Origin of the sequence: Micromonospora sp. NPDC051925, assembly GCF_044548625.1 — a bacterium.
Taxonomy (GTDB): Bacteria; Actinomycetota; Actinomycetes; order Mycobacteriales; family Micromonosporaceae; genus Micromonospora.
The window spans coordinates 194,520-244,923 of the sequence record NZ_JBIUCH010000013.1; the positions used below are offsets into that span (position 1 = coordinate 194,520).

The 50,404-nt window shown below is 71.1% G+C and carries 36 protein-coding genes and 6 pseudogenes (1 of these 42 running past the window's edge); 30 read left to right on the forward strand and 12 right to left on the reverse strand.

Annotated elements, in window-relative coordinates; genetic code table 11:
- From ACIG87_RS19570 to ACIG87_RS19635, 14 genes and pseudogenes are all read left to right on the forward strand, one after another.
- Positions 1-74, forward strand: the final stretch of a protein-coding gene (locus ACIG87_RS19570) for an amidohydrolase family protein (RefSeq protein WP_396852069.1). Its footprint begins 1,006 nt before the window's first position; only the last 74 of its 1,080 coding nucleotides appear in the window; its start codon lies off the left edge, out of view; its stop codon occupies positions 72-74.
- A gap of 120 nt (positions 75-194) precedes the next feature.
- Positions 195-1,601 carry a proline--tRNA ligase gene (proS, locus tag ACIG87_RS19575; RefSeq protein WP_396852070.1) on the forward strand — a complete coding sequence of 469 codons (1,407 nt, stop codon included), beginning with the start codon at positions 195-197 and terminating at the stop codon, positions 1,599-1,601.
- Positions 1,602-1,665: 64 nt separating this feature from the next.
- Positions 1,666-2,313, forward strand: a complete 648-nt coding sequence (locus tag ACIG87_RS19580; RefSeq protein WP_396852071.1) for a DUF402 domain-containing protein — start codon at positions 1,666-1,668, stop codon at positions 2,311-2,313.
- Between the two features lie 263 nt (positions 2,314-2,576).
- Positions 2,577-3,044 (forward strand): 30S ribosomal protein S16, encoded by a 468-nt coding sequence (rpsP, locus tag ACIG87_RS19585; protein WP_396852073.1) that lies wholly within the window; start codon positions 2,577-2,579, stop codon positions 3,042-3,044.
- Positions 3,019-3,279 carry an RNA-binding protein gene (locus ACIG87_RS19590; RefSeq protein ID WP_172862164.1) on the forward strand — a complete coding sequence of 87 codons (261 nt, stop codon included), beginning with the start codon at positions 3,019-3,021 and terminating at the stop codon, positions 3,277-3,279. The genes rpsP and ACIG87_RS19590 overlap by 26 nt, the downstream gene beginning before the upstream one ends.
- Positions 3,280-3,281: 2 nt before the next feature.
- Positions 3,282-3,893, forward strand: a complete 612-nt coding sequence (gene rimM, locus ACIG87_RS19595; RefSeq protein ID WP_396852129.1) for a ribosome maturation factor RimM — start codon at positions 3,282-3,284, stop codon at positions 3,891-3,893.
- A 16-nt stretch (positions 3,894-3,909) separates the two neighbouring features.
- Positions 3,910-4,698 carry a tRNA (guanosine(37)-N1)-methyltransferase TrmD gene (trmD, locus tag ACIG87_RS19600; protein ID WP_396852075.1) on the forward strand — a complete coding sequence of 263 codons (789 nt, stop codon included), beginning with the start codon at positions 3,910-3,912 and terminating at the stop codon, positions 4,696-4,698.
- Between the two features lie 144 nt (positions 4,699-4,842).
- A complete protein-coding gene (gene rplS, locus ACIG87_RS19605; RefSeq protein ID WP_396852076.1) occupies positions 4,843-5,199 on the forward strand; it encodes a 50S ribosomal protein L19 in 357 nt (118 codons plus the stop codon).
- A gap of 193 nt (positions 5,200-5,392) precedes the next feature.
- A complete protein-coding gene (lepB, locus tag ACIG87_RS19610; RefSeq protein WP_396852077.1) occupies positions 5,393-6,274 on the forward strand; it encodes a signal peptidase I in 882 nt (293 codons plus the stop codon).
- A complete protein-coding gene (gene lepB, locus ACIG87_RS19615) occupies positions 6,271-6,906 on the forward strand; it encodes a signal peptidase I (protein WP_396852078.1) in 636 nt (211 codons plus the stop codon). The genes lepB (ACIG87_RS19610) and lepB (ACIG87_RS19615) overlap by 4 nt, the downstream gene beginning before the upstream one ends.
- Before the next feature lie 58 nt (positions 6,907-6,964).
- Positions 6,965-7,456 (forward strand): NUDIX hydrolase, encoded by a 492-nt coding sequence (locus tag ACIG87_RS19620; RefSeq protein ID WP_396852080.1) that lies wholly within the window; start codon positions 6,965-6,967, stop codon positions 7,454-7,456.
- A complete protein-coding gene (locus ACIG87_RS19625) occupies positions 7,450-8,262 on the forward strand; it encodes a ribonuclease HII (protein ID WP_396852082.1) in 813 nt (270 codons plus the stop codon). The genes ACIG87_RS19620 and ACIG87_RS19625 overlap by 7 nt, the downstream gene beginning before the upstream one ends.
- Positions 8,259-8,582 carry a DUF2469 domain-containing protein gene (locus ACIG87_RS19630; protein ID WP_011905215.1) on the forward strand — a complete coding sequence of 108 codons (324 nt, stop codon included), beginning with the start codon at positions 8,259-8,261 and terminating at the stop codon, positions 8,580-8,582. The genes ACIG87_RS19625 and ACIG87_RS19630 overlap by 4 nt, the downstream gene beginning before the upstream one ends.
- 569 nt (positions 8,583-9,151) lie before the next feature.
- Positions 9,152-9,697: pseudogene (locus tag ACIG87_RS19635) on the forward strand (murein hydrolase activator EnvC family protein); the annotation flags it as partial.
- Between the two features lie 237 nt (positions 9,698-9,934).
- Here ACIG87_RS19635 and ACIG87_RS19640 read toward each other — a convergent pair.
- The 4 genes and pseudogenes from ACIG87_RS19640 to ACIG87_RS19655 form a co-directional block, all read right to left on the reverse strand.
- Positions 9,935-11,116: an aminotransferase class V-fold PLP-dependent enzyme gene (locus tag ACIG87_RS19640; protein WP_396852084.1), complete on the reverse strand. Its 1,182-nt coding sequence runs from the start codon at positions 11,114-11,116 to the stop codon at positions 9,935-9,937.
- 188 nt (positions 11,117-11,304) lie between these two features.
- Positions 11,305-12,426 carry a tyrosine recombinase XerC gene (locus ACIG87_RS19645; protein WP_396852131.1) on the reverse strand — a complete coding sequence of 374 codons (1,122 nt, stop codon included), beginning with the start codon at positions 12,424-12,426 and terminating at the stop codon, positions 11,305-11,307.
- Positions 12,427-12,799: 373 nt separating this feature from the next.
- Positions 12,800-12,976, reverse strand: coding sequence for a serine hydrolase (locus ACIG87_RS19650; protein WP_396852133.1), 177 nt, complete (start codon positions 12,974-12,976; stop codon positions 12,800-12,802).
- 11 nt (positions 12,977-12,987) lie between these two features.
- Positions 12,988-13,791 (reverse strand): annotated as a pseudogene (locus tag ACIG87_RS19655) (serine hydrolase domain-containing protein); the annotation flags it as partial.
- Positions 13,792-14,522: 731 nt separating this feature from the next.
- Here ACIG87_RS19655 and ACIG87_RS19660 point away from each other — a divergent pair.
- A complete protein-coding gene (locus tag ACIG87_RS19660; RefSeq protein ID WP_396852085.1) occupies positions 14,523-14,741 on the forward strand; it encodes a hypothetical protein in 219 nt (72 codons plus the stop codon).
- 63 nt (positions 14,742-14,804) lie between these two features.
- Here the strand turns inward: ACIG87_RS19660 and ACIG87_RS19665 are convergent, their stop codons facing one another.
- From ACIG87_RS19665 to ACIG87_RS19675, 3 genes are all read right to left on the reverse strand, one after another.
- The gene (locus ACIG87_RS19665) at positions 14,805-16,028 is read right to left on the reverse strand and encodes a DNA-processing protein DprA (RefSeq protein WP_396852086.1); all 1,224 of its coding nucleotides are present in this window, start codon (positions 16,026-16,028) and stop codon (positions 14,805-14,807) included.
- Positions 16,025-17,545 (reverse strand): YifB family Mg chelatase-like AAA ATPase, encoded by a 1,521-nt coding sequence (locus tag ACIG87_RS19670; RefSeq protein ID WP_396852088.1) that lies wholly within the window; start codon positions 17,543-17,545, stop codon positions 16,025-16,027. The genes ACIG87_RS19665 and ACIG87_RS19670 overlap by 4 nt, the downstream gene beginning before the upstream one ends.
- Positions 17,546-17,657: 112 nt before the next feature.
- Positions 17,658-18,017: a YraN family protein gene (locus ACIG87_RS19675; protein ID WP_396852089.1), complete on the reverse strand. Its 360-nt coding sequence runs from the start codon at positions 18,015-18,017 to the stop codon at positions 17,658-17,660.
- Between the two features lie 438 nt (positions 18,018-18,455).
- Here ACIG87_RS19675 and ACIG87_RS19680 point away from each other — a divergent pair, with 438 nt between their 5' ends.
- The 8 genes from ACIG87_RS19680 (at position 18,456) to ACIG87_RS19715 (ending at position 27,444) form a co-directional block, all read left to right on the forward strand.
- Entirely contained in the window at positions 18,456-19,634 is a 1,179-nt protein-coding gene (locus tag ACIG87_RS19680; RefSeq protein ID WP_396852091.1) for a hypothetical protein, read from the forward strand.
- Positions 19,635-19,925: 291 nt separating this feature from the next.
- Positions 19,926-20,843, forward strand: a complete 918-nt coding sequence (rpsB, locus tag ACIG87_RS19685) for a 30S ribosomal protein S2 (protein ID WP_396852093.1) — start codon at positions 19,926-19,928, stop codon at positions 20,841-20,843.
- 134 nt (positions 20,844-20,977) lie between these two features.
- The gene (gene tsf / locus ACIG87_RS19690) at positions 20,978-21,805 is read left to right on the forward strand and encodes a translation elongation factor Ts (RefSeq protein ID WP_396852095.1); all 828 of its coding nucleotides are present in this window, start codon (positions 20,978-20,980) and stop codon (positions 21,803-21,805) included.
- 168 nt (positions 21,806-21,973) lie between these two features.
- Complete coding sequence (gene pyrH / locus ACIG87_RS19695) at positions 21,974-22,741, forward strand: UMP kinase (RefSeq protein WP_396852096.1); 768 nt, start codon at positions 21,974-21,976, stop codon at positions 22,739-22,741.
- Between the two features lie 87 nt (positions 22,742-22,828).
- Positions 22,829-23,386, forward strand: a complete 558-nt coding sequence (gene frr / locus ACIG87_RS19700) for a ribosome recycling factor (RefSeq protein WP_396852098.1) — start codon at positions 22,829-22,831, stop codon at positions 23,384-23,386.
- A 311-nt stretch (positions 23,387-23,697) separates the two neighbouring features.
- A complete protein-coding gene (locus ACIG87_RS19705; protein WP_396852100.1) occupies positions 23,698-25,023 on the forward strand; it encodes a phosphatidate cytidylyltransferase in 1,326 nt (441 codons plus the stop codon).
- Between the two features lie 104 nt (positions 25,024-25,127).
- Positions 25,128-26,279, forward strand: a complete 1,152-nt coding sequence (gene rlmN, locus ACIG87_RS19710; protein WP_396852101.1) for a 23S rRNA (adenine(2503)-C(2))-methyltransferase RlmN — start codon at positions 25,128-25,130, stop codon at positions 26,277-26,279.
- A 22-nt stretch (positions 26,280-26,301) separates the two neighbouring features.
- On the forward strand, positions 26,302-27,444 hold the full coding sequence (locus ACIG87_RS19715) for a DivIVA domain-containing protein (RefSeq protein ID WP_396852102.1): 1,143 nt from the start codon (positions 26,302-26,304) through the stop codon (positions 27,442-27,444).
- 239 nt (positions 27,445-27,683) lie between these two features.
- Here the strand turns inward: ACIG87_RS19715 and ACIG87_RS19720 are convergent, their stop codons facing one another.
- Entirely contained in the window at positions 27,684-27,905 is a 222-nt protein-coding gene (locus ACIG87_RS19720; RefSeq protein ID WP_088645513.1) for a DUF2631 domain-containing protein, read from the reverse strand.
- Positions 27,906-28,286: 381 nt separating this feature from the next.
- On the opposite strand from ACIG87_RS19720, the gene ACIG87_RS19725 reads away from it, so the two are divergent.
- The gene (locus ACIG87_RS19725; RefSeq protein WP_396852103.1) at positions 28,287-29,834 is read left to right on the forward strand and encodes a Rieske 2Fe-2S domain-containing protein; all 1,548 of its coding nucleotides are present in this window, start codon (positions 28,287-28,289) and stop codon (positions 29,832-29,834) included.
- A 159-nt stretch (positions 29,835-29,993) separates the two neighbouring features.
- The gene (locus ACIG87_RS19730) at positions 29,994-30,689 is read left to right on the forward strand and encodes a TMEM175 family protein (RefSeq protein ID WP_396852135.1); all 696 of its coding nucleotides are present in this window, start codon (positions 29,994-29,996) and stop codon (positions 30,687-30,689) included.
- 60 nt (positions 30,690-30,749) lie between these two features.
- Here the strand turns inward: ACIG87_RS19730 and ACIG87_RS19735 are convergent, their stop codons facing one another.
- Positions 30,750-32,351: a phytoene desaturase family protein gene (locus tag ACIG87_RS19735; protein WP_396852104.1), complete on the reverse strand. Its 1,602-nt coding sequence runs from the start codon at positions 32,349-32,351 to the stop codon at positions 30,750-30,752.
- Positions 32,352-32,645: 294 nt separating this feature from the next.
- Here ACIG87_RS19735 and ACIG87_RS19740 point away from each other — a divergent pair.
- Positions 32,646-34,655: pseudogene (locus ACIG87_RS19740) on the forward strand (MMPL family transporter); the annotation flags it as partial.
- 32 nt (positions 34,656-34,687) lie between these two features.
- Here the strand turns inward: ACIG87_RS19740 and ACIG87_RS19745 are convergent.
- Together ACIG87_RS19745 and ACIG87_RS19750 are read right to left on the reverse strand one after the other, a co-directional pair.
- The gene (locus tag ACIG87_RS19745) at positions 34,688-35,638 is read right to left on the reverse strand and encodes a YhjD/YihY/BrkB family envelope integrity protein (protein WP_396852105.1); all 951 of its coding nucleotides are present in this window, start codon (positions 35,636-35,638) and stop codon (positions 34,688-34,690) included.
- Positions 35,639-35,893: 255 nt separating this feature from the next.
- Positions 35,894-39,031 carry an FG-GAP-like repeat-containing protein gene (locus ACIG87_RS19750; RefSeq protein ID WP_396852107.1) on the reverse strand — a complete coding sequence of 1,046 codons (3,138 nt, stop codon included), beginning with the start codon at positions 39,029-39,031 and terminating at the stop codon, positions 35,894-35,896.
- Between the two features lie 450 nt (positions 39,032-39,481).
- On the opposite strand from ACIG87_RS19750, the pseudogene ACIG87_RS19755 reads away from it, so the two are divergent.
- The 4 genes and pseudogenes from ACIG87_RS19755 (at position 39,482) to ACIG87_RS19770 (ending at position 49,716) form a co-directional block, all read left to right on the forward strand.
- Positions 39,482-47,188, forward strand: a pseudogene (locus ACIG87_RS19755) (ricin-type beta-trefoil lectin domain protein).
- 727 nt (positions 47,189-47,915) lie between these two features.
- Positions 47,916-48,096 (forward strand): annotated as a pseudogene (locus tag ACIG87_RS19760) (hypothetical protein); the annotation flags it as partial.
- Positions 48,089-48,373: pseudogene (locus tag ACIG87_RS19765) on the forward strand (transcriptional regulator); the annotation flags it as partial. The pseudogenes ACIG87_RS19760 and ACIG87_RS19765, both read left to right, overlap by 8 nt.
- 797 nt (positions 48,374-49,170) lie before the next feature.
- Positions 49,171-49,716, forward strand: a complete 546-nt coding sequence (locus ACIG87_RS19770) for a hypothetical protein (RefSeq protein WP_396852109.1) — start codon at positions 49,171-49,173, stop codon at positions 49,714-49,716.
- 201 nt (positions 49,717-49,917) lie between these two features.
- Here ACIG87_RS19770 and ACIG87_RS19775 read toward each other — a convergent pair whose 3' ends face one another.
- Positions 49,918-50,124: a transposase family protein gene (locus tag ACIG87_RS19775; protein ID WP_396852111.1), complete on the reverse strand. Its 207-nt coding sequence runs from the start codon at positions 50,122-50,124 to the stop codon at positions 49,918-49,920.
- Positions 50,125-50,404: the final 280 nt, after the last annotated feature.

A 50,404-nucleotide genomic window follows, 5' to 3' on the forward strand; every position in this document is an offset into this window, starting at 1 on the left:
AGGACCCCCGTCGTGACCTGACCGTGGTGCGAGACCCGTCCCGGATCATCCTGCGCGGCCGGGTGGTCCGCTGACCACACCGACACCACCATGAGGTGGCGGGAGCAGGCGTCACCGCGCCGGCCCGACGCCGGATGCGGCGATGTCGCGCCCGATCGCGTCGGCCCCGAACGGGGCGCATAGGATGTGCGGTCATGGCTCGCGTGCTCACTCCCCGTGCGGAGGACTTTCCCCGCTGGTACCAGGACCTGATCGCCAAGGCGAAGCTGGCCGACAACGGCCCGGTCCGGGGGACCATGGTCATCCGCCCGGCCGGTTACGCCATCTGGGAGCGGATGCAGGCCGAGATGGACGCCCGGATCAAGGCGGCCGGCGCGGAGAACGCGTACTTCCCGCTGTTCATCCCGGAGAGCTATCTCAAGCGCGAGGCCCAGCACGTCGAGGGCTTCTCGCCGGAGCTGGCGGTGGTCACCCACGGTGGCGGCAAGCAGCTCGCCGAGCCGGTGGTGGTGCGCCCCACCAGCGAGACGGTGATCGGCGAGTTCATGGCCAAGTGGATCGACTCGTACCGGGACCTGCCGCTGCTGCTCAACCAGTGGGCGAACGTGGTCCGCTGGGAGCTGCGCCCGCGGATCTTCCTGCGCACCAGCGAGTTCCTCTGGCAGGAGGGGCACACCGCGCACGCCACCCGCGACGACGCGCGGGCCTACGCCCGCCGGATCCTGCACGAGGCGTACGAGGACCTGATGGTCAACGTGCTGGGCATCCCGGTGGTGGTCGGGCTGAAGACCGCCCGGGAGCGCTTCGCCGGGGCGACCGCCACCTACACCTGCGAAGGCATGATGGGCGACGGCAAGGCGCTCCAGTTGGGCACCAGCCACGAGCTGGGGCAGAACTTCGCCAAGGCGTTCGACATCAGCTACTCCTCGGCCGAGGGCGGCCGGGAACACGCCTGGACCACCTCCTGGGGCACCTCGACCCGGATGCTCGGCGGGCTGATCATGGCGCACGGCGACGACAACGGTCTGCGGGTGCCGCCGAGGCTGGCCCCGATCCAGGCGTACCTGATGGTGGTCAAGGACGGCGAGGGCGTCGGCGAGGCGGCGGCCAAGCTGCGCGACGCGCTGCGTGACGCCGGGGTCCGGGTCGCGCTCGACGACCGCACCGACACCGCGTTCGGCCGCCGGGCCGTCGACGCCGAGCTGCGCGGCTATCCGGTACGCGTCGAGGTCGGCCCCCGCGATCTGGCCGCCGGCAACGCGGTCGTGGTCCGGCGTACGGACGGCTCGAAGGCACCCACCCCGGTCGCGGACGTGGTCGGCGCGGTCCTGGCGGCCCTGGAGGCCGACCAGCAGGCGCTGCACGACCAGGCGCTCGCCCACCGGCTGTCGCGCACCGTCGAGGTGTCGACCCTCGCCGAGGCGATCGAGGCGGCGGCCACCGGTTGGGCCAAGGTGCCGTGGTCGGCCGTCGGCGTCCCCGGCGAGGCCGAGGCCAACGGTCAGGGCGTCACCGTCCGCTGCCTGTTGCGCGCCGACGGCTCCGTTCCGGACACCGAGGACGAGCCGGACCTCACCGCCATCCTGGCCCGCGCCTACTGAGGCACGCAAGGACGCCTCTCGCGCGGATCGGTGCGCGGGGGCCTTTCCCGGACGTGGAGGTCGGGTGCGTTTCGAACCAGGTCGGCTGATCATGCACCGGAACGTGCGGCACGGGCGGATCGGCTGGGTCCGGCCGGCCCGGGTGGTCCTCGACGACGACCGGGGGCTGCTGCTCTGGGTGGCCCGGGACTCGCCGGTGGCGCACGAGGTCACCGAGGCGGGCCTGGGCATGCGGGCGATGCCGTTCGCCGAGTGGACCACCTCGTCCTACCGGTTGGCCCAGGGCCGGTGGGACGGCCCGCCCCTGCTGGAGTTCCTGCCCACCGGGGCGGCCCACTCGGTCTGGTGGTTCCGCGACGCCCAGGACCGCTTCGCCGAGTGGTACGTCAATCTGGAGGAGCCCGGCGTCCGGTGGGACGACGGGCCGGTGGCCGGGGTGGACGTGGTCGACCAGGACCTGGACGTGGTGGTCCGTCCCGACCGTAGTTGGCGCTGGAAGGACGAGGAGGAGTTCGTCGAACGCCTCGCCTTTCCCGACCACTACTGGGTGGCCGACGAGAAGGCGGTCCGGGCCGAGGGTGAGCGGGTGATCGCCCTCGTCGAGGCGGGGGAGTTCCCGTTCGACGGCACCTGGTGCGACTTCACCCCGCCGGCCGACTGGACGCCCCCGGCGGGTCTGCCGCCCGGCTGGGACCGCCCACCCGTGCGTTGAGTGTGTTGTTACTCACTCGGGAGGGCCGCCCGCCGGGCAGTCGGCCCTCCCGCCGGCGGGGGCGGCCGGGCCGATGTGAGGGTTTGGCGGGCGATCTGGCAGAATAGGTCGCTGGTATCCGGCGCGCGTTCGGCGCCCTCTAACCCGGGCGCGTCGCCAGTCCACCCGAGCAGTCTCCGGCCCAACCCCACTGTGCCGGTCGACGCTCACCCGTGCACCGCCCGTAGCCGGGTCGGTGAAATCGCAACAGGAGCGAAACAACTGTGGCCGTAAAGATCCGGCTCCTGCGGATGGGCAAGATCCGCAACCCGCAGTACCGCATCGTCGTCGCCGACTCGCGCACCAAGCGTGACGGTCGCGCGATCGAGTTCGTGGGCGTGTACCAGCCGAAGGAAGACCCCTCGATCATCGAGGTCAAGTCGGAGCGGGTCCAGTACTGGCTCTCGGTCGGCGCGCAGCCGAGCGAGGCCGTCCAGCGTCTGCTGGAGCTGACCGGCGACTGGCAGAAGTTCAAGGGCCTGCCGGCCCCGCCGCCGCTGAAGGTCGCGGCCGAGCGCGCCGACCGCAAGGCGGCGTACGAGGCCGAGGCGAAGGCCGCTGCCGGCTTGGCCCCGGAGACCCCGGCCAAGCCGGCCCGCAAGGCTGCCAAGGCGGAGGCCCCGGCCGAGACGCCGAAGACCGAGGCTCCGGCCGAGGCCCCGGCTGCTGCCGACGCCGGTGAGCAGGCCTGACATGCCGCTGCGTCCCGCCTTGGAGCACCTGGTCAAGGGAATCGTCGACCACCCGGACGACGTGCGCGTCCGCATGGTCGACTCCCGTCGGGGCAAGCGGCTGGAAGTCCGTGTGCACCCGGAGGATCTCGGCACGGTGATCGGGCGGTCCGGCCGGACCGCCAAGGCGCTGCGCCAGGTGATCGGCTCCATCGGTGGACGCGGGGTACGCGTCGACATCGTCGACTCGTACTGATGCTGCTCATCGTCGGCAGGATCGGCAAGCCGCACGGCATCCGCGGTGAGGTCACCGTGGAGGTGCGGACCGACGAGCCCGAAGCGCGGTTCGCCCCCGGCGCGGTGCTCAGCACCGAGCCGGGGGCCCCGCCCCGCGCCGCGCCGCCGCGCGGTGCCGGGGTGTCGCCCGCCGGGGCGGCTGCGACCGCCGCCTCGGAGCCGCCCGACGGGCCCGGGGTGGCGTACGAGGTGCCCGGGGAGCTGACCATCGAGTCGGCGCGTTGGCACCAGGGGCGGATGCTCGTCGCCTTCGAAGGGGTGCTCGACCGGGAGACCGCCGAGGCGCTGCGTGGCACCCTGATCGGGGTGGACAGCGCCTCCGTCGCCCCGCCGGAGGACCCGGAGGAGTTCCACGACCACCAGTTGGTCGGTCTCGCCGTGGTGACCCCCCAGGGCGAACACCTGGGCGAGGTGGCGAAGATCGACCATGCGCCCGCCTCCGACCTGCTCGTCCTGCGCTGCCCGCAGGGGCGTACCGCGTTGATCCCGTTCGTCAAGGCGATCGTCCCGGAGGTCGATCTCGCCGGCGGACGCGTCGTCGTCGATCCGCCGGCCGGTCTGCTCGACCTCTAGACCGGAAGCCACCCACATGCGCGTCGACATCGTGTCGATCTTCCCGGAGTACTTCGCCCCGCTGGACCTGTCCCTGATCGGGCGGGCCCGGGAGCAGGGCCTGCTCCGGTTGGCCGTACACGACCTGCGGAGCTGGACCCACGACGTGCACCGCACGGTCGACGACACGCCGTACGGCGGCGGGCCGGGCATGGTGATGCGGCCGGAACCGTGGGGCGAGGCGCTGGACGCGCTGGCCCCCGACGAACTGGCCCCGGACGGCCTGACCATGCCCCGGCTGCTGGTGCCCTCCCCGGCCGGTGCGCCGTTCACCCAGGCGATGGCGCACGAGCTGGCCGCCGAGTCGCACCTGCTCTTCGCCTGCGGCCGGTACGAGGGCATCGACCAGCGGGTGCTCGACCACGCCGCGACCCGGCTGCGGGTCACCGAGGTCTCGCTCGGCGACTACGTGCTGTTCGGGGGCGAGGTCGCGGTGCTGGTGATCCTGGAGGCGGTCACCCGGCTGCTGCCGGGAGTGCTCGGCAACGCCGGCTCGCTGGACGACGAGTCGCACGCCCACGGCCTGCTGGAAGCCCCGATGTACACCAAGCCGGCGAGTTGGCGGGGGCACGAGGTGCCCGAGGTGCTCCGCTCGGGCGACCACGGGCGGATCGCCCGCTGGCGGCGGGACGAGGCGCTGACCCGGACGGCCGTCCGGCGTCCCGACATGATCGCCGCGTTGTCCCCGGATCTGCTGGACAGCAGGGACGTGACCGCGCTGCAACGGGGTGGGTTTCCCCTGCCCCCGGGGGATGTGGCAAAGTAGAGGGGTTGCCGCATCCGCCCGCGCCCGTGGGCGGCTGCGAGGATTCCCGACCAGGGTCGGCCCGTCCGGCCACCACCCGGGGATCAGAATCACCCATCCGCGCGCCGAGTGACGGTGCGCCGTGAGCATCACGAGGACGCAGCGATGAACCTCCTGGACGCCCTTGACGCCCAGTCGAAGCGCACCGACCTCCCCGACTTCCGTGCCGGTGACACCGTCAAGGTGCACGCGCGGGTCGTCGAGGGCAACCGGTCCCGGGTCCAGATCTTCCAGGGCGTCGTCATCCGCCGCCAGGGTGACGGTCTGCGCGAGACCTTCTCGGTCCGCAAGGTCAGCTTCGGGGTGGGTGTGGAGCGGACGTACCCGCTCAACGGCCCGGGTATCGACCGGATCGAGATCGTGACCCGCGGTGACGTCCGTCGCGCCAAGCTCTACTACCTGCGTGAGCTGCGCGGCAAGAAGGCCAAGATCAAGGAGAAGCGGGAGAAGCAGCCCAGCTGACTTCCCGTTCGCCACGCCGCCTGAGCTGCGCGGATGTCGTATCGACCAGATCGCACTACGCTGATCGGTACGGGCGCAGACCGGCAGGTGGCGTCGCGACGCACGTCGCGGCGCTCCGATCGTCCACTGCCGCCCGTGGGGCCTCGACGAGGCTCCCGGGCGGTGGTGTCGTTTCTGCGGACCGGGGAGTGGCGTGGTGCAGGTGCTTGACTCGAACGGCACAGCCGACCCGTGGCGTCGACGGTCCCGACCCGCCCGTCGGCAGATGCCCCTCTGGCAGGAGTTGCCGCTCCTGCTGATCGTGGCCTTCTGTCTCGCGGTGCTGATCCGTACCTTCCTGCTCCAGGCCTTCTACATCCCGTCCAGCTCGATGGAGGACACCCTCCTCGTCGACGACCGGGTCCTGGTCAACAAGGTCGTCTACGACGTCCGGGATCCGCTGCGCGGCGAGGTGGTGGTCTTCCGGGGCACCGACAAGTGGGTCGCCCAGGAGAGCCCCGCACCGCCGGCCGGTGCCGCCGGCAAGATCGGGCGCACCCTCGGCGACCTGATCGGCGTGAGCCGCCCCGGCGAGAAGGACTTCATCAAGCGGGTGATCGGGGTGCCCGGCGACCGGGTCAAGTGCTGCGACGACCAGGGCCGGGTCATGGTCAACGGCATCCCGCTGGACGAACCGTACGTGGTGCGTGACTCCCCGTTGGACGTACCGCCGAACCCGAAGGAGTGCCGGTCCCGCCGGTTCGACGAGGTGGTCGTACCCCCCGGTCAGATCTTCGTGATGGGCGACCACCGGCTGGTCTCGCAGGATGCCCGCTGCCAGGGGCCGGTGCCGATCGACAACGTGGTCGGCCGGGCGTTCATGGTGGTGTGGCCGTCCTCCCGGTGGACGTCGTTGCCGGTGCCGGCCACCTTTGCCCGGCTGTCCGACCCCACCGCCGCGCCCGCCGCCCCGTCGCCGGTGCGGCCGACCCCGACGGGTGACGTGGCCCTGCTCATCCCGATCACCGCTCTGATTTCCGTTGTCGCGCGTTCCGGACGGCTCGCGCGCTCCCGGCGACGTAGGCTCCACCCGTGATTGACGAGCAGACCGAAAAGCCGCGCAGCTCCTTCTGGAAGGAACTGCCCATCCTCCTGGGCGTCGCGATCCTGGTGGCGGTGCTGGTCCGCGCATTCGTGCTGCAGACCTTCTTCATTCCGTCCCCGTCCATGGAGAACACCCTCAAGATCGACGATCGGGTGCTGGTCAACAAACTGGTCTACGACTTCCGCTCACCGCACCGTGGCGAGGTGGTGGTGTTCAAGGCGCCGACCGAGTGGAGCGGCAACCCCGACGGTGAGGACTTCATCAAGCGGGTGATCGGCATCGGTGGCGACCACGTGGTCTGCTGCGACGCGCAGGAGCGGCTGACGATCAACGGCAAGTCCCTCGACGAGCCGTACATCTACTCGGCGAACGGGCAGCAGGACAAGCCCGCCGACCAGGAGTTCGACATCACCGTCCCGCCGGGACGGCTCTGGGTGATGGGTGACCACCGCTCGGCCTCCGGCGACTCCCTGGAGCACTGGCAGCAGTCCGGCCGCAACATCGACAGCGCCACCATCCCCGAGGGTGAGGTGGTGGGCCGGGCCTTCACCGTCTTCTGGCCGTTCGACCGGGCCACCTGGCTGAGCGTGCCGAAGTCGTTCGACGGGATCCCCAACCCCTGACCGGTTCGGACCCACCGGGGCGTGGCCGAGCGCGGGCACCGTCTGGCAGGCTAATGCGGTGAGCGTCTTCCACCCCCGTCGCGCGGCCCGCGTGCTGCTCGTCGACGCGTCCGGTCGGGTGCTCCTCTTCGCGGGCACCGACCCGGCCCGTCCGGGCCACCGGTACTGGTTCACCCCCGGCGGCGGGCTCGCCCCGGGGGAGTCACCGGCCGCCGGGGCGGCGCGTGAGCTGGCCGAGGAGACCGGGCTGCGGCTGACGCCGGCCGAACTGGGCGGGCCGGTCCGGTCCGAGACGATCGAGTTTCCCTTCGACGGCGTGTGGTACCGCCAGGAACAGGAGTTCTTCGTGGTCCGGGTGCCCGCCTGGGAGGTGGACACGGCCGGTTTCGACGAGATCGAGCGGGCCAGCGTCACCGGGCACCGCTGGTGGTCGATGGTCGAGCTGGCCGACACCGCCGAGCGGTGCTACCCGGCCGACCTGTCGGCCCTGCTGGCGCAGGTGTTGGCCGACGCCGATCCGGCCGCTGTGGCCCCGGGGGCGTCGTGCTGACCCCGCCGCGCACAGTGGTGCGCCGCGACGGTGGGCTCTACGCGCTGGAGCGGGCCCTGCAACGGCGGGGCTTCCGGCACGTCGCGGGCGCGGACGAGGCCGGCCGGGGGGCCTGCGCCGGGCCGCTGGTGGCCGCCGCCGCGGTGCTCCCCGAGGGGCGGCGCGGTGAGATCGAGGGACTGGCCGATTCCAAGCTGCTCACCCCGGCCAGCCGGGAGCGGGTGTACGCCGAGGTGGTCGCCCGTGCCCTGGCGTACGCGGTGGTGGTCATCCCGGCCGAGGAGGTGGACGCCCGGGGGCTGCACGTGTGCAACCTGGCCGCCATGCGCCGGGCCCTGGCCTCGCTGACCACCCGGCCGGAGTACGTGCTCACCGACGGATTCGGGGTGGACGGGTTAGACGTGCCGGGGCTGGCGGTCTGGAAGGGTGACCGGGTGGCGGCCTGCGTGGCGGCGGCCAGCGTGCTGGCCAAGGTCACCCGGGACCGGATCATGGTGGAGCTGGACGGACGCCATCCCGGCTACGGTTTCGCCGAACACAAGGGGTACGTCACGGCCGAGCACACCGAGGCGCTGCGGGAGCGTGGGCCCTGCGTGGAGCACCGGTTTTCCTACGTCAACGTGGCGGCCGTGACCGGTCGGGAGGGTACCCCGCCCCGGGCCCGCCGGCCGCTCGGCGGACCTGCTCCCGAGCCGATGGAGCGCTCGGGCCCGCCAGGGGGTACCGTCGGCGTGGCGTTGGGCGAGCAGCCTCGGCCTCCGGCACCGGTGGGGGAAGATGTGGTCATGGAAGGCGGAGTGCGATGAGCGCGGAAGATCTCGAGAAGTACGAGACCGAGATGGAGCTGCAGCTCTACCGGGAGTACCGCGACATTGTCCGTCAGTTCTCCTACGTGGTGGAGACGGAACGCCGCTTCTACCTGGCAAACCAGGTGGACCTGCACGTGCGTAACTCCGACGGCGAGGTCTACTTCGAGGTCGAGATGCATGACGCCTGGGTCTGGGACATGTACCGGCCCGCCCGCTTCGTCAAGAACGTCCGGGTGATGACGTTCAAGGACGTCAACGTCGAGGAGCTGGAGAAGCCCGACATCTCCCTCCCCGCCGACTCCGGCTTCGGCAGCTAACCCCCACCCCCACCCCCCTACCCCCTCCCTCCCCTCATTGGCTCCGTGATCAAGAGGTTTGCGTCAGCTTTGATCTTCAGGCTGACGCAAACCTCTTGATCAACATCGAAATGTTCCGGTCGACTCGCTGGACCAGGTTGTTGGTGAAGCTGCGCCGGTTCTACGGGTGGGTGTGTTGCGACGTGTCGGCGGACTGGGTGCACGGTGTGTGCCGGCCTGGTTCCTGGGTCTACTCGTGCGGCCAGCGCTGCCAGGACCACTCGCCGTCGATCGGTGGGTCCAGGGTGGCCGGCGTCCCGTTCACCCCGCCGCCCGTGGTCACCTCCGCCGCCACCACCGGGTCGTGACCCGACCAGGGGTCCGTCCACGATGCTCGGACCCGGGCGCACCCGGCTACGGGACGCGCGGTCGGCACCGCAGCGCGTGCACCGGGAAGGGCCTACCACCGCCGGGCCGGGTCGGCGTAGCAGATCGACTGCCCGGACGGGCGTTTTCCACAGCCGGCTCCGTCATCCACAGCGGACAACCGGTCCGTGGCGTTGGTCCGCCGGCCCCGACATGCTGCGGTGATGCGAACAGGACTGCGGCAGGCGGTGGCCCTCGGGGCCGCCGTGCTCGTGTTCGGCTCCCACTGGGCCCCCGGGCGGGCGACCCCGCCACCATCCGCGCCGGTCCGGGCCGAGCCGGCACCGGTGTTCCGGTTGCCGCTCGCCGGTTCGCCCCGGCCGGTACGCCGGTTCGACCCGCCCCCGTTGCCGTGGCTTCCCGGCCACCGGGGCGTGGACCTCGTCGCCGCGCCCGGTGCCACCGTCCGGGCCGCCGGGGCCGGCACCGTGCTCTTCGCCGGCATGGTCGCCGGCCGACCGGTGATCACCGTCGGACACCCCGGGGGCCTGCGGACCACCTACGAGCCGGTCCGCCCCGAGGTCCGCCCCGGCGACGTCGTCGCGGTCGGCGCGCCGCTGGGCGTGCTGCTGGCCGGGCATCCGGGCTGCCCCACGGCGGGGGCGTCCGTCCCGACCGAGAGCTGCCTGCACTGGGGAGTGCGGCGCGGCCCGGAATACCTCGACCCGCTGGCCCTGCTGGGGCTCGGCGCGGTCCGCCTGCTGCCGGTGGCGGCACACGGCGTCCCCCGGGGTGACGGGCTCGGCACCGGCCGCTGGCTGGCCCGGGACGGCGACTCCGGCGTCGCCCGCTGGTCGGCCCAGCGCAGCGACTCCGGCTTCACCCGCCCGCTGGTCGGGCAGGGCGACTCCGACGCCGGTCAACGGTGGGGCCAGGGGTCGGACGGGGTCACCCGGCGGGACGGGTCGGCACCCTGCCGGTGTGGTCAGCGCAGCGACGGCACCCGGTCAGCTCTCGGCCAGCAACGCGGGCAGCCGGGCCGCCAACCGTTGGTACTCGTCGGGGGTGTTGTAGACCTGGCCGCAGAGCCGTAGCCAACCCTGCCCGTTCCAGGCCATCACCGACACCTCGGCGGCGAGCCGGTCGGCGATCCGGGTGCGCAACGCCCCCGCACCCTCCAGGGTGCCGGCGATGCCCGGTGGCAACGGCACGATCCGCATCGCCACCCCCGGCCCGCCCGGGTCGGGCAGGTCGGCCGGCGGCACCCCGAGTGCGTCCCCGACCACCCGCTGCCCGTACGCCGCCAGTGCGGCGTTGTGCGCGCGGACCCGGTCCACGCCGAGGGTGCGCAGCGTGTACAGGCCGGCCGGGGCGCTCAGCCAACCGGTGTAGTCGAGGGTGGCCTGCCACTCGACGTTCCCCGGGAAGCCGCTCGCCTGCTGCCACGACACCACCAACGGCTCGATCCGCTCCCGCCACGGCGGGGCGACCACCAGGACCGCGGTGCCGCGTGGAGCGAAGCCCCACTTGTGCAGGTTGCCCACCCAGAAGTCGGCGTCGATCGCGTCGACCTGGACCGGCAGCATCCCGGGCACGTGCGCGGCGTCCACCAGGACGGGAATGCCGTGCTCACGGGCCACGGCCACGAGCGCGGCGACCGGCAGCACCCGGGCGGTGGCCGAGGTGAGCTGGTCGACCAGCAGCAACCGGGTCCGCCCCGGGCGCAGCCCGGCCCGGACGATCTCCACGATCTGCGCGTCGGAGGCCGACCGCGGCAGGTGCAGGCTACGTGCCGTCGCACCGGTACGACGGCACTCCCGGGCCACGGAGTAGTTCACCGCGCCGTACCCGTGGTCGGTGCCGAGCACCTCGTCGTCGGGGCGTAGCCCGAGCGACTGGAGGACCACGGCCACCCCCGTGGTGGTGTTGCCGACCAGGGCGGTGCCCTCGGGGTCGGCACCCAGGAAGGCAGCCAGATGCCGTCGGGTATGGGCGAGCCGGTCGATCAGCCCCTGACCGAAGAAGCGCTGCGGGTTGGCTTCCATCTCGTCGCGCAGCCGCTGCTGGGTCCGCTGCACCCCGATCGGCACCGCACCGAACGCCCCGTGGTTGAGATAGCTGACCGAGGGGTCGAGGGAGAAGAGCAGCCGAGCGCCGGGAATCGACTCGGGTGGCGGCGGGACGCTCATCCGGTGATCGTAGCCGGCACCCGATCACCGGCGGACCGGTCGCAGCCGGTCACTGCGGCCCCGGTGGCCCTCTGGCCCGGGGCGCGGTGGCCGGGCGGCCCGGTGGCGCGGTGGCTGGGCGGGTCGGGTGGCGTGGTGGTGCGGTGGCTGGGCGTTGCGGTGGCCCGGTGGCGCGGTGGCTGGGCGGGTCAGGCTCGGGGATGGGCCTGGCGGTAGGCGGCGCGTAACCGCTCCACCGACACGTGGGTGTAGATCTGGGTGCTCGCCAGGGAGGAGTGTCCGAGCAGTTCCTGTACCGCCCGCAGGTCCGCACCGCCGTCGAGCAGGTGGGTGGCCGCCGAGTGGCGCAGCCCGTGCGGGCTGGTCGGGGGCAGCCCGGCGGCGCGGGCGTAGCCGGCGACGATCCGACGGGCCATCGTCGGGTGGAGCCGCCCACCTCGGGCACCGAGGAACAGGGCCCGTTCGGACGTCGGACCGGCCAGCTCGGATCGACCGATCGCCAGCCATTGGTCGATCGCCCGCTGTGCCGGCAGCCCGTAGGGGACCGTCCGCTCCCGGTTGCCCTTGCCGAGGACCCGGATCACCCGACGTTCGTGGTCGACGTCCGTGCTGTCCAAACCGCACACCTCGCTGATCCGCGCGCCGGTCGCGTACAGCAGTTCGAGCAACGCCCGGTCGCGCAACAGGATCGGCTCGGTCACCGCGCTCACCCCCGGCGACAGCGCGGGCACGCCCGCACTGACCGATGTGGAGGATCCGTCGTTGCCCGGGGCGTGGAACCCCCTGCTGACCGGCGTGGGAGATTCGCCGTTGCCCGGCGTGGTGAATCCACTGGTGCCCGGCGCGGAGGATCCGTCGTTGCCCAGGGCGGCGGGTCTGCCGGTGCCAGGTGCTTCGACGAGGGCGGCGGCCTGGTCGGCGCGGAGCACCACCGGCAGGTCCCGGCGGGTCTTCGGGGTGGCCAGCGGGGCGGCCACATCCGTCGTCAGCAGGCCGGACCGGTGGGCCCACCCGCTGAAGGTACGCGCCGCGGCGGCGCGGCGTGCCGACGAGCTCTGCGCCGCGCCGGTCGTCCGCTGCTTCGCCAGCCAGCTGCGCAACATGCCCAGGTCCAGGTCGGCCGGCTCGGCACACCCCATCCGGACGGCATGGTCGAGCAGCGAGACCAGGTCGGCGGCGTACGCCCGGACGGTGTGCTCGGACCGGTTGCGGACCTGGGCGAGGTGGGCGGCGAACTCGTCCACCGCGTCCCGCATCGCCGGTGGCAGCGCCTGGTGGATGGCCCGGGTGCCCGGACCGCGTCGACTCATCGCACCGCCCCCGTCGGGGTCGTCCGGCGGCAGCACCTGCGCGGGGTCGGCAGTCGCCGACCTGCGATCGAGCGGTCGTCCGGGGCCACCGGCCCAGCTTACGGACACCGACGGCCCAGCTTGCGGCTGCCGACGCCCCGGCTTGCGGATGTCACCGGTCCGGCTCGTGGGCTGGCGAACCCTCGGCTTGTGGCTGGCGGCGGCCCGGCTTGTGGAAGCCACTGGACGGATGCCGACAGCCCAGCTTCCGGATGCCGGCGGCCCGGCCCACGGACGCCGACGGGCTGGGCGAGGGCGGCCGACGGACTCAGCGAAGGTGGCGAAACGGGCTGGTCGCGGCTGGTCGACAGGCGGGGGTGCGGGTGCGGGCGGGCTAGGCGAAGGTGTTGGCCACGGCGACCCGGGCCGGGTCCGGGTCGGCCCAGCTCCAGTTCGGGTGCGCGCGGTTGGTGAGCAGGACCAGCACCCAGCGTCGGTCGGGTTGGACCAGGAACGAGGTGCCGGTGAACCCGGTGTGTCCGAAGGTGGCGGGCCGGGCGAGCTTGCCCATGTACCAGGGTTGGTTGGCGGGGTGGTCAGGTTGGTCTTCAGGGCCCGGTCGAGGCTGAGCCCGGTGACCTTCTCGACGATCCTGCCGGCGACCATCAGGCCGACGCTGGAGTAACGGAACACCGTGCCCGGCGTGGCGCCGCTGACCAGCGGGGTGGCCAGCACCGCGCGCCACCGCTCGGCCATCGTCGAGTAGCCGGTCACCTTCGCCCCGACCGGCAGGCCGCTGGTGTGGGCCAGCAGCATTGCCACGGTGACGGTGGACTTGCCGGTGCCGGTGAACTCGGGAAGGTAGCGCACCACCGGCGCGTCCAGGTCGATCCGACCGCTGTCCACCTGTTGCAGGGTGAGGATCGCGGTGTAGACCTTGGTGAGCGAGGCCAGGTCGAAGATCGAGTCGGGGTGCATGGCGACCCGCTTCGCGGCGGGCAGCAGCACGGGGCCCGCGTTGTAGCGCAGCGCCTCACCGACCGCCAGGTGGTCGGTCGGCTCGCCGTCGGCCACCGCCAGGACCACCGCCCCGGCGTACGTCGGGTGCTTCGGGTTCTCGGTGGTGGGCTGGAGGTAGCGCTGGAGCGCCACCGTGAGCGTGCGCGGCTTCGTGGCTGCGGTGGGGGCGGTGCCCCGGGCTGCCGCCCCCGGTCGGCTGGCCGCCGCAGCGCCCTGGCCGCCCTGCGCGCCGTCGCCCGGGGCGGGGGTGGCCCAGGAGCCGGTCGCCCCGGCGGGTGGATTCTTCGCGCATCCGGCCAGGCCGAGGGCGGCGGCGAATCCGAGACCCAGGGCGGAACGACGGGGAATCGACACGGCAGGGATCATCGCATCCGTACGCGCCCGAAGGTCAGCGCCACCAATGCCCCACACCGCTCGGCTCACCTCTACGGACGAATGGCATGGCCCGCGCTCGATTCATAGTGGTGTATCCGCTACTCGTCAAGACACCGCCACACCCGGCGGCTATCTCGACACCCAGGAGTACGACCGATTCGGCAACGTGGTCCGGACCTTTGAGGCGACCGACCGGGCCCTTGGCCCAGGGCCTGTTGCCCAACGCCGACAGCTACCACGATCACCACATCAACAGGAAGCTCTACCGGAACGGGCGCAAGTTCAAGGCGACCACGAAGCACCAGATTCAAGGTCTGGTCAACTAGACCGTCCGACATGGACGTAGCGTTGAAAGGCGCTTCGGCCGGCGAGCCTACGAGCACAACTTCGGTACCCGGATCGGGCGCGCACCGGATGGGCGTGGGCCTACTCGGACGCGGGTCGTGGTACGAAGAGGTGGGCGGGTGGTGACGGCCTATCCGGCGCATCTCTGGGCTTGAGGGAGCCGATCTCACCTGGGAGTTGATGTCGAGCTCAAGGCGGTGGTCCAGCAGGGGACTCCGTGGCGGCGAACCTCTCTGGCTGGAGAGGGCTTGATCAAGAAAAACCAACGACGATCGGGTACTGGATTCGGTGCGGCGGGAAGAAGTCGTTGCGTTGGTGGCGGACGCCGTGGACTGTCACGGTCGAGGTGGCCGCCGATTCCACCGACGGAACGGGGCATGGTGCAGGTTCTCCACCCCTGGATGCGACTGCTCGTTGCGGGCCTGGTGCTGCTGTACACCGGCATTCGGACGCCCGACGTTCTCGCCGAGCGAAGCTGGCGTTCGTGGATCGTCCTGCCCGTGCTCCTACTCGCACTCTGGTTCTTCGGGAAAGCCCTTCGTAATGTCCTGGCCAGGAGAGATCACGATTCCCCCGGTCGGAACACCAGTGCCTGAGATCCTTGCTACTTCGATGGGGCTGGTCGATGCTGTTCGCCGGCCTCACCGAAGCGAGGCTGCTCAATCAGGCGTCCTCAACCTTGCGGGCGAGGGGTTGAGCGTGTCAGCCGCACGATCGCGATTGGGTCGGGTGAGGGTGTAGCCGTCGTCGCGTCGGGTCACCAGGCCCAACTCCTCCAGCAGGGCGAGCTTGCGCAACGCCGTCCGCACCGGCACGCCGGCCCGGGCGGCGAGCGCGTCCGCGCCGATCGTGCCCCGTCGGGGCATCGACTCGCGCAGCATGGCCGCCTCGTCGTCGAGGACGTCCGTCGGGCGGTCCGCGCCCCGGGCGGGCGGCGCCAGGTCGGCTCCGATCCGCCCCACCTCTTCCAGCACGTGCGCGAGCCCGGTGACGAGTCGGGCGTCCCGGTGGTCCCGCAGCAACTCGTGTGCACCGACGGACAGGGCCGAGGTGACCGGGCCGGGCACCACCATCGCCGGCCGGCGCAGGGCCACCGCCCGGTGCATGGTCTGTGCCGCCCCGCTGCGCGCCGCCGCCTCGACCAGCACGCTGCCCCTGGTCCCGGCGGCGATCACCCGGTTGCGGATCAGGAAGCGGGGACGCAGCGGCTCGGCACCCGGCAACCACTCGCTGATCAGCAGCCCGGTCTCGGCGATCCGGTCGAAGAGCGCGGTGTTGCCCATCGGGTAGGGGCGGTCCACCCCGCAGGCCAGCACCGCCACCGTCACCCCACCGGCGTTCAACGCGCCCCGGTGGGCGGCGGCGTCGATGCCGAACGCGCCACCGGAAACCACCGTCCACTCCCGGTCGGCCAGGCCGTACCCGAGCTCGGTGGCGACGTGCACGCCGTACCCGGTGGCGGCCCGTGCGCCGACCACCGCGACCGAGCGGTCCAGGGCCTCGGCCAGCGGCCACCCGCCACGTACCCAGATGCACAGCGGCGGGGCGGTCTCCCGGTCGACCTTCCGGCTCGCCCCGGGCAGCACGAGCCTCTCCAGGTCACCCAGCGGGGCGGGCCACTCCTCGTCGGGCGGGGAGACGATCCGTGCGCCGAGCCGGTCGGTGAGCGCCACCGCCTCGGCGGCCACCGCCCGGGGGTCACCCGCGTGCAGCCGGGACGCCACCGCCGCCCGCAACGTGTCGTCGGGTGCGCCGCCGTCGAGCAGCAGGTCCAGGGTGGCGACCGGACCGAGCCGGTCCACCAGCCGGTACACCGACCGGGTGCCCGGCTCGGCCAGCCAGGTCAGCGCCACCCGGGCGTGCAGTTCCTCGGTGCCGTTCACGCTTCCTCCCCCGTTCTGAGTCCGGTGGCCTCCCGGACGTCCTCCCGGTCGGGCCTGGTCCGGCCGTCGAGGTCGGCGATCGTCCAGGCGAGCCGAATGATCCGATCGAAGCCCCGGGCCGACAGCGAGCCCCGGTCGAGCCGGCCCCGCAGTTCGGCGGTGACCGGGGCGGCGAGCCGCCACGGCGGTCGGCGCAACAGCGGGCCGGGCACCTCCGCGTTGAGCCGGTGCCCGACCGGGGCCCACCGGTCGGCGGCAGCCCGCCGGGCCACCGCCACCCGGGCGGCGACCGCCGCCGACGGCTCGCCGTCCGGGTCGGTGCCCATCAACTCGGCCGCCCGTACCGGCAGCACCTTGATCTGTACGTCGATCCGGTCGAGCAGGGGGCCGGAGAGCCGGCCGAGGTACCGCCGTCGTACCAGTGGACTGCACTCGCAGAGCGTGTCGCCACCGGGCTTGGCGCAGGGGCAGGGATTGGCGGCCAGCACCAACTGCACCCGGGCCGGGTATCGGGTGCTGCCCCTGGCCCGGGACAGGTGGATGTGGCCGCTCTCCAACGGCTGACGCAGCGCCTCCAGAGCGCCCTTGCTGAACTCGGCGGCCTCGTCGAGAAAGAGCACCCCCCGGTGGGCCAGCGACACCGCGCCCGGCCGGGCCAGCCCCGAGCCGCCACCGACCAACGACGGCACGGTGGCCGAGTGATGGGGGGCCTGGAACGGCGGCCGGCGTAGCAGCCGCCCGTCCGGCGGCAGGGTGCCGGCGATCGAGTGCAGCGCGGTGACCTCCAGTGCGGCGGCGTCGTCCAGCTCCGGCAGGATCGACGGCAACCGTTCGGCGAGCATCGTCTTACCGGCACCGGGCGGCCCCACCAGGGAGAGGTGATGCCCGCCGGCCGCCGCCACCTCCAGCGCCCGTCGGCCCAGCCCCTGCCCGGCGACGTCGGCGAGATCCGGCCCGGACAGCGCCTCGGCGGGGGCGGGAGGTGGTGGCTCCAACGGGGGAGTCCCGTCCCGGACGAAGGCGACCAGCCGGTGCAGGGTGTCGACGGCGCGGACCCGGACACCGGGGATCACCGCCGCCTCGGCCGCGTTTCCCACCGGCACGACCACCCGGTCCAGGCCGGCCCGGACGGCGGCGGCGACCATCGGCAGGACGCCCCGGACCGGCCGGACCGTGCCGTCGAGCCCCAACTCGCCCAGCACCACCACCCCCTCCACGGGTAGCAGCGGCAGCTCACCGGCGGCGCCGAGCAGGGCGACCGCGATGGCCAGGTCGAACGCCGAGCCGTACTTGGGAAGCGTGGCGGGGAGCAAATTGAGGGTGATCCGGCGGTTGGGCCAGCGCTGCCCGGAGTTGACCACGGCCGCGCGGACCCGGTCCCGCGCCTCGTGCAGCGCGGTGTCCGGCAGACCCGAGATGACCACCGCCGGCAGGCCGGGGGAGAGGTCCGCCTCGACCTCGACCAGATGGCCGGTGACCCCGACCAGTCCGACCCCGAGCACCTTGGCGTAGCTCACCGCAGCACCTCCGCCCGGAGTCGTCCGGCGGCGCGGCGGAAAACCTCAGGCGAGCACCGGGCAGGACGCAGTCTGGCCCGGCCCGATGCGCGGCCGGTGGGGTCGTCGACCATCAGAAGGCCCCCTTGAGGTGCTCGACCCGAGCCGGTCCAGCCAGTGGCAGCCGGACCGACAGGACGTCGAAGCGCACCTCGTCGGCGCTGGTCCCGGTCTCGGCCAGCCAGCGGACGGCGAGCCCGCGCAACCGCCGGGCCTTGGCCGGCACGATCGCCTCGGCAGGGCTGCCGTAGGCGTCACCCCGCCGGGTCTTCACCTCACAGAAGGCGAGGACCGGGCCGTCCCAGGCGATGACGTCGATCTCACCCTCCCGGCAGCGCCAGTTGCGGGCCACCGGGCGCAGCCCGGCCCCGATCAGGTGCCGTACCGCGCACCGTTCGCCGTACGCGCCGACCGCCTGGTTCCGCTTCGTCATGCCCGCCAGGCTGCGGGTGAGACACGGGCGAGTGCGATACCCGCCGCCCCGCCTGTGGACGACGGGACGCCCTGTGGACGGCCGGACGATCAAGGCCTCGGCGTGCTACGGGCATCCGGCGAACTCCTGCTCGGGAGGGTTGCCGCCGATGCCGTCCTCGATCCGCCCGATCGGCTCCTGCCGTCGATCGGCTTCGGACCGGCCGGCTCCTGCGTCCGTCGGCTTCCGCGTCGATCGGCTCCGGTATCCGTTGGTTTCGGCTCCCGCTTCGGCTTCGGCGTCCGTCGGCGACAAACGTCGGCAAGCCGATGTGGCTCGTCGACGTGACCCGCACCGGCGGGCCTGCTGAGCTGGCCCGAGCCAGGTGTCCTGACGGCCATGCCGGCCGGTCCGACCTGCGAATGGCGTCCGGCGGGTCGGTCGCATACGGTGCCGGACGTGGACGCACGACGGAGCTACCCCGAAGATCAGGAGTCACGCTGGTACCCGGCCGGCCGGGAACGCACATACGACGACTCGGACTGGCGGACGGCGAGCGGGGTGCGCCGGCGCGACGACGAGTTGCGCACCCCCGACCAGCGGGCTGCCGAGGAGGGCCGGTACGCGGACGCGGACCGCTACGACTCGGGGCGCTTCGCCGCAGCCGACCCGTTGGGTGACGGCGGGGGCGACACCTCCGGTTACCGACCGACCCGCTCCCGCCGGGACGACCCGGACATCTCCGGTGAGCTACCCACCGACCGCGTGGGCCGGCGTGCCGCCCGGGAGTCCGGGGTCAGCGACCTCGGTTCGCTCGGTGACAGCGGCGTGGGTCCGCTCGGCGGCGCAGCCAGCCGGGGCCTCGACGACACGGGTACGGGCCGGGGCATCGGTGACACCGGTACGGGTCGGTTGTCCGACACGGGTACGGGCCGGGGTCTCGGTGACACCGGTACGGGCCGGTTGTCCGATACCGGTTCGGGTCGGGGTCTCGGTGACACCGGTACGGGTCGACTGACCGACACCGGGACCGGCCGGTTGAGCGGTACGGGGACCGGTCGGCTCGGCGGGAACGACGGTGGCACCGGTCGGTTCACCGCCGACTCCGGCGTACTGGGCGTCAGTGGTGTCGGCCCGCTGACGGGGGGTGGGTCCGAGCGCGTCGAGTCGGGGCGGCCGGCGGCGCTGGGCGGTTACCCGATCATCGAACCGAGCCGACCGGCCGAGCCCTCCCCGTTGGAGGTGCCGACCGGTCCGATGGCCCCGGTCGCGCCCCGCCTGGACGGTGCGGCCGGCCTAGACGGGACGTACCGGACGGGTGGACCTGCCTCCGACGGCGTCTACCGCACCCGGCGGCCGGCGCTGGCGGTGCTGCTGGGGCTGTTGGTTCTGGTCTTCGAGGCCCCGGCGCTGCGGGTGCTGCTGCACGGCCTCAACGGTGACCCGGTCTCGGCGTCGCACGTCGTGGTGGGCACCTTCCTGGTGGCCGGGTTGCCGATCTTCGCCAGTGGCCTGTACGGGCTGCGTACCGGGGGTTTGGCGATGGCCGACGGCGGCCGGGGCTGGCTGCGCCCGCCGACCGCCTACCTCACCGTGGGGCTGGTCCTCTTCGTCGCCGCCGCCCTCGCCGCCCGCTGACACCCCCACCCCGCCCCGCCCACATCCACCCACGGGCCCGCTCACCCCTTCCCGGAGCGGGAGGATGACGGATGTGTACCCCGGGGCCGGGTGGCGGGGTGGGGGCGTACACTGGTCACTTGGCGACCGCCTTGTGCGGTCGACCTCGCGTGCCCTCTCCACGTTTCGTCGTGGGGCGACGGCCTCCCTGGTCCCGATCTCCTTCGGGCCCACCATGGCCGGCGACCAGGCGCCAGGATGCCCGGCCACCGGCCGGGCGTGACAACCAGGGATCTTGAGGAGTACCCCACCATGGCCGTCGTGACCATGCGTCAGCTGCTGGAGAGCGGTGTCCACTTCGGGCACCAGACCCGGCGCTGGAACCCGAAGATGAAGCGCTTCATCATGACCGAGCGCAACGGCATCTACATCATCGACCTGCGCCAGACCCTCGACTACATCGAGAAGGCGTACGACTTCGTGCGCAACACGGTGGCCGAGGGTGGCAGCATCCTGTTCGTCGGCACCAAGAAGCAGGCTCAGGAGGCCATCTCCGAGCAGGCGACCCGGGTCGGTCAGCCGTACGTCAACCACCGCTGGCTCGGTGGCATGCTGACCAACTTCCAGACGGTGTACAAGCGGCTCCAGCGGATGAAGGAGCTGGAGGCGCTGGGCGACCTGACCGGCACCGCCGCCGGCTACACCAAGAAGGAGACCCTGCAGCTGTTCCGCGAGAAGACCAAGCTCACCAAGACCCTTGGTGGCCTGCGGGACATGCAGAAGCTCCCGGCCGCGGTGTGGATCGTCGACACCAAGAAGGAGCACATCGCCGTCGACGAGGCCCGCAAGCTGGGCATCCCGGTGATCGCGGTGCTGGACACCAACTGCGACCCGGACGAGGTCGACTTCCCGATCCCGGGCAACGACGACGCGATCCGTTCCGCCGAGCTGCTGACCCGGGTCGTGGCCGCCGCCGTCGCCGATGGTCTGATCGCCCGTTCCGGCCGGCGCCGTGGTGGCGACGAGAAGCCGGAGGGTCAGGTCGGCAGCGACGAGCCGCTGACCGAGTGGGAGCGCGAGTTGCTCGAGCCGAAGAAGGCCGCCGAGCAGCCGGCCGCCGCCGAGCAGCCGGCCGCCGCCGAGCAGCCGGCCGAGCAGCCGGTTGCCGAGCAGCAGCCCGCCGCCGAGCAGCAGCCGGTCGAGCAGCCGGCGACCGCCGCCGCCGAGTGACCGCACCGCCGCGTCCCCGCCGTCCGTTCGTTCGGACGGCGGGGCCGGCGGTCACTGCCGGGCACATCCGGCCCCGTACCGGGTAACCGGCATCTCAGACCACCCACCGCAGTCTCAACATCGAAGAGAGAGTCATGTCCAACTTCACCGCCGCGGACGTCAAGAAGCTCCGCGACCTCACCGGCGCCGGCATGATGGACTGCAAGAAGGCGCTCACCGAGGCTGAGGGCGACTTCGACAAGGCCGTCGAGATCCTGCGCGTCAAGGGTGCCAAGGACGTCGGCAAGCGGGCCGGCCGGACCGCCGCCAACGGCCTCGTCGCGCACTCCGGCAAGGCGCTGCTGGAACTCAACTGTGAGACCGACTTCGTGGCCAAGAACGATGCGTTCATCGCCCTGGCCCAGCAGTTGGTCGAGCACGGCGAGCGCAGCGGCGTCGGCACCGCCGAGGAGCTGCTCGCCACCGAGCTGGACGGCAAGACCGTCGCCGACCTGATCCAGGAGCAGTCCGCCAAGATCGGCGAGAAGCTGGTGCTCAACCGCTTCGCCAAGCTCGACGGCACCGTCGCGGTCTACCTGCACCGCAAGAGCCAGGACCTGCCGCCGGCCGTCGGCGTACTGGTGGAGTACAGCGGCAAGACCGACGAGGCCGGGGACGCCGACGCCCGGGGTACCGCCATGCAGATCGCCGCGATGCGACCGAAGTACGTCACCCGGGACGAGGTGCCGGCCGAGGTCGTCGAGTCCGAGCGGCGGATCGCCGAGCAGACCGCCCGCGAGGAGAACAAGCCCGAGGCGGCCCTGCCGAAGATCGTCGAGGGCCGGGTGAACGCCTTCTTCAAGGACTACGTCCTGATCGAGCAGGCGTCGGTCTCCGACAACAAGAAGACCGTCAAGCAGGTGCTGGCCGAGGCCGGCATCGAGGTGACCCGCTTCGTCCGGTTCGAGGTCGGCCAGGCCTGAGCCGCCGCGGACCGGGCGCGTGGGGCGTCCGGGCGGGCGCGCAACGTCGACGAGGAGGCCGCCGGTGTACGTGACAGGCACCGCGGCCTCCTCGTCACATAGGGTCGGCAACGGGCAGTTACGCGGTGACGCGGCGCGGTCGACGTGCACGCGGGAGGGACGGGGCGGATGACGCAGGTTGTGAACGACCGGAGCCTGGAGGCGGACGACCCGACGGCGCCGCCGGCCGGCCGCGCCCGCCGGGTGGTGCTGAAGCTCTCCGGTGAGGTCTTCGGCGGCGGGGCGATCGGGGTCGACCCCGACGTCGTGCAGGCCATCGCCCGGCAGATCGCCACCGTGGTACGCCGTGGCGTGCAGGTCTCCGTGGTGGTCGGCGGCGGCAACTTCTTCCGCGGCGCGGAGTTGCAGAAGCGCGGCATGGACCGGGCCCGCGCCGACTACATGGGCATGCTGGGCACCGTGATGAACTGCCTGGCGCTGCAGGACTTCCTGGAGAAGGAGGGCATCGAGACGCGCGTGCAGAGCGCGATCACGATGGCCCAGGTCGCCGAGCCGTACATTCCGCTGCGGGCGATCCGGCACCTGGAGAAGGGGCGCGTGGTGATCTTCGGAGCCGGTGCCGGGATGCCGTATTTCTCCACCGACACGGTGGCCGCCCAGCGGGCGCTGGAGATCCGTGCCGACGTGGTGCTGATGAGCAAGAACGGCGTGGACGGCGTCTACAGTGCCGATCCGCGGATCGACCCGGCCGCCAGCAAGTTCGACTCGATCACCTTCTCCGAGGTGCTGCAACGCAACCTGCGGGTGGCCGATGCCGCGGCGTTCAGCCTCTGCATGGAGAACGGGCTGCCGATGCTGGTCTTCGGCGCCCAGGGTGAGGACACGATCATCCGCGCCGTCGGCGGCGACAAGATCGGTACGCTGATCACCGCCTGAACGGTCCCGCCGGCCACCGCGGCGTTCCCTCGTACCAGAGCAGCAGCTTCAGCCCACGACGAGCAACAGAAGGAGGCGAGGAGACCGGTGATCGACGACACCCTCCTCGAGGCCGAGGAGAAGATGGAGCGTGCGGTCGAGCACGCCAAGGAGGAGTTCGGCGCCATCCGCACCGGTCGCGCCAACGCCGCCATGTTCTCCAAGGTCATCATCGACTACTACGGCACGCCCACCCCGCTGCCCCAGATGGCCTCCATCGGGGTGCCGGAGCCGCGCATGGTCATCATCAAGCCGTACGACAACTCGCAGATCAACGCCATGGAGAAGGCGATCCGCGATTCCGACCTCGGGGTGAACCCGAACAACGAGGGCAACCAGCTCCGCATCCTGCTCCCGCAGATGACCGAGGAACGCCGCCGCGAGATGATCAAGGTGGCTCGGCACAAGGGCGAGGAGGCCAAGGTGGCGGTCCGCAACATCCGCCGCAAGGGCAAGGAAGAGCTGGACCGCATGGTCAAGGACGGTGAGGTCGGCGAGGACGACGGCCGCCGCGCCGAGAAGGAGCTCGACGACCTGACCCAGCGCTACGTCGCCACCATCGACGAGCTGCTCAAGCACAAGGAGTCGGAGCTGCTCGAAGTCTGACCTCGGCTGTCACGGCGCCGGCGTGTCACCGCCGTCCGGCGGTGCAGCGCCGATGCCGTCGTCGTCGAGCGGACGGAACCGGTAGACCGGGCCGGTGGGCCGGGCGGGACGGGCCGGTGGCGGCCTGCCGCGCCGACGTCCGCCGTGCCCGGCCGGTGGGTGCAGTAGGCTCGGCACGACTCCCGGCGACCGCGCGGTGAACGCTGGGGATCGGTCGGCCATCGGGCCGGTCAACCGGAGTAGTCACGCGGGTAGGGGATGGTTGTGGTCTTGCGTCATGTGGTGGAACTCGTACCGTCGTTCGGTGCGTGATGTCCCACCTCAACCCCTACGGCGGCACCGAGCCTCGCGGCTGGGACCGGTCCGATCGTCCCCCGGCGCTGCCCTGGCCGGAACGGGAGGTCGAGCCGTGGTCCCCCCGGCAGTCCAGCCCCGACCTGTCCGCCGGGCCGCAGGCCCCGCCGCGTCCGCCCGTACGTCGCCACGACGCGCCGGACGCCGGGCCGTACGACGCGCCGACCGGCGACCGGTTCGGCCGTGACCGCCCGATCGCCGATCGGGTCCGGCCGCTCCCCGACGACGCCCCGACCTCGCAGTTGGCCCCGGTACGGGACGACGACGCCCCGACCACGCACCTGACGCCGGTGCGGGACGACGACCTGCCGACGTCGCAGTTCGCCCCGGTGGTCGACGACGACGGGTCGCGGTCGCCTCTTCCGTCGACCGACACCGGTCCGGAGGCGGTGCCGCCGGCCGGCCGGCGGGTCCGGGGTCGGCGGCGGGCCAGCGCCAGCCGGCCAGCCACCCACCTGCCAACGACCGGTCGGGCCGGCCGTGACCTACCGGCCGCCATCGGGGTCGGGCTCGGGCTCGGCGCGCTGGTCCTGGTGCCGCTCTTCTTCTTCCTCCCTGGGTTCCTGGCCGTGCTGGCCGGCGCGATCGGCGTGGGCATCTGGGAGATGACCCGCGCGGTCCGGCGCAGTGGTGCCCACCCGCCGCTGGTGCCGCTGCTCGCCGGTGGCGTGCTCACCGTCGGGTTGGCCTGGTTCGCCGGGCCGGACGCGCTCAGCCTGGGTCTGCTGGTCACCGTGCTGGGCACGATGGTCTGGCGGCTGGGTGACGGCCCGGCCGGATTCCAACGCGACATCACCGCCGCCACCCTGATCGCGGTCTACGTGCCGTTCCTGGGTGGCTTCGCGGCGATGCTCGCGGCGGCCCCGGGCGACGGCCACCTGCGGGTGCTGGTCACCGTGGTCGGCGTGGTGCTCTCCGACACCGGCGGGTACGCCGCCGGGGTGTCCTTCGGCAAGCACCCGATGGCCCCCCGGATCAGCCCGAAGAAGTCCTGGGAGGGATTCGCCGGCTCGGTCACCGCCGCAGCCCTCGGCAGCGCCTTGCTGCTCTGGCTGCTCTTCGACGTGGCGCCCTGGTGGGGCGCGTTGTTCGGGGTGGCGATCTCCGGCACGGCGGTGCTGGGTGACCTCGCCGAGTCGATGATCAAGAGGGATCTCGGCGTGAAGGACATGAGCAACCTGCTACCCGGGCACGGCGGCCTGATGGACCGGCTGGACTCGATCCTGTTCGCCGTCCCCACCGCCTATCTGTTGCTGGCGGTCCTCGTACCGGTGGTGGGCTGAGGGATGAATCACGCCGCGCCGCCCGCGTGGTCCGCTCGGTGGGGGTCGATTCGGCACCTCCGGACGGGCGGGTTCGGCGAGTGGCGTGACAGACTGGACCAGCCATGACGAGCCTGCCTGTGATCCCCGTTGACCCTGACGCCCCCGGCCGCCGCCCGGCGATGCCGCCCCGGCACCTCGCCGACCTGGATCTGCCGGGTCGGCAGGCGCTCGTCACCGAGCTGGGCGAGCCGGCCTTCCGGGCCAAGCAGGTCTCCCACCACTACTTCGGCCGGTTGGTCCGTGACCCGGCCGAGATGACCGATCTGCCGGCGGCCACCCGGGAACGACTGGCCGGTGCGCTGCTGCCCCCGCTGCTCACTCCCGTTCGCGAGCTGGCCTGCGACGACGGCGCCACCCGCAAGGCGCTGTGGCGGTTGCACGACGGTTCGCTGGTGGAGAGCGTGCTGATGGGCTACCCGGACCGGGTCACCGTCTGTATCTCCAGCCAGGCGGGTTGCGGCATGGCCTGCCCGTTCTGCGCCACCGGCCAGGCCGGACTGACCCGCAACCTCTCCACCGCCGAGATCGTTGACCAGGCGGTCTACCTCGCCGGGGTCGCCGCCTCGGGGGTGGTGGCCGGGTCGCCACCGCGGTTGTCCCACGTCGTGTTCATGGGCATGGGCGAACCGTTGGCCAACTACTCCCGGGTCGTCGCGGCGATCCGGCGGCTGGTCGCGCCAGCCCCGGAGGGGCTGGGGCTGTCACAGCGTCACATCACCGTCTCCACGGTCGGCCTGGTGCCGGCCATCCGCCGACTGGCCAGCGAAGACCTCTCGGTGACCCTTGCGTTGTCACTGCACGCGCCCGATGATGATCTGCGCGACGAACTCGTGCCGGTCAACCAGCGCTGGAAGGTAGCCGAGGTGCTGGACGCAGCGTGGGACTACGCGGCGACGACGGGGCGCCGCGTGTCGATCGAGTACGCGATGATCAAGGATGTGAACGATCAGCCGTGGCGGGCCGATCTGCTCGGACGCCTGCTGGCCGGCAGGTCGGCGCACGTCAACCTCATCCCGCTCAATCCGACACCGGGCAGCCGCTGGGACGCCAGCACCAAGCCGGTGGAGCGGGAGTTCGTCCGACGATTGCGTGAGTCCGGCGTCTCCACCACGGTGCGTGACACCCGGGGGCGCGAGATCGACGGCGCGTGCGGGCAGTTGGCTGCCGCGGTTGACAGTGACATCGAAGCGCCGCGCGGGCGTGACCGGGCGTAGCGGTACGAGACCAGGAGACATAGTGGCGAGTCAGGGTCAGCGTTTCCGGCGTAAGGCGCTCCGCCGGGGCTACAAGGTCGACGAGGTCGACGCCTTCCTGGACCGGGTGGAGGCGACCCTCGCCGGTCAGCCGGTCGGCGCTCCCGTGGCCTCCCAGGAGGTCCACGACGTGGTCTTCCGGGTCCGCTTCAACGGTTACGACGAGTGGCAGGTCGACCTGCACCTGGACCGGGTCGAGCGACAGTTGGCCGAACTGGAGGAGCGCGCCGCTCCGAGCAGCCGGGGTGCCGACCCGCGCGGCGCGGACCGACTCGCCCCGCCGATGCGTGACGACCACCGGGGCCTGTCGGCGGCACCGCAGCCGATGCCGCCCCGCGCCATGCCGGCCCAGCCCGGTCCGCCGGACCGTTACGGCAACCGCTACGACGAGCCGACCGGTGCCTTCGCCGGCGGGTACGACGCGCCGCGCGGCGGGTACGACGCACCACGCGGGCAGTTGGGACCAGGCCCCGGCGGGCAGTTGGGGCCGGGGCCTGGCGGGCCGATGGGCCCTGGTCCGGGTGGGCCGATGGGGCACGGTGGCCCGCCGCCGCGCTCCCTGCCGGCCGGCCCGGGTGGCTACGGCCCCCCCGACGACCAGCGTTTCGACGGGTTCGAGGCGGGCCGACACGGTCGTGCCGACATGACTGCCGAGATCCGGATGCCCGAGCGGGACCGGATGCTGGAGCGCGACCGGATGCCCGAGCGGGATCGCATGCCTGAGCGGGATCGCATGCCTGAGCGGGACATGCGTGGCCGTGGCCCGGCGGGGCCGTCGCCGATGCCGCAGCAGCCGATAGGTGGCCCGCCGATGGGTGGCCCGCCGCCGCTGGCCGGTCCGCCGATGGTGGGCCCGCCGCTGGCCGGCCCGCCCGGCAGCGACCTCCACCGGGTCGACCAGATCCGCCGCAGCTTCCAGGTGCGCCGCTTCGGCAGCGGGTACGACCCGGACCAGGTGGACCGGTTCTTCGAGAGCCTGCTCGGTGGGATGCAGGGCCGCAACCAGATGCCGGTGAATCCGAAGGACCTGGACACGCTGCGCTTCGGGCTGGTGCCCGGCGGCTACTTCGAGGCCGAGGTCGACGCCGCCCTCAAGGACGTACAGGACATCCTCTTCGGCCGCTGACCCCGCTGGCCCAGTGGCTGCTGGCTGCTACCCCGGCTGCCGCTGGCCCAGTGGCGGCTGGCTGCTACCCCGGTTGCCGCTGGCCCCGCTGGCCGGTGGCCGCCACCCCGGTGCCGGGTGCCGCCGGCCCGCCCGGTGGCCCGGGTCGGGTTAGCTGTGCGGTGTCCCCGCCGAGGGCCGAGCTGACGAAGGCCCGCCCCGAACCGGGGCGGGCCTTCGCACGTCTGTGGGGCGGTGCGTCAGGAGCGCAGCCCGCTGCGGCGCAGCACGGCGTCGCCGACGACGATCGCCAGCAACAGCACGGCCAGGCCGACCAGCCAGATGTCCTCGACCTTGCCCTCGTGGTTGCCGCACAGCATCGCCAGCAGCGCCAACGCGGAGAGCACCGCGCCGATCCGCCCGGCCTTGCGGTGCCCGGGCCTGTGCTGATCTGGCGCGGTTACCGGCTCGCTTCCTGCCACTGTCGGTCCTTCCCTCGCGATCGGATCTCCGGTTAGTCTGGCACGCCCTGCCCCGGGCCCGGTGCGGGGTCCGCCCTGCTGGGGCGGACGACCGGGGTGCCATGGCCGGGGTGCCATGGCCGGGGTGCCATGGTCGGGGTGCGTGCCCGGGGGAGCCGTGACCGGGGGAGCCGTGGCCGAGGGCACCGTGACCGGGGGCACCGGTGGGGGAATCCGCCGAGGAGCCGAGGAAGGCCGGCGGGCAGACGATCGGAGCACCTGGGCCGAAGGGCCCCTCCTCGGTGGGGCGGATCGGCTCTACCGGCGTCGCGGACCGCCGACCACACTGCCTCCGGTAGCGTTCTGACGTACACCTTGATTGTCTGTTTGAGGGGGACTGCGGTGCGAGTGACCGGTACGGGACATGCCAGCATGCGGATCGACACGGCTGCGGGCAGCATCCTGTGCGACCCGTGGGTCAATCCGGCCTACTTCGCCTCCTGGTTTCCGTTCCCGGACAATTCCCTGCTCGACTGGGAGGCCCTGGGCCAGGTCGACTACCTGTATGTGTCGCACCTGCACCGGGACCACTTCGACGCCAAGCACCTGCGGGACTTCGTCTCGAAGGACGCCACCGTCCTGCTGCCCGAGTTCCCCACCTCCGAGATGGAGGACGAACTGCGGGCGCTGGGCTTCACCAAGTTCCTCCGGGCGCCCAACGAGCAGGTGGTGGAGCTGGACGGCGGCCTGAAGATCATGATTCAGGCGTTGACCAGCCCGACCGACGGCCCGATCGGCGACTCGTCCCTCTGGGTGGAGTACGACGGGGTCCGGCTGCTCAACCAGAACGACGCCCGCCCCACCGACCTGACCGTCTTCGCGGAGTTGGGCCACGTGCACGCGCATCTGCTCCAGTTCTCCGGCGCGATCTGGTACCCGATGGTCTACGAGCTGCCGCAGGCGGCGAAGACCGCGTTCGGCAAGCAGAAGCGGGAGCGGCAGTTCGACCGGACCTGGCGCTACATCGACGACCTGAAGGCCGATCACGTCTTCCCGATCGCCGGCCCGCCGTGCTTCCTCGACGACGCGCTGTGGCAGTTCAACGACATCCACGGCGACGAGGGCAACATCTTCCCCGACCAGTCGGTGTTCCTGTCCGAGTACGCGAAGGTCGGCGGCACCAACGGCATCGTGCTGCTGCCGGGCAGCGTCGCCGAGGTGACCACCTCCGGCGCGACCACCACCCACCCGGTGCCGGTCGAGGAGTTCTTCGCGAACAAGGTGGCGCACCTGGAGGAGATGCGGGAGCGCAAGCGCGGCGTCATCGAGGCGGAGAAGGCGTCCTGGCGGCACCCCGAGGTGGACGTGCTCGGCGAGATGAAGCGTCGGATCGAGCCGCTGCTGGACGAGTCGATCTACCTGGCCAAGGGGGTCGGCGGCCCGGTCCGCTTCGACCTGGTCGGCTACGACGGCGAGAGCGTCGAGTCGATCGTGGTGGACTTCCCGGGCAAGGAGATCCGGCCGTACGCCGACGAGAAGGTCCGCTACCGGTTCCGGACCGAGCGGGTGCTGATCGAGCACCTGCTGCACATCGGCGAGGTCGACTGGGTCAACTCGCTCTTCCTGTCCTGCCGCTTCTCCGCGGCCCGGATCGGCCAGTACAACGAGTTCGTGTACGCCTTCTTCAAGTGCCTGTCCACCGAGCGCCTCCAGTACGCCGAGGGCTGGTACGACGAGCACGAGCGCAGCACCGACGCGGAGGACATCACCCTGGGCGACTGGGTGGTGCAGCGTCGTTGCCCGCACCTCAAGGCCGACCTGACCCGGTTCGGCATCGTCGACGGCGACCAGCTCACCTGCCAACTGCACGGCTGGAAGTTCGACCTCCCCTCCGGCCGCTGCCTCACCAGCGTCGGCCACAAGATCCGCGCCACCCGCCCCACCCCCTGACCCACCCCCACCCCCACCCCCCGCTCCCCGAGAACCACCCCCCACCCCGGCGATCATGGAGTTCTGGTGGGCCGCAAAGGCCACAAACCAGTTCAGTCCAGGCACCACAACTCCATGATCGACGTGGAGGTGGGGACGGGAGGGGAGGGGTGGGAGGGGATGGTGGAGGGTGGAGAAGTAGAGGAAGGGGTGGGGGAGGGGTATGAGTTTGGGTGGTGGCGGGAGAAGGAGCGGGACGCTTCGCGGGTGGAGGCGTTCAGTGATGCGGTGATCGCGATCGTGCTGACGCTGATGGCGGTGGAGCTGCTCCAACTCAGTCCGCAACGGCCCGAGGGGCAGGAGTTGCCCGACGCGCTGTTCCACGAGTGGCCCGCCTACCTGGCGTACGTGATCACCTTTGTGATCGTCGGGCAGGTCTGGCTGACCCACCACAACATGTGGCGGTACGTCGTCCGGGTCGACCAGCTGCTGCTCGTACTCAATCTGTTGCTGTTGTTGTTCGTGGCGGCCATTCCGTTCGCCGCCAGCCTGCTCGCCGACAACCTGCGTGGCACCGTCGCCGACCAGCGGCTGACCGCCGCGCTCTACGTCGGCACGGTGCTCGGCGAGGCGCTCTTCTTCAACCTGAGCTGGTGGTGGGCCCGCCGTCGACGCCTGCTCGACCCCGGCCTGGACCCCCGGCTGGCCCGTGCGGTGGCCCGCCGCTTCCTGCTCGGCCCGGTGCTGTACCTGGTCGCGTTCGGCATCTCCTTCGTCGACCCGGTGCTCAGCCTCGGGGCGTACTTCCTGCTGACCGGGCTCTACCTGATCCGTGGGCCGGGGGACCTGCCCTCCTCCCGCCCCTCCCGGGCCTGACCGCCCGAGTAGGGACAGCCGGCCCCCGGGCACGTCGTGGGCGGGTCGGGCCTTCCTCCGTCAGCGGTCGAGGTCGGCGAGGATACGGCGGGCGGCGTTGTGGCCGGCCGCACCGATCACACTGCCGGCCGGGTGACAGCCGGCGCTGCCCGCGTACACGCCGTCGATGCCGGTGGCGTACGGCATCCGGTCGGTGAACGAGACGGTGTTGTCGACGTGGTGGATGTGCCCGCCGGTGATGCCGAAGTGCGCCTCGATGCCGGGCGGCGGCAGCGGCACCGCGTCGGCGATCAGGTCACCGGTGCCCGGTGCGTACCGTTCGCAGATCTCCACCAGGCGGGCGACGTAGCCGGGCAGCGCCGTGTCCCAGTCGGTGCCGGCCAGCTCGTAGGGGACCGACTGGACGAACAACGCCGACGAGTGGTGCCCCGCCGGGTCGGACAGCGACGGGTCGACGGTGGTGTGCAGGTACCACTCGATGGTCGGCTCGGCGGGCAGCCGCCCGGCCCGCACGTCCGCCCACATCGCCCGCAGCGCCGCCATCGGTGACTCGCCACCCGTCCCGACCAGCGACGCCGAGCCGGGGAGCAGGTGGATGGTGGAGCCGAACGGGCTGGGCGCGTCGGCCGGCAGGCAGGAGAACCGGGGCAGCCCGGTCAGCGCCAGGTTCAGCTTGAGGGTGGTGCCGGGCCGCCGGACCGCCGCCATCCGCGCGCCCAGCGCCGCCGGCAGCGCGCCGTCGGGCAACAGCTCCATCAGCCGGTACGGGTCACACGCCCCGAGCACCACCTCGGCGGCGACCTCCCGGCCGTCGGCGAGCCGGACGCCGGAGGCCGCGCCCCCGGCCAGGGTGACGGCGTCGACCGGGGCGTCGGTCAGGATGGTCGCCCCGGCGGCACGGGCGGTCTCGGCGAAGGTGCGGGACACGGTGCCCATGCCGCCCTCGGCGATCATCCAGGTGCCGTCGGAACCGGGCAGCCGGCACATGTTGTGCACCAGGAAGTTGTGGCCGGTGCCCGGGTCGTCCGGGCCGGCGTTGAGGCCGGACAGTCCGTCGGTGACCGCGTACATGCTGACCAGCAGCTCGGAACGGAAGTCGAAGCGGGCCAGGTAGTCGGCGACGGAGCCGCGTACGAGGTCGACGAAGACCTGCTGCAGCTGCGGGCGGACGTACCGGTCGGCGGTCTGCTCCACCGACAGCGGCTCGGTCAGCCAGGCCGGGGCCAGATCCGCGCGGAGCTGGGCCAGCTCGGCCTGGAGCGCGTCGTCGGCGGCCACGTCGGCGGGGGAGAAGAACTCGGTGAGCTGCCGCCGGGTGGCAGCGGTGTCGCTGCCGAACAGCAGGTACGGCGCACCCGGCCCGCCCGGGGTGGGCAGGAAGTAGTGCGGATCCCGGCGCAGCACCGGAATGCGTACGTCGAGGGTGGCGAGCAGTTCCGGTGGCATCAGCCCCAGCAGGTACGACCCGGTGGAGTGGCGCAGCTCCGGCACCTTCGGGAACGGGTTCTCGGTGCGGGTGGCCCCGCCGATCACCTCCGCTGCCTCCAGCACCAGCACGTCCAGCCCGGCGCGGGCCAGCAGGACGGCGGAGACCAGCCCGTTGTGCCCCGAACCGATGATCACGACGTCGGCGCGGGACGGCAGCTCACTCACATCGCTCATGCCTGGGCAGCCTAGTGCGGCGGGCCGCGTCCGTCTGCCGCTCGACCGGCCACCGGTGCAGGCGGGGCCCGGCGTCGGGCGGATCGGGGACGGCCGGGTCGCCCCGTCGAACGTGAACGGTTGTTGCGATAGTGGACATCGATCGCTGCGGGGTCGACGCCGGCCCCCGTCGGCGGGCGGCCCGGGTGCGGGCGACGGCGGGTCGGGTCGACGAGGGGAGAGACGATGTTCGCCTGGTGGGGGCGGGCGGTGGTGCGGGCCCGGTGGGCGGTGCTGGCCGTCGCCGGGGTGGTGATGGTGCTCGGGGCCACCTGGGGCGCCGGGGTGTTCGGGGAGCTGACCGGGGGCGGGTTCGACGACCCGGCGAGCGAGTCCAGCCGGACGGCGCAGCGGGTGACCGCGGAACTCGGCCGGCAGGGCGGCGACGTGATCGTGCTCTGGTCCAGCGCCACCGCCTCCGTCGACGAGCCGGCCTTCCGGAACCCGGCCACCGCCACGGTGGCCGGGCTGCGTCAGCGCCCCGAGGTCGCCGAGGTGACCACCTGGTACGACGCTCCCGCTCCCGCGCTGGTCGCCAACGACCGTCGGGCCACCTACGCGCTGGTCAAGCTCACCGGTGCGGACGAGGACGCCCGCTCGGCGCAGTTCGCGGCGCTGCGCCCCGCACTGGACGCGCCGGGCCTGCGTACCGAGGTCGGCGGGCTGGTGGCGTTCCAGGCGGCGGCCACCACCCAGAGCACCGAGGACGTCACCCGGGCCGAGCTGCTGTCCATGCCGGTGCTGCTGGTGCTGCTCGTGCTGATCTTCGGCGGGCTGGTCGCCGCCGGCACCCCGCTGCTCGTCGGCGGGCTGGCCATCCTCGGCGCGTTCGTGGCGGTACGCCTGGTCAACCTGTTCACCGACGTGTCGATCTTCGCGATCAACGTGATCACCCTGATCGGGCTCGGGATGGCGGTGGACTACGCGCTGTTCATGGTCAGCCGGTTCCGGGAGGAGCTGGCTGCCGGGCGTACCACCGCCGAGGCGATCCGGCGCACCATGCTCACCGCCGGCCGGACCGTGTTCGTCTCCGGGCTCACCGTAGCGCTCGCCATGGCCAGCCTGTTGATCTTCCCGCAGGCGTTCCTGCGCTCGATGGGCTTCGGCGGGATGGCCGCCGTGCTGATCGCCATGCTGGCGGCGCTCACCGTGCTGCCGGCCCTGCTGGTGGTGCTCGGCCACCGGGTGGACGCGATGCGCGTACCGCTGCCGTGGCGGCGTGCGACGCGGGGTGGGCGGCCGGCGGCGGGCGCCGGCGGTGGGGCCTGGGCCCGGATCGCGCGCAGCGTGATGCGCCGGCCGACCGTCTACCTGGTGGGGGTCGCGGTGCTGCTCGCCGTGTTGGCCACCCCGTTCGCGCGGATCACCTTCGGCGGGGTCGACGAGCGGGTGCTGCCGGCGGACGCCGGGCCCCGGGTGGTGTCCGAGCGGATCTCCGCCGAGTTCCCCGGCGGCACGATCGCCCCGATCGAGGTGCTGGTCTCCGGCGCACCGGCCGACGCGGTGCGCCCGTTCGCCGACCGGATCGCCGCGGTGCCCGGGGTGACCGGGGTCCAGGTCACGGCGACCAGGGGGGAGTCCACCCTGCTCTCGGTCAGCTACCCGGGTGAGCCGACCGGTGACGCCGCCCGGGACGCGGTGCGGGCGCTGCGCGACCTGCCCGCCCCGGCCGGGGCGGAGGTGCTGGTCGGCGGGCGTCCCGCCGCCGACGTGGACCTGCTGGACAGCCTCGGGGACCGGCTGCCCTGGATGGCGCTGCTGATGGCCGGGGCGACCCTGCTGCTGCTCTTCCTCGCCTTCGGCTCGGTGGTGCTGCCGGTCAAGGCGGTGCTGATGAACCTGCTGTCGATCGGCGCGTCGTTCGGCGTGGTGGTCTGGATCTTCCAGGACGGTCACCTGGCCGGAGCGCTCCGCTTCACCTCCACCGGGTTCATCGAGCCGAGCAACCTGATCCTCATGCTCGCGGTGCTGTTCGGGCTGGCCACCGACTACGAGGTGTTCCTGCTCTCCCGGGTCCGTGAGGAGTGGGACCGCACCGGCGACAACACCGCCTCGGTCGCCGCCGGCCTGCAACGCACCGGCCGGATCATCACCGCCGCCGCGCTGCTGTTGATCATCGTGGTGGCCGGCTTCACCACCGGCGGGATCGCCTACATCAAGCTGATCGGCGTCGGCATGATCGTGGCGATCGTGGTGGACGCGACCCTGGTCCGGGCCCTGCTCGTCCCCGCCACCATGCGCCTGCTGGGCCGTTGGAACTGGTGGGCCCCGGCACCCCTGGCCCGGCTCTGGGCCCGCTACGGCCTGCGCGAGACCGACGACCCGGCGGAATCGCTGTCGGCCCTGGACCCGGCGGCGTCCCCGGACGCGGCGGCTCCGGGTACCCCGAGATCCTCGGATGCGGCGGCTCCGGATGCGGCGGCGGCGCGGCGGGACCGCCACCGGGACAGGGCGAGGGTGGCCGAGTAGCCGGCCAGCACGATCACGTGGAACAGGTAGAGCCAGAGCAGCACCGCGACACCGGCCCCGACCGGGTCGAAGCCGCCGAACGGGACACCGAGGTCCAGCGGGAGCGAACAGAACAGCACGAAGCCGTGCAGGAAGCCGGAGAGGTTGGCGGCGGTGAACGAACCGACCGCCAGCGTCGACAGCCAGTCCGGGGAGGCCGGCCCGACCACCCGGAACACCCACATCAGCACCGGGGTGAGCACCAACCACACCCCGAGGAACGACAGCACGATGCCGACCGCGGCGACCCAGCCACCCTGTTGGATCAGCCGGGTGGTGGTGGGCAGCGCGATGAGGATCGACAGCAGCAGGGCGGGGGCGGGGGCGAGCAGCGGCAGCAGCAGTAGCCGCCCCCGCCAGCCGACGAACGACTCGCCGGTGTGCGACGCGGCCACCGAGACGAACGCCCGGCGCAGCCCCTCGCCGTAGAGCGAGGCGGGCAGCAGGGAGGCCAGCGCCAGCAGCGGGGTCAACCGCACCCCGGCCGTGACCAGCGCGTCCACCGCGTCCGGGGCGCCGATCGCGTCCGGCAGCGTCTCCACGGCGTACGAGGTGAGCCGGCGTACCCGGTCCGCGCCGGCCAGCAGCGAGGTCAGCCAGATCGCCAGCAGCGCCACCGGTACCACGGCGATCGCCCCGTAGAAGGTGATCGCGGCGGCGTGCAGGGACAGGTCCCGCCCCCGCACCGGCCGGAACGCGGCGCTGGCGATCCGCTTCGTACGCTGCCATGGGTCACCCATCGTGATGTTCTTCCCCCTGTCGCCCCCGGGTACGCCTCACCTTGCCCGCGCTGCGACGGTATTCACCACGGAACGGCTGATCCTGCGTGACCGGACCGGCTCGCGGTCCGACCTTGCCGTGATCTTCGGACCGCTACCTGCTGCCCGAGGGTGCGGCCCGCCCGGCCGAGGTCCGTCACGGGCAGGCCGCCGGGCATGACGACGGGCCGGGCGGTCGACCGCCCGGCCCGTCGAGGCCCACTCACCTGTCGCCGGTCAGCCGAAGGACCGCACAAGTCGCCAGTCCTGCTCGATGACGATCTTCACCGCCCCGCCGGTGTTGGTGCTGGACGGGTGATAGATCCGCAGCTTCCCGTCGGAGGAGAACCGGGCCCAGAAGTCGGGCACCCGGTCCCCGTTCACGTCGGGAATGCCGACGATCGCGTCGATGGCCGCCTCCGTCCAACCCGTCCCGTACGAGACGTCCCCGGCACGGGAGTTGGCAGCGGTCTTGAGTGAGTCCAGGTTGACACTGTCGGTCACCGTGCCGGGCTTGCCGTGCCGGACGTACATGTTGCCGTTGTCCAGGTTCCGCCAGAGCAGGTCCGGGGTGCCGTCCAGGTCGATGTCGGCCATGTTGACGACCTCCCGGCGGGCCCAGGCGGTGCCCTCCATCAGGGTGGCCGACTGGAAGCTCCCGCCGGTGTAGCCGCTCAGCACCCAGAACTGCGTCCCGGAGCGGACGACCAACTCCGGCAGCTTGTCGCCGTCGAGGTCGCCGACCGCCTTGATCTGCGTCCAGGTGGCCGGTGCCGGGAGGGTGGGCGTGTCGGTCGGCAGGAGGACCCGCAGCCGGCGGTCCACCGGGAAGCTGCCGTACCCGTCGCCGGGATAGAGCCAGAAGCCGCCGTCGGGGGTACGGGCGAACAGGTCGGTGGTGCCGTCGCCCGGGTAGGTGTCGCCGTACTTGGTGATCAGCGCGGCCGGGCCGAGGCGGACGGTCCAGTGCCCCGGCGGGTTGCGGGTGCCGTCGGCGGCGTACGAGCTGGTGAGGGATTCGTGCAGCTCGCCGCCCTCGTCACCCGGGTAGGTGTGCAGCTCGCCGCCGAAGGTGATCGCGAGCAGGTCGGGGATGCCGTCGCCGCCGGTGTCGCCGGGGCCGTCGGCCTGGTCGGACGGCGGTAGGTAGAAGGTGTAGTCGGTGGGTTCGCTGCGGTTGCCGGCCGCGTCGTAGGCGTACACCTGGAGGGCGTTCGGGCCGGCGTGCCGGGGTTTGAGGTCGGGCACCTCGGCGACGCCGTTGGTGGCGGTCACCGAGAGGCTGCCGACGCCGCCGAAGGAGTAGGTGAACCGGGCCGCGCCTTCAGCGCTGAACATGATCGCGCCGGTCTGACCGAACTTCACCGTGGCCCAGGTCGCCCCGTCGTCGGTGGCCTCCTTGAAGACCTCGCTGCTGACGTCGGGTGCCGGCGGCGCGGAGGCGTCGATGGTGAGCCGGCAGGGCTCGGCCCCCGTCGGAAAGTACGCCGACGTCGCGCCTGAGGTGTCCTCGGCCCGGACGTTCCACGAGTAGACGGCCTTGTCCTCCAGCGTGCTGGCGGGGACGGTCAGCGTGGCCTTGCCGGCGCTGTTGGGGGTGACCAGGGTGCCGGCAGGCACGGTCGCGCCGGTCTTCCAGAACCGGAAGCGCAGCGATTTGAGGTTGCCGTCGGGGTCGGCGGCGGTCGCCGACAACACCAGGTTGCTCCGCGCGACGGTGACGCCGCCGCCCGGACCGGGCACACAGGTGCCGCCAGGGGACGAGGTGACGTTCGTCGGCGTGCCGGGCGGCCGGTTGTAGACGACGGTCAGCTCTGCCGACGTGGCCTTGAACTTGCGCCAGGTCAGCGTGTCGGACTCGCTGGTTGCCTGCATGCCGAAGGTGAGGTTCGCCAGGCCGTTGTCGGCGCCCTGCTGGGCCGCGTTCCGTACGTCGAAGCCGACGTAGTCGTCGGCGCAACTGCTGCCGTAGCCGTAGGCGAAGGACTTCTTCTGCTGCAACGTCTGCCAGCTCGGCTGGGAGTTCCAGGTGGTGCCGGAGGAGATCGCGCCGGTGAGCCAGAGCTGCATCTCCCGGTGGGTGCAGGACCATGAGTGGTTGTTCAGCACCTTGAAGCTGGCGGAGGTGATCGCCGCGCCCTTCATGTCGGTGCGGTACTGCATCCGCCAGAACGAGCGGGCCCGCAGCGGCGTCTGCTGCTCGTATCCGACGCGGGCGTCGGAGGTGCCGGAGTTGAAGTTGGTGCCGTTCCAGGTGTTGGTCTTGGGGTGTTGCGAGTAGACGGTCGCCCAGGCCAGCGTGCCGCTGATCAGGGTCGGGTCGAGGAAGACGGGAAAGGCGACCGTCGGATCGGTGAGCAGGCCGGTGCCGGCGGCGTCGAGGTGCAGCCGGGTCTCGCCGGTGCCGTCACCGTCGAGGCGGGTGCGGATCGGGGCCTGCCGGGCACCCGGTTCACTGCCGCTGAGGCCGGACAGCCGTAGTACGTCGGCCGGAGTGTCCACTGCGGTACGTGGTGCCGCGTGTGGGTCCTCGGCGTCCTGACCGGCGGAGTCCCAGGCGAAGGGGGAGGGGACCGAGGCGATCTCCCGACCGTCGGCCGGGTCGAGGGCTCGGACACCGCCGGTCTCCGGATCGTGCCGGAAGACCGCCGTGGCGGAGCGGAGTCCGTAGCTGAGCGCACCGACGGCCTGGATCGTCTCGGCGGCGTTGTTCTTGACGATCAGCAGCTGACCGAAGCCGCCTGCCTCGCGGGCGACGACGAGTAGGTCGACCCCGGGCAGCACCTCCGAGTAGAGGGCGCGCGGGCCGTCGAGCACCGGTTCCGGCAACGGGCCCGGCCAGGTGTAGGTGATGGTGTGCCCGTCGGTCTCCAACTCGGCCAGCACACTGGTGCCGCTGCCACCTTCGCTGCGGCTGCTTCCCCCGCTGCCACCGGTTTCGGTGCCGCCGCCGGAGAAGCGGACCGGGGCGGGGACGTTGACCGGACGGACGTCGAGGCGACCGGTGGCCTTTCCGGCGCGGGTCAGCGTCGTGTCGATCTTCGTCCACCGGCCGTCGGCGGCCCTGGCCCGCTGCGGGGTGGCGTGGACGGTGGTGCGTAGCTGCCCATCAGGGAGCGCCCAGGTCAATGACGTGGCAGTGGTGGCGGTGTCGACCAGTACCTCGGCGCCGGTGCGGGCGGCGTGAGCCACGGCGGTCGGCTCGTCCCGCGGAACAGGGGCGGGCGCGGGTGCGGCGGCGGCCATCCGGGGCAGGTCGGGGCCGGGTCGCAACGGTAGTGGGGCGACGACGAGTGCGGCCAGCAGCACACCCAGGGTGAGGGTCAGCCTGGTGCGTGTACGCACTAAGGGCTTGAGCAGGCGAGGCGCGGTCACGGCGGGTCTACTCCCGTGGGGCCGGGCGGACAGGGAAACGGAACGCCCGGCCGGCGGGCCCGGCGGGTCAGGGGCAGAACGAGGGCCCACGATCGCACGGCACCAGGGCACCTCGTCTATCCCGAGACCGTTATTGATTTGTGATCTGCCAGGAAAAGTTACTGAGAGACATGCCCCGAATTTGAACCGATGCGGCTTTTGCTGCCGCAGGGTGACAATGTTTGCGATCTTGTACGCCCTTCTGGGCTGCATACGTCGTTTGCGGTGTCTGTTACCGATCATCCAGTGGTCTAGATCACTCGACCCTCCGGGCGGTAACCGATAACGGGGTTGAGCGTGAGGCTCTCCTGACGCAGAGTGCTCAAGCACATGTCGCAGCCGCCGGCATGTGCCATCGCGGTTGTCCGCATCTCTTCTTTCCTCTTCGCGCCTGGGTGGGAGTCGACGCGCATGCGTGGTACCGGTTTGCTGTTCCGACGGTCGCCCGGCCGACAGACCCGGGCGGCCGGACGCCGCCGGTGGGGGCGTGCCGCCCGCACCGCGTTCGTCCTTGCGCTCTCCACCACGCTGGCGGCGACGAGCCTGCCCGCCGCCGCGCTGGCGGTGCCCGGTCCGGGGATGAGCCGCGAGAAGAACCGGCTCGACCTGCCGGACCTGCCGGAGACCGCGCGGGTCGAGCAGGACAACGTCGCCCAGACCGAGATGACCACCGAGAAGGTCGGCGACGTGACGGAGTATGCCCCGTCGGCCGTCGAGCCCTGGGTGCAGGACACCGGCACAGTGGACCTGACCGGCGTCGCGCCCGGCGCCACCCGGCCGGTCGACGACCTGCCGGTCGCGCTGGGTGTGCCGAAGGGCGGTGACCCGGCCGCGCTGGCCGGCACCTGGACGGTCGACCTCGCCGCGCCCGAGACGTCGCAGGTCGCCGGGGTGTCGGGCCTGATCATGAAGATCACCCCGCCGGTCGCCACCGATCCGGCCGCCGAGGTGACCCTCAGCGTCGACTACACCTCCTTCGCCGACCTGTACGGTCCGCAGGCCGCCGACCGGTTCGGCGTCATGCTGCTGCCCGACTGCGTCTACGACGCCCCCGACAGCGGCGACTGCGCCGATGGCGGCGACGGCACCGAGCCGGTCGACCCCGCACCGGCGCAGGCGGTGCCCAGCGAGGTGACCCTGGTGCCCGCCGGGTCGGCGCCCGCCCGCGTCGCGCAGGCCGAGAAGGCACCGGTCCGCCGGATCGTCATCGGCACCGTGCCGGTCGGCCCGTTGCGCGACCCACAGTCCACGCGCACCGCCGGTGTCGCCGCTGCCACCGGCAGCCCGAAGGTCGTCGGCGTGCTGGACACCGGCGCATCGGCGGGCGGTGACTTCACCGCCAGCCCGTTGCTCTCCTCGGGCTCCTGGGCGGCGGGCTCCTCCTCCGGGGCCTTCACCTACTCGTACCAGGTGCAGATACCCGAGACTGCCGGTGGCCTGATGCCCAAGGTGGCGCTGGGGTACTCGTCGCAGTCGGTGGACGGCCGCACCTCCGCCACCAACAACCAGGCGTCCTGGATCGGCGATGGCTGGGACTACAGCGCCGGTTCCATCACCCGCAGCTACGCCAACTGCCGGCAGGACGCCAGCACGGGCGCGAACAACACCACGCACCGCACCGCCGACCTCTGCTGGGGTTCGGACAACGCCACCCTCTCCCTCGGTGGCATGACCACTGAGTTGGTCTACGCCAACGGCACCTGGACCACCGCCAACGGCGACGGCTCCCGGATCGAGCTGAAGGAGGACGCCAGCAACGGCGACGCCGACGGCGAGCACTGGATCGTCACCACCCGGGACGGCACGAAGTACCACTTCGGCCTCAACCGGCTGCCCGGCTGGAACACCGGCGACCCGGTCACCAACTCGGTCCTCACCGTGCCGGTGTACGGCAACCATCCCGGAGAACCCTGCTACAAGGTGGGCAACTGGGCCGGCTCCGTCTGCACCCGGGCCTGGCGGTGGAACCTCGACTACGTCGAGGACGTGCACAGCAACGCGATGAGCCTGTGGTGGGCCCGCGAGTCGAACTACTACGCCAGGAACTTCAACTTCAAGGCCCCGGTGAAGTACGACCGGGCCGGCTACCTCACCCGCATCGACTACGGGCAGCGCCGTGGCAACGTGTACTCGGCGGCCCCGCTGGCCCGGGTCACCTTCGACGTCGCCGAGCGCTGCTTCACCGAGGGCACGACCACCTGCACCGAGGCCAACTTCACCAGCAAGGACCCGGCGAAGTACCGGATCTGGTACGACACCCCGGCCGACCTGCGCTGTGCCGACAAGCAGAAGTGCTGGAACGCCGGGCCGTCCTTCTTCTCCCGCAAGCGGCTCACGAAGATCACCACCTGGGCCCAGCGCCAGCAGGGCAGCACGAACCTCCAGGCGGTGGACGACTACCAGCTCAAGCAGTCCTTCCCGACCCTGCGGACCGGCCCCAACACCGCGCTCTGGCTGGAGTCGGTCACCCGGTCCGGCTACGGCGTGACCGGCGACCGGATCACCCTCAACCCGGTGCGGTTCGCGGCCAACGTCGACGACATGCCGAACCGGGTCAGGAACGACAACCGCCCCGGCTTCTCCCGGTTGCGGATCGGGCGGGTCGTCAACGAGTACGGTGGCGAGACCGTCGTCACCTACAAGCAGCCGACAGGGGCCTGCGCCACCGGTGCGGGCCTGCCGAACGACCCGAAGGACCCGGCGGTCACCGCGGCGCTGAAGGCGAACACCCGGCTCTGTTACCCGGCCTTCTGGCACCCGGACCCGGCCGAGGAGTCCATCGACTGGTTCCACAAGTACGTGGTCGAGTCGGTCGAGGAGGTTCCCGCGGTCGACGGGCCCTTCAACGTCCGCACCGTGTACGAGTACGGCACCCCCGGCTGGAAGCTCGCCGAGCAGGAGTTCACCAAGAAGTCCACCCGCACCTAGTCCCAGTTCGCCGGCTTCGACCAGGTGACCGTCCTCACCGGAGAGAACGAGGCCGCGACCGGCAGCCGGCAGACGATGTCCGTCGCCCGCTACTTCCGGGGCCTGGGCGACACCGTGTCGGTGAAGGACATCGCCGGCGACGAGATCGCGAAGGACGAGGAGCCCTTCGCCGGCCGGGTCGCCGAGGAGTTGACGTACGTCGAGGCCGAGCCCGACGCCGACGCGGCCTACCTCAGGGCGAACTGGCTCACCCGCAGCATCACGTATCCGGAGGCGACGCTGCTCGCCACCCGGGAGCGCGGGTCCGGCCTCAGCCCGTTGCGCGCCTGGCGGGTCACCGAGCCGCGCCAGGTCGCGTACAGCCGCTCCTCCGGCGGCGACCGTGCGGTCGAGACGAAGACCAGGTACGAGGAGACGTACGGGCTGCCCGACCGCATCGAGTCCCTCGGCGAGGTCGGCAAGGGCGGCGACGAGTCCTGCACCACGATCGAGTACCTGCACCGCACCGACAAGAACCTGATCGGCCTGACCAAGCAGGTCCTGACCAGCCCGACAACCTGCGGAGCAGCCGCCTTCGGCGATCTGACGACGCTCAGCTCCGCCAGCCGGGTCGCCTACGACGACGAGGCGTACGGTGTCGCCCTCGCCGCCGACGCGAGGGGCCGGGTCCGCGAGACGTGGTCGCTGAAGGCGGACGGCACGGGCTTCCAGTCCGACGGCACCACCACCATCGACGGCATCGGCCGGGTCACCTTCCGCACCGACCCCGACGGCAAGCAGTCGCAGATCGAGTACCTGCCCTCCACCGGTCAGGCGTACTCGGTCAAGGAACGCAACTCGCTGGGACACGATCAGGTCCGCGAAGTCGATCCCGGTCGGGCCGTCGCGCTCAAGACCACCGATGCCAACGGACGGGTCAGCAACGCAAGGTACGACGCACTGGGCCGGCTGGTCGAAGCCTGGGGGCCGGGCCGCACCCCGTCGGTCACCGCCGTCCCGGATTTCCGGGCCGAGTACGCCACCCCCGAGGGCAAGCCGCCGTACGTGACGACCTTCAGCCGGGGCCACGAGGACCGGGTGCAGACCTCCGTCACCATCTACGACGGCCTGGGCCGGGAGCGGCAGAGCCAGGAGCAGGCCACCGGTGGCGGACGGCTGATCACCGACCGGTACTACAACAAGGCCGGCGAGGTCTTCGAGACGTACAACGCCTACTACGCCGAGGGCGGGCCGCGCGGCGAACTCTTCGTGCCGCTGGCGCGCACCGCCGTACCCAACATCACCCGCTACAGCTACGACGGCCTCGGCCGGGTGACCCGGGAACTGCCCATCCTCCGCGACCAGGAGCGGCCCGAGCGGGCCACCACCTACGGCTACGGCACCGACCAGTCCACGGTGGTGAACCCGACCGGGGCGGCCTCCTACCGGATGTTCAGCGACGCGCTGGGCAGGACCACCCGGGTGGACACCTTCACCGACGCGGCCCGCACCGAGTTCACCTCGATGACGTACGGGTACGACGCGCAGGGACGGCTGACGAACGCCCGGCACTCCGCCGCTGCGGACCACCCCTGGACGTGGAGCTACGACCAGCGCGGCCGGCTCACCTCCAGCACCGACCCGGACGCCGGCACCACCCAGTTCACGTACGACCACCGGGACCGGCAGCTGACCACCACCAATGCCCGTGGCGTCACCGTCTGGAACGGCTACGACGAACTGTCCCGTCCGACCCGGCAGCGACTCGGTGGCAGCACCGGCGCGCTCCTGGCCGAGTTCAGCTACGACACGGTCCCGGGAGGCAAGGGCCTGCCGGCCACCGCCACCCGATACACCGACGGGTTGCCGTACACCCAGACGATCGGTGGCTACACCGAGGACTACCAGCCGACGTCGACCACGCTCACCCTGCCGCAGTCGGTGGCCGACACCTGGGGCCTGCGCTCCTCCTACCGGTACGACTACTCGTTCACCGACACCGGCCTGTCCGAGTCGTCGACCCTGCCCGCCGTCGGCAACCTGCCCGCCGAGAAGATCCTGGTCAGGTACACCGCCGACGGCCTGCCGCTCTCGGTCTCCGGCAAGGACTGGTACGGCGCGGAGACGGCCTACTCGCCGTACGGGCAGGTGTTGCGCTCCACGCTCGGCGCGCAGCCCTACCGGGTGTGGACCACCGCCAGCTACGACGACGCCAGCGGCGCGCTCACCGAGCAGCAGGTGCACCGCGAACAGAAGAACAAGACCGGCAACCGGTTCGACGGCAGCAACCTGGTCTCGCGCCGCGTGTACTCGTACGACGACGCGGGCAACGTCACCGCGATCCGGGAGCGCGCGACCGACATCGCCGAGCGGCAGTGCTTCCGCTACGACGCGCTCGGCCAACTCGAGACCGCCTGGACCTCCGCCGACCAGGAGGCCTGCGCCACCGGACCGCTCGGTGCCCTCGCGGTGTCGCCCGGCACGGACGGCACCGGCTACTGGCAGGAGTACCGCTACGACCTGCTCGGCAACCGAAAGTCGCTGGTGGAGCAGGACCTCAGCGGCGCGACTGCCACGGGCGCGATCACCAGCACGTACCAGTACACCAGCAGCCAGCCGCGCACCCTCAGCACGGTGGCCCGGCACTGGACCACGCCGCAGGGCGTCGAGATCACCTCCGAGGCGACCCGGCTGTACGAGCTGACCGGCGAGACGAAGTCGGTCACCTCGAACAACGGCGACGAGCAGACCCTGACCTGGACGTACGACGGCAAGGTCGAGCGGATCACCGGCCTGGGCAGCAAGGGGCGGACCCCGTACGTGGGTCTGGCCGACAAGTGCCTGGACCTCAGCTCCGGCCTCGCCCAGGCCAACCAGCCGATCCAGCTCTACTCGTGCAACGGCTCCCCCGCCCAGAAGTGGGCTTTCGCCCCGGTACCGGGCATGGACCAGAACGACCCGAACCTGGGCACTCTCACCGGTCCCGACGGCTGGTGCGTCCAACCGGCGGCCACCACCGCCGGGTCGCCGCTGCGGCTGCAGAAGTGCGACCGGTCGACCGCCCAGCACCTGGTTCGTTCGTCGACCGGCCAGCTCAGGCACGTCGCCTCCGGGTTGTGCCTCGCCGTGCAGAACGCGGCCCCGACCAACTCCACCCCGATCGTGCTGACCGCCTGCGACAACGCCTCCACCGCCCAGCAGTGGGAGGCGCAGTCGGAGACCCGGCACATCTACGGGCCGGGCGGCAACCGCCTGCTGACCATCCAGGGCAGGCAGGCCACCCTCGACCTGGGCGAGTCGCAGGTCACCGTCGGCAGGGGCGGCACGCTGGTGAACACCCAGCGCACGTACGCCGCCCCCGGCGGTGCGGTGGTCCGCTACGCCCAAGGCGCCAACGCCCCCGGCCTGGTCGCCGTGGCCGGTGACCATCAGGGCAGCCCGTACGCGGAGGTGGGCCTGTCCAGCGGGATGCCGGTGCGGATCCGGAAGCAGGACCCGTTCGGCAACCAGCGTGGTGCGGCCGATCTGGGCGCGAACATGCAGACGAACGCGGGCTTCCTCGGCGCGACCCGGGACGACGCCTCCGGGTTCGTGCCACTCGGCGCACGCCTGTACGACCCGTCTGTGGGCCGGTTCCTGTCGGCCGATCCGGTGCTGGACCTGACGGACCCGCAGCAGAACAACGGCTACGCGTACGCGCACAACAACCCGGTGACGCATTCGGATCCGTCGGGGCTGTCGGTGTCGTTGACGGCGTCGGAGATGGCGGCGGCGCTGGCCGGTGCGGGCCTGTCGGCGGCACAGGTGGCGCAGGCGCAGGCCAACATGGGCCGGTCGCTGATGTCGGTGATCCTGGACTCGGCCTGGTACATGCTGAAGGAGTTCCTCGGCATCAACGACGCCCTGAACTGCTTCGGGGGCGACCTGTGGGCGTGCGGCAGCCTCATCATCGGGGCGATCCCGTGGGCCAAGTTCGGCAAGATCCCCGCAGTGGCCAGAGCCATCGATCGGACGATCGCCGCGATCCAGGCGTGGAAGGCGGCGAAGCGGGCTGCCGAGGCGGTCCTGGCGGCGGCGCGGGCTGCCGAGACGGCGGCGTTGAACGCGAAGAAGCTGGCGATCGAGCGGGCGAAGAAGGCCGCCCAGGCGGCGGCCAAGAAGCCGGTCGACAAGGTCAACACGACGAGTAACGCGGCGGCGCAGGCGGCGCGGAAGACCGGCAACCCCGTACAGAAGCAGGCGCAGGCGAAGGGCAACCCGAAGGCGTCCTCTGCTGCCGCGTCCGGCGGTGGTGCAAAGAAGTCCTCGTCGTCCGGCGGGGGTGGGTCGAAGTCGGGCGGCTCGTCGGGTGGGTCCGCACGCAGCAACGGCGGGTCCAGCGGTGGCGGTGCGGGCGATGCCTGTACCCGGCCGAACAGTTTCCTTCCCGGTACCCGGGTGTTGATGGCCGACGGGTCGACCAAGCCGATCGAGAAGGTCAAGCCGGGGGACAGGGTCAGGGTCACCGATCCGCAGACGGGTCGGGTCGAGGTGGAGACGGTCACGGCGGCGGTCAAGAGCCAGGGTGTGAAGAACCTGGTGAGGATCACCGTCGACGCCGCGGAGTCGGAGCCGGCCGAGCTGGTGGCGACCGAGGCGCATCCGTTCTGGGTGCCTGAGCTGGGCGAGTGGGTCCACGCCACGGACCTGCGGTCGGGGCAGTGGTTGCGGACCAGCGCCGGGACTCACGTGCAGGTCACCGCCGTCGAGCGGTGGACCGTCCTGCAGGCCAGAGTCCACAACCTCACGGTCGCCAACACCCACACGTACTATGTGGTAGCGGGCAACACGCCCGTGTTGGTCCACAACTGCGGCGGAGGGTTTAAGAACGGCGTCTCCGCAGATGAAATCGATGACATTAATCGCAGCTTCGAAGGCACGCATGAACATAATGGATCTGCCGCTAACGCGCTGACCAATGCATCTCGTTACAATAGTTTCTGGGAGAAGTCGGCAGTGTTGGTGCGGGATATTGCGGGTTCCCATATGTATAACAACGGGAACAAGCGTACGGCCCACGCGGTTGTGTCAGAATTGATGCAGAGGAATAACGTCATCAGTGGCCCGAATTCCGATGAACTATGGAGTGTGGTCGCCCGGGTGAGTGATTCTAGAAAGAAGGGCCACACCATGGACGTTGGCGAGATCGCAAGCATGCTGAGGGGCTTCTAGTGCTTGAGACGGGGTTTGGCCTGCCGGAACTCATGGAGGATCTTGGTCGCCACGGCGTGACCATGATTCTGAAGGTCGATCATGAGCGCCTAGGATTCGGACAAAAACCCTGGACGGTCGTGCTTTCTGGTCCGTCGCTGGGTGATCTTCGGGCAATCCATTCAGACTTCCATAATCTGCGAGAGGCGCTAGAGTATTGCCTTCCCAGGCTGCGAGACCTGCCGGGGGACTGGGAGTGGCTTGAGGGGTATTCATTAGATTAGTGTTGCGGCTTGCGTGTCCTGCCATGACCGGCAAGTTCGCGTGACGGTCTGTCGGTTCAAGCGGCAGGGAAAGCTGCGGAACGCGCTTTTCTGAAGGTTGCTCGACGACTGCGAAATCGGCGAGAGGGCATCCCCTAGAGCGTGGAGTGGCATCGGTACGGACAGTGCCGGTGTCACTCCGCGATGCGCTGGTGGGCGTGGGAGTTCGTCTCGGTTGCTGTCAGGGTTGCTGTCAATGCTCAAGTATTTATGTAGATTATTCGATGGACTTTCCCTGTTGCGGGCTCACCCGTTCCGCACGGTGGCACGGCGCGTAGCGCCGTGGCGTCGATCGCCGGTTGCCGCTGCTGCGTTGACCCGTGAAGCGATCGTCGTGGCCTCGTGCGCCCGGTATATGTCGACCGGATATCGATGTCTGGGGCTGCTGTCTGGGCGTGCGCGCGGGGCCGGAACGGCTGTAGCGCGTGCGCGCGGCCCGGCATCGAGTCCGGACCTGGCTGGTGCTGTTCCGGGAGGGCACCGACGCCGCCGGCCGGCCCGTCGCGGCCACGACCCAGACGCCGATCATCAGCGACAACCCGGCCCTCAACCGGCGCCTCGCCCTCTACCTGCTCGAACGCGACCGCATCAGCGGAAAGACGCCGGCCGCTACGCCGACGCCCAACGGCTCTACCTGTCCGGCGTCACCGCCGCCGACGCAGCCGGTGACCGGGCACTCGGCGCGCAACTGCTGTCCAGCCTCGCCTACCAGATCACCAACGTCGGCAAACGTGAAGACGCACTGCTCATCGCCCGCTCCGCCGTCACCGGCGCCCCCGATGCCAGTCCACTCGTCCGGGCCCTGCTGCTGGAACGCCTCGCCTGGGCCGCCGCCCGGCTCCGCGACACCGACACCACCCGCCGCGCCCTCGACGCCGTCAACGGCACCAGGCGACCTACCGAGTAGACGCCCCGGCCGATGGCTCGCTCAGCCTGGCGTGCGCCCACGTTGCTGTCACGGTCGCTGTCAAAATCGCCAACAATCGATGGACTGCCGACGGGTGGTTGAGCGAAAGCCCAGCTCCCTGCCAAGATCGACGCCATGGCATCGCCGCAGCCACCGTAACAACGCCACACGTACTATGTGGTAGCCGGCAACACACCGGTACTCGTACACAACTGCGGTGACGGAGCTGAAGATCGTCTCAGCGCTATTGCTGATGATATCCGGAGTAGCACGCCAAAGCGTCAGCGGCCTGGAACGGTGAGTGAAAGTGTGGGCGTCCGTCCGTCGGGGCTCTTGGTTGCAGTTCATACAACATCCGGCTCCCCTGGACCGATTCCGGGACCTCTGATGTCGGCCTTGACGGCCTGCGGACACGCGCATGGTGGCTGTAGTGAGGTGAGTGGCACCGCCAAGCTTATGAATCTTGGCGCTATCCCAGAGTCGGTTACCACCGTCGGAATTCAGTCGAAACGGATTGGTGCGACACTGCATGGACAGCTCATGGCGCCATGTCCGTCATGTAGCCGACTTCTGTCCGGACTCGGTGTGACCTCGAGAGGTGGTCAATGAGTGCTATAGGGAGTCGCTACATTACTGATTGCCCGGAAGGGCTGTCAGAGCGCGCGGCACACTTCCTCCGTAGCCTGTCGCGAAGGGTTGACTTCGAGCGAGGGCTAACTGGACAAAGCCTTCATCGGGAAATAGTTAGGGTTTATGGTGGCCCGAGTAGCTTGATGGTGGTCCTCTTGGATCGCTTGCAGGAGCGATATGGCGGCCTATCCTACGAAAGTGGCTTCTTTCAGTCGCATGTTACGTTTGCTCCAGTCTGCGATCCGGAGGACCCGAACGAAGAGTTGGAAATCTTGTATGCGGTTGAAACCGGGAGCCCAGTAGGTGCTTCGGTGAAAATTGATGGGCAAGTTGAAATAGGTCTCGATTCCGCCGGCTTTAGAGAGTTTAGCAATCTCGATTTTTTGGTTGAGTGTGATGCGATGTTTTCCGCGGCAGATTCCCTAGGTGAAGGCGTGCAATTGCATCTGGGTGGTAGTTCGGCGCGAGCGGCCATAGATGCGCTTCGTGTTGACGAGTCATTGGGGCTCAAGTTGGCACCAATGGCTTGCGGATATCATTCTTACTGGCTCGTAAGCGGAACAACCATGATTTATGCCACAGACGTATGGGGTCTGCTGGGTGGCGCTATGCCGCCGCTTCTTAAGATCTGGACCACTGATGACGTCGCAGCCGAAAGAATCGCGAGCATAGTCACTCAAATTCACTAATTGCCCGGACGGTCTATAAGGTCAACTCGTTTGTATGCCTGACCGCCTGCTGCCACGCAACGAACACCGTGTGTAATAGGATGATGTCGAAGTTCGCCGCGGTCTGGTCGTGTTGCCGTCGGCGGCAAGGGCCCGGGCGTTCGCAAGGTCGGGATATGATCGTTTTAGGCGAGTCCGAGCATTCGTAGTGATCGATACCAGTCAGCGGCACACCACGGCATCCAGAGCGTCGGCGTCGATGCCGGTCAGCACCCGCGACAACGTGCTGTCGTCCGGCACCCGCCGCACACCGGTGAACGCGTCGCGGGTGGCGCCGAGCCGGTCCCACACCACGTCCGGCAGGTCGGCGGCCCACTCGACGATCTCCACGACCCGGCTGGAACCCGAGACCACCGCCGCGATCGCCATCGCGAGCAGCCCCGGCAGCGTATGGATCCGACCTCGTGCGTCTCACGGGGCCGGCACCAGGGCGAGGGCTGCAACAACCCCGGCGTGTCCTGTTCCGACAGAGGCGACACGCCGGACAGACGTGCGGACAGCCCGCCGATCAACGAGGATGCTTCCACGAACGCGGTCCTTCTCGATCATCCAGCCTAGTACTCCAACGTCACTTGGCTTCGGCGTTGGGCGTGGCGTGGGCGTGAAGACGGCCACCGCGTTGATCATCGATGGTTTGTGAGGACAACCG

Coding starts and splice junctions, on each gene's coding strand:
- proS (WP_396852070.1), top strand. CDS start 195: ATGGCTCGCGTGCTCACTCCCCGTGCGGAGGACTTTCCCCGCTGGTAC.
- trmD (WP_396852075.1), top strand. CDS start 3,910: ATGCGCGTCGACATCGTGTCGATCTTCCCGGAGTACTTCGCCCCGCTG.
- rplS (WP_396852076.1), top strand. CDS start 4,843: ATGAACCTCCTGGACGCCCTTGACGCCCAGTCGAAGCGCACCGACCTC.
- ACIG87_RS19630 (WP_011905215.1), top strand. CDS start 8,259: ATGAGCGCGGAAGATCTCGAGAAGTACGAGACCGAGATGGAGCTGCAG.
- ACIG87_RS19640 (WP_396852084.1), bottom strand. CDS start 11,116: ATGAGCGTCCCGCCGCCACCCGAGTCGATTCCCGGCGCTCGGCTGCTC.
- ACIG87_RS19645 (WP_396852131.1), bottom strand. CDS start 12,426: ATGAGTCGACGCGGTCCGGGCACCCGGGCCATCCACCAGGCGCTGCCA.
- ACIG87_RS19650 (WP_396852133.1), bottom strand. CDS start 12,976: ATGGGCAAGCTCGCCCGGCCCGCCACCTTCGGACACACCGGGTTCACC.
- ACIG87_RS19660 (WP_396852085.1), top strand. CDS start 14,523: ATGGTGCAGGTTCTCCACCCCTGGATGCGACTGCTCGTTGCGGGCCTG.
- ACIG87_RS19675 (WP_396852089.1), bottom strand. CDS start 18,017: ATGACGAAGCGGAACCAGGCGGTCGGCGCGTACGGCGAACGGTGCGCG.
- rpsB (WP_396852093.1), top strand. CDS start 19,926: ATGGCCGTCGTGACCATGCGTCAGCTGCTGGAGAGCGGTGTCCACTTC.
- tsf (WP_396852095.1), top strand. CDS start 20,978: ATGTCCAACTTCACCGCCGCGGACGTCAAGAAGCTCCGCGACCTCACC.
- pyrH (WP_396852096.1), top strand. CDS start 21,974: ATGACGCAGGTTGTGAACGACCGGAGCCTGGAGGCGGACGACCCGACG.
- ACIG87_RS19705 (WP_396852100.1), top strand. CDS start 23,698: ATGTCCCACCTCAACCCCTACGGCGGCACCGAGCCTCGCGGCTGGGAC.
- rlmN (WP_396852101.1), top strand. CDS start 25,128: ATGACGAGCCTGCCTGTGATCCCCGTTGACCCTGACGCCCCCGGCCGC.
- ACIG87_RS19730 (WP_396852135.1), top strand. CDS start 29,994: ATGGTGGAGGGTGGAGAAGTAGAGGAAGGGGTGGGGGAGGGGTATGAG.
- ACIG87_RS19735 (WP_396852104.1), bottom strand. CDS start 32,351: ATGAGCGATGTGAGTGAGCTGCCGTCCCGCGCCGACGTCGTGATCATC.
- ACIG87_RS19745 (WP_396852105.1), bottom strand. CDS start 35,638: ATGGGTGACCCATGGCAGCGTACGAAGCGGATCGCCAGCGCCGCGTTC.
- ACIG87_RS19770 (WP_396852109.1), top strand. CDS start 49,171: ATGGTGGTCCTCTTGGATCGCTTGCAGGAGCGATATGGCGGCCTATCC.
- ACIG87_RS19775 (WP_396852111.1), bottom strand. CDS start 50,124: ATGGCGATCGCGGCGGTGGTCTCGGGTTCCAGCCGGGTCGTGGAGATC.